This window comes from Micromonospora sp. II (assembly GCF_001709195.1).
Classification (GTDB): domain Bacteria; phylum Actinomycetota; class Actinomycetes; order Mycobacteriales; family Micromonosporaceae; genus Micromonospora; species Micromonospora chalcea.
This window is the reverse complement of the sequence record NZ_LYXF01000032.1, coordinates 1-41045: the sequence shown is the minus strand read 5'-3', so window position 1 is coordinate 41045 and position 41045 is coordinate 1. Positions and strand designations below refer to the sequence as shown.

Here is a 41045-nt window from a genome sequence, read left to right as displayed (position 1 = left end):
GACTCGTACTCGGATCGGCCGCTGCTGGAGTGCGTGGGGCACCCGACGGTGGTCAACCCGGACCGGGCGCTGCGCAAGCTGGCGGTGGAGAACTCGTGGCCGGTGCTGGAGTTCCGGCACCCGATTCCGCTGGGCCGCCGCCTGCGTGAGCGGCCGGCCGTGCCGGTCGCGGCCGCGGCGCTCGGTGTCGGAGTCGGCGTGGCCATCGGCATCGCCTGGTACGGCCGGCACCGCCGCACCCGCACCGCCGCGCCGACCGCCTGACACCCGCGACCTCAGGACGCGGCGAGGATCTCGTCGCCGATGAGCGTGATCTGGTCGGCGCCGACCTCGACAGCCGTCATGTAGTGCCGCAGCCAGGAGCGCAGGCCGTCGGGCGTGCCGGTGGCGAACGCGCCGGCCGCGCCCACGTACTCCGGTTCGCGCTCGCGGTGACCGACGTCGACAGCGACCAGCCCGCGGGGGTCGAACCCGGTGGAGATCAGCACCAGCCGGGCGGCGGCGCGGGCCACCACCCCGGACGGGCCGGGGAACGGGCGCAGGTTCAGCAGCTCGCCGTGTACGACGGCGGCCAGCACCAGCGGCGGCACCTTGGTGCCACCGGCGACCAGGGCGGCCAGGCCGTCGAGGCGGGCCGCGACCACCGGGTCGGCGACCGGCCGGCCCAACTCCTCCTCGGTCACCACGTCGCGGGCGGCGAGCACGTGCAGCCGGGCCAGCACCTGCCGGGGCGCCTTGGGCCAGAGGTCGCTGAGCCCGGGCAGCGCTCCGGCCACCCGCAGCGCGCCCTGCATCACCGGGTCGGTGACGGTGCCGGCGCGTACCTCCTCGCGGTCGTGGACGCGGCCCTCCAGCGCGGCGCTGGCCACGGCGGAGCGGAGGCTGACCTCGGCGGCGACCTGGCCGCCCTGGCGGCGCAGCGCGCGGTGCCGGTGGGCCAGGTCGACCCGCTCGCGGGCCTGCTCGACGGCGGGGGCGACGTCGGCGAGCGCGAGCAGCGGGGCGAGCGGATCGGTGGTCACCCCGTCACGCTAGCGACCGCCGGGCTCCCCCCATGCCCGGGGTTGTTAATAAGGGTCCCTTCCTCTACCGGAGGCGTTAACAAGGGGCCCTTCCTTACACCTCGGCGCGAGGGGAGGGCCGCTGGGCGCGCGGTGCGGGGCCGGGCGGTCGCGACCGGGGTACGGCGGGACTAACCTTCCCCGGAGTAGGAGACGCAGGTCACGCGACGAAGGAGTCACCGCATGAGCGAGGCATTGGCCAACTTGCTGAACGAGACGCGCCAGTTCCCGCCGCCGGCTGAACTCGCCGCGAACGCCAACGTGACCGCCGAGGCGTACGAGGAGGCGGCCGGTGACCGGCTGGCCTTCTGGGCGCGTCAGGCCGGCCGGCTGGCCTGGGCCCAGCCGTGGGAGCAGGTGCTCGACTGGTCGAACGCCCCGTTCGCGAAGTGGTTCACCGGGGGCACGCTGAACGTGGCGTACAACTGCCTGGACCGGCACGTCGAGGCGGGCCTCGGCGACAAGGTGGCGATCCACTGGGAGGGCGAGCCCGGCGACACCCGCACCGTCACCTACGCCGACCTGCACCGGCTCACCTGCCAGGCGGCGAACGCGCTGACGGAGCTGGGCGTGACCGCCGGTGACCGGGTGGCGATCTACATGCCGATGATCCCGGAGGCGGCGGTGGCGATGCTCGCCTGCGCCCGGATCGGCGCCACGCACAGCGTGGTGTTCGGCGGCTTCTCCGCGGACGCGCTCACCAACCGGATCCAGGACGCCAGCGCCAAGGTGGTGATCACCGCGGACGGCGGGTACCGGCGGGGCAAGCCGTCGGCGCTCAAGCCGACCGTGGACGAGGCGGTGGCGAAGTGCCCGTCGGTGGAGCACGTGCTGGTGGTGCGGCGTACCGGTGAGGAGGTCGCCTGGTCGGGCAGGGACCACTGGTGGCACGAGACGGTGGAGACGGCGGCGCCGGAGCACGAGGCGCAGCCGTTCGACGCCGAGCACCCGCTGTTCATCCTCTACACCAGCGGCACGACGGCCCGGCCGAAGGGCATCCTGCACACCACCGGCGGCTACCTGACCCAGGCGTCGTACACCACGCACGCGGTGTTCGACCTGAAGCCGGAGTCGGACGTCTACTGGTGCACGGCCGACATCGGCTGGGTGACCGGGCACTCCTACATCGTGTACGGCCCGCTCTCCAACGGCGCCACCCAGGTCATGTACGAGGGCACGCCGGACACCCCGCACAAGGGCCGGTTCTGGGAGATCGTCGACAAGTACAAGGTGACCATCCTGTACACGGCGCCGACGCTGATCCGCACCATGATGAAGTGGGGCGAGGACATCCCGGCCGGGTACGACCTGTCGTCGCTGCGTCTGCTCGGCAGCGTCGGCGAGCCGATCAACCCGGAGGCGTGGATCTGGTACCGGCAGCACGTCGGCCGCGGTGAGCTGCCGGTGGTGGACACCTGGTGGCAGACCGAGACCGGCGCCATCATGATCTCGCCGCTGCCCGGTGTGACCGAGGCGAAGCCCGGCTCGGCGATGGGCCCGCTGCCCGGCATCGTCGCCGACGTGGTGGACGACCAGGGTGAGTCGGTGCCGAACGGCGGCGGCGGTTACCTGGTGCTGAAGGAGCCGTGGCCGTCGATGCTGCGGACGGTGTGGGGCGACGACAACCGCTTCCTGGAGACGTACTGGTCGCGGTTCGGCGCGGGCGCCAACATCGGCGACGAGTGGGTCTACTTCGCCGGTGACGGCGCGAAGAAGGACGACGACGGGCACATCTGGCTGCTCGGCCGGGTGGATGACGTGATGCTGGTGTCCGGCCACAACATCTCCACCACGGAGGTGGAGTCGGCGCTGGTCAGCCACCCGTCGGTGGCGGAGGCGGCGGTGGTCGGCGCGACCGACCCGACCACCGGGCAGGCGATCGTCGCGTTCGCCATCCCGCGCGGCACCGCGGAGACCGCCGGCGACGCGGGCGAGCAGCTCATCGCCGAGCTGCGCAACCACGTGGCGAAGACGCTCGGCCCGATCGCCAAGCCGCGGCAGATCATGCTGGTGCCGGAGCTGCCGAAGACCCGCTCCGGCAAGATCATGCGCCGGTTGCTGCGGGACGTGGCGGAGAACCGGTCGCTCGGCGACGTGACAACGCTCCAGGACTCCTCGGTGATGGAGTTGATCTCGTCGGGGATGAGCGGCGGCAAGTCCGACGAGGACTGACGACAGCCGACCAGGGGGCGGACCGCGGCGCGGTCCGCCCCCTTCGTCGTATCCGGGATCCGCGCCGGTCGATCGGGGGACCCGATCTGACCTGATCGGCCAGAGCACTTTTCCACCACTGTCGATGTCGCTTGTTGTCGGTTACGTTCAGCCGCACCGGCGGATTTCGACGAGCGTCAGTGAGACGGCCGGTTCCCCACCATTCCCTACGAACGGAGTGGCATGCTCCCCATGTCGCAGCACAGGGCACGGCGACGCTTACTCGTCGCGCTGCCCGTCATCGCGCTCGCGGCCACGTCGCTGACCGTGACGGGCAGCGCGGCGGCCCAGCCGTCCCGGTCCGCACCGGTCACGATCGGGGCGGACGAGCACTACATCAACTACGCCGAGCCCGAGGTGCAGCCGGACACCGGCGGCAAGGAGATCAAGGGCCGTGACGGCGTCTTCACCTCGCCCGCGGACGAGGCCCGCGCCTACGACCGCAAGTACGCCGGGGGCAACCCGATCGCGGCCCGTGAGCTGGCCAAGCTGGAGGCCAAGTCCATCCGGACCGGCAAGAGCCCTCGCAAGATCAAGCAGGCAAAGAGTACGCAGACCGCCAAGCTGCTGACGCTGCTCGTCGAGTTCAACGACAACGCCAACGACGACTTCACAGGCGTGATGGTCCCGAAGACGGTGTTCGAGGACCGCACCTGCGTTCCCGGCACGGTGCAGAACGGGCCGCGGCACAACACCATCCCGAACCCGGCCACGCTGCCGCACAAGGACAACAACTCGATGTGGGTGCCGGACTTCTCGCCGGCCCACTACGACAAGATGCTCTACAGCAAGAAGGGCATCACCGAGCGGGTCCGCAAGGACCTCAAGGGGCCGGACGGCAAGCCGGGCATCAGCCTCGCCGGGCGGACCATGCACAACATGTACCTGGAGATGTCCAAGGGCGCGTACACGGTGGACGGGCAGGCCACCCCGTGGATCACGGTGCCGCACTCGGAGGGCTGGTACGCCGCGTCGCGCTGTTTCCAGGACGAGAACGGCAACTGGGTCGCCGGGCGTGAGCAGTCGATGAACGGCCACCCGGACAACCCGCAGGGCGCCGGCCGCCTCGCCACCGACGCGATCGACGCGCTGGCCGCGGCCGACCCGAACTTCCCCTGGGCCGACTACGACATCGAGGACCAGAGCGACCGCGACGGCGACGGCAACTACCACGAGCCGGACGGCGTGATCGACCACCTGGTGCTGGTGCACGCCAACCAGGGCAAGTCCCGTGGCGGCGGCGACATCGGCATCTACTCGGTCTGGGCGCACTCCTCGACGGTGGCCGGCGGCTACACGATCCCCGGCACCAACCTGAAGGTGTCGAACTACATCGTGCAGCCGGAGGACGCCGGCGTCGGCGTCTTCGCCCACGAGTTCGGCCACGACCTGGGCCTGCCGGACCTCTACGACACCTCCGGCAACGCCGACTCGGACGTGGACTTCTGGGACCTGATGGCGTCCGGCTCGCACTCCGGCGAGATCTTCCAGGCGCTGCCCACCCACATGGGCCTGTGGGACAAGTGGGTGCTGGGCTGGGCCGAGCCGAAGACGTTCGGGCCGGGTGACCGGTCCAAACTGGTCAAGCTCGGGCAGACGTCGCGTACGCCGGTCGGCACCGAGGACGGCATCAAGATCGACCTGCCGGACAAGGTGATCTCACTGGCGACGCCGCACAGCGGCGGCAACATGTGGTACTCCGGCGCGGACCAGAACTGGGCCGACGTCAAGCTCAGCCGCACGGTGACCGTCCCGAACGCCGCCGACGCGAAGTTCTGGATGTGGAACAACTACGTCATCGAGGCGGACTGGGACTTCGGCTTCGTCGAGGTCTCCACCGACGGCGGCGCCACCTGGAACGAGCAGAAGGTGTACGCCGAGGGCGGCGCGCTGGTCTCCACAAACGACGGCTACGCCGACCCGAACGGCCGGATGGTCGACTTCGGCAACAAGAAGTACGGCCTGAGCGGCAGCACCGGCGGCTGGCGGCACGACTACGTCGACCTGTCGTCGTTCGCCGGGCAGACCGTGCAGGTGCGGCTGCGGTACGCCACCGACGAGGCGTTCGTCGAGCGCGGCTGGTTCGCCGACGACTTCTCGGTGACCGGCGGCGGCGCCACCACCTGGAGCGACGACGTGGAGAGCGGCGCGGCGGGCTGGACCCAGACCGGCGGCACCTTCACCGACACCAGCGGCGCGGGTTGGTACATCGACTCGGGCACGCAGGTCAAGTCGCACTACTACCTGGCCGAGTGGCGTAACTTCGACGGCTTCGACAACGGCCTGAAGTACACCTACGACACCGTCTACTCGCACGAGGCCTGGAAGGTCGACCGGATCGCGTACAACGCGCCGGGCATGCTGGTCTGGTACCGGGACACCCAGCTCGGCGACGTCAACCACGTCACCGCGCAGATGACCGCGCTGCCCAGCTACGGCGCCAAGGGCGGTCTGCTGATCGTCGACTCGCACAACGACCCGCTGCGCCGCAAGGGCACCGCGGCCGAGAAGGACCCGTCGGTGCTGAAGAACCTGCCCAGCCGGCCGCAGTCCTCCAACGCCGCGTTCGGCCTCAAGCCCACGTACCCGTTCAAGGAGTGCCTGGAGGCGGCGGACGAGCCGTACAGCGAGTACTGCACGAAGTTCGGCCCGCAGGCGCCGGTGAAGGGCTTCACCGACGCCAAGGGCTGGTACCCGGGCATCGAGATCCGTGACGGCGCCGCGTACGCGCGGGACAACGACGCCTCGGTGGTCGTCCCGTCGCGGGGCAACCAGCAGTACACGACCCGGGTGGTGAACCCGGACGGCACTCCGGCGACCGACTACTACGGTTCGACGCTGGGTGGCGGGGCGATCGTGCTCGGCACCGGCAACCCGGGTGACGCGGGCGTCCAGTACGGCGTCTCGATCATCATCAAGCGGGCCGCCAAGGACAACTCGTACGCCCAGGTGTACGTGGTCCCGCCGCGTCCCTGAAACGGGCGCGGTCAAAGCGGAACCGGAATGACCGAAAAATGATCTGATCTAGCTCGATGGGGGAAGGGCCGGGAGCGTGAGCGCTCCCGGCCCTTCCGCGTAACCCATTAATCCATGCATGTCTCTGCAGTCGCGGCTCCGCGCATCGTCGCTGGTCAACGACTCGGTGACGGGCAGGTGTGTGACGGTGAAAAGCGTTCTCAACAAAAAGTTGCAACAAATCGACGCACGCGTCTTCCCACCAGTCGCAGCAGTGTCTATGTTCACCCTTGGTCCCACCAGTGGACCGTTCCACCGGCCCGTACCCCCAGTTGGGCCGGTTCCCTCACACCGGAGGTACCACGTGCGCAAAGTCGCAGTGGGTCTGCTCGGGCTTTCGCTGACCGCGACGGGGCTGGTGGCAGGCACGGCCGCCAGCGCCGCGCCGACGCCGAAGCTGCCGGCCGCCGCTCCGTCGGTGGCCGAGCCTGCGCAGGCTGAGCACGACCTGCCCAACCCGCTCGAGGAGAAGCGGCGCGCGCTGCGCCAGGAAGGCCTCAGCGAGGTCCTGTCCGGCAGGGCGAAGGCCCAGAAGATCAACGGCAGCACGGTCGTCAAGGTCGGCGAGCGGGCCGCCGCCGGTCCCGCGGCGGGCAAGGCAGCCAAGAGCACCAAGGCCGGCAAGGGTCCGACCAAGGACCAGTACGTCGAACTCTCCCGCGAGCGGACCGACAGGATCTTCGTCATCCTCGCGGAGTTCGGCGACGAGCGGCACCCGAACTACCCGGACCAGGACACCGACCCGGACACCCCGGGCCCGACCCGGTTCGACGGTCCGCTCCGCAACCAGATCCCCCAGCCCAACCGCGCGGTGGACAACTCCACGGTCTGGCAGGCGGACTACAGCGCCGACTACTACCGGCAGCTGTACTTCGGCACCAACCCGGGCGACGAGTCGCTGAAGCAGTACTACGAGGCCCAGTCCTCGGGTCGGTACAGCGTCGACGGCGAGGTCACCAACTGGGTGAAGGTGCGGTACAACGAGGCTCGCTACGGCCGCTCCGGCGGCTACCYGTGTGCCTCGAACGTCTGCACCAACACCTGGGCCCTGGTCCGCGACGCCGCCAACCAGTSGGTCGCCGACCAGAAGGCGCAGGGCCGCTCCGACGCGGAGATCGCCGCGGACGTCAAGGCGATGGACCAGTGGGACCGGTACGACTTCGACGGCGACGGCGACTTCAACGAGCCGGACGGCTACATCGACCACTTCCAGATCGTCCACGCCGGCGGCGACGAGGCCGACGGTGACCCGTACCAGGGTGAGGACGCCATCTGGAGCCACCGGTGGTACGCCTTCGCCAGCGACCAGGGCAACACCGGCCCGGAGAACTTCCCGGCCGGCGGCACCCAGATCGGCAACACCGGCGTCTGGATCGGTGACTACACGATCCAGCCGGAGAACGGTGGCCGGAGCGTCTTCTACCACGAGTACGGCCACGACCTCGGTCTGCCGGACGACTACAACGTGGTCAGCGGTGGGGACAACAACAACGAGCACTGGACCCTGATGGCCCAGAGCCGGCTCGGCGCCAAGAACGACGGCGGCATCGGCGAGCGCGGTGGCGACCTCGGCGCCTGGAACAAGCTCCAGCTCGGCTGGCTCGACTACGAGGTGATCGTGGCCGGCCAGAAGCGCACCCTGGAACTCGGGCCGCAGGAGTACAACTCCAACAAGGCCCAGGGCGCCGTGGTGGTGCTGCCGCAGCGGGAGTACACGTTCCAGAACGGCAAGCCGTTCGAGGGTACGAAGCAGTTCTTCTCGGGCAACGACGACGACCTGAACAACACGATGACGCGCACTGTCGACCTCACCGGGAAGACCAGCGCCGCGCTGTCGATGAAGGGTCGCTACAGCATCGAGGCGGACTACGACTACCTGTTCTTCGAGGCGTCCACCGACGGTGGCCAGACCTGGACCTCGCTGCCCGGTACGGCCAACGGCACCCCGCTGAAGGAGATCTCCCCCGGGCGCTACGCCCTGGACGGCTCCAGCAACGACCAGTGGGTCGACGTCAACATCCCGATGGACGCGGTCGCCGGCAAGGTCGTGCAGTTCCGGCTCCGCTACCAGACGGACGGCGGCGTGTCCGAGGGCGGCTTCTACGGTGACGCGATCACCGTGACCGCCGACGGTCAGACCCTCCTCACCGACGGCGCCGAGGCCGGTGCCAACGGCTGGACCCTCAGCGGCTTCAGCATCGTCGAGGAGACCTACACCCGTAAGTTCGACAACTACTACATCGCCGGTCACCGGTCGTACGTCTCGTACGACAAGTACCTCAAGACCGGCCCGTACTTCTTCGGCTACGCGAACACCCGCCCGGACTACGTGGACCACTACGCGTACCAGGAGGGTCTGCTGATCTCCTACTGGAACCTGCGGTTCGCGGACAACGACACGTTCGCGCACCCGGGTGAGGGTCGGAACATGATCATCGACGCGCACCCGCGGCCGATCTACAACCTGACCGGCCAGCCCTGGCGGGCCCGTGTCCAGGTCTACGACGCGCCGTTCAGCCTGAAGAAGGCCGACTCGTTCACGCTGCACATCAACAGCCAGCCGCAGTACATCCGCGGTCAGGACGCGCAGCCGCTGTTCGACGACACCAAGCAGTACTGGTACCCGGAGCTGCCGAACCACGGCGTCAAGCTCCCGGCCACCGGCACCAAGATCAAGGTCCTGGAGCAGAACGGCACCTCGCTGAAGGTCCGCTTCTCCTGATCCACTGATCGACGCGCCACGCGATGCCCGGGCGGGCTCACCGCCCGGGCATCGCCCTTTCCGGGAACCCGGCGTACCCCGCCCGCGTCCCATCCGTTCGACACCCGCCCCACGCTGCCGGCCGCCCCACGATGGCGCTGATCGACGGCGCGGCCGAGACGGAGGATCCGTGTCCGACGACCACCAGCCGGCCGCGAGCGGCGCCGGCGCGCCCGCCGACCGGCCCGCGCCGCTGTCCGCCACCGAACTGCCGACGCTGCGGCGTCCCGCCGGCCCGCCGAGGAAGCCGACCGACAACCGCCCGGCCGGCGTCGTCGCCGGATGGATCACCCGGGGCGGCGCCGGACCCTGCTACGGCCTGATGGACGAGAACGGCACGGAGTACGCCGTGTACGGCCCGAACGCCGGGGAGTTGCGCAAGGGCGACTTCGTCTCACTGCGGCTCACCGCACGGGACCGCTCGGTGGACTGCGGGCCCGGCATCCCCATGCGCGTCGCCGAATCCTGACCCCGCAAGCGGTCGCCGGGCCGCATGGGTCACCTCCCGGAGAAATCCCTGATCCTGGTCACCTGCGAGCCCGATGCGCGATCGGCGGCCCTAGGCTGTGCCCCATGACCGACCAGCGCGGCGGACCCGTCGACGAGTCCTGCGTCCTGCCCGAGGGGCCGTGGACGCACCGGTTCGTCGGCGCCAACGGCAGCCGGTTCCACGTCGTCGAGGCGGGCGCCGGTCCGATGGTGCTCTTCCTCCACGGCTTCCCCGAGTACTGGTACGCCTGGCACGAGATGCTGCCGGCGGTCGCGGACGCGGGCTTCCGGGCGGTCGCCGTCGACCTGCGCGGCTACGGCGCGAGCGACAAACCACCCCGGGGGTACGACGGCTACACGCTCGCCGCCGACGTCGCCGGCCTGATCCGCGCACTCGGCGAGCGATCGGCCACGGTGGTCGGCACCGGCGCGGGCGGGCTCATCGCCTGGACCGCCGCCTCCTTCCACCCGACCCTGGTCCGGCGGCTCGTGGTGCTCGGCGCGCCGCACCCGCTGCGGCTGCGGGCCGCCATCTTCGCCGACCCGCGCGGCCAGTTCGCCTCGGCCACCGCGACGCTCAAGTTCCAGCTCCCCCGCTACGAGCACGTCCTGACCCGGGACGACGCCGCCGAGGTGGAGGAGATCCTGCGCCGGTGGGGCGGCCCGCGCTGGGCGGACAGCTCCGACTTCGCCGCCTACGCCCACTGCTGCCGGGTCGCGATGCAGATCCCGCAGGCCGCGTTCTGCGCGATGGAGGGCTACCGCTGGGCGTTCCGCTCGGTGCTGCGGCTGCACGGCTACCGCTTCGTGAAGCTGATGCAGAAGCCGCTCGTCACGCCGACCCTGCAACTGCACGGCGCGCTGGACCGCGCGTCGCTGCCCCGTACCGCCCAGGGCTCCGGCCGCTACGTCAGCGCGCCGTACGAGTGGCGGCTGCTCGACGACGTGGGGCACTTCCCCCACGTGGAGGCCCGTGACCTGGTGCTCGGCGAGGTCCTGCGCTGGGCGAAGTCCTGACTCAGACCCGCTGCTCGCCCAGGTCGGCCACCTCGGTCGCGGGCGCCCAGCCCTGGTAGACACCGAAATCGAACGCCTCCAGCCCCATCGCCTCGGCCACCGGCCAGCGCCCACCCGTGTACTCCAGCCGCAGCCAGCCCTCGTGCTCGGCCAGCACGATGAACGGCTGTCCCTGCCAGGTGCAGGTGGTCCGCACGTACGCGAGATCGTCGACCTCGGCCGCCGGCACCACCCGGACGTACCGGCCGGGGCGTACCTCGGTGAACCCCTCCTCCGGGCCGGGCTGGTAGAGGCGGACCTCGTCCCCGGCGGGGCTGGCCTGGTACTCCCGCCCCCGCCAGCGGGCCACGTAGCCGTCGCGGGTCACGCCTCGTCCGCCTTCCGCCAGACCAGCGCGTCGGTGTCCAGGACCGCGACCAGCCGCGTGGCGCCGTCCGCGCCGAGCCGCCACAGCTCGGCGCCGTGCGGCAGGCGGGCGCTGTCCACCTTGAACTCGGCGATCACGTCGCTGCTCTCCCCCGGGGCGAAGCCGTTGCCGCGGAACGGCGGTCGCTCGATCACCCAGCCCTCCATCGCCCGCATCGCGGCCTCGTTCGGCCCGCCGTAGGGGATCCGGTAGAGGCTCGGCCGGTAGGCCGGCCAGCGCAGGAGGTAGATCTCCTCGTCGTCCGGGGAGAACGGCGAACCCGGGTGGCCGAGCCCGAGCGCCCGGTACAGCTCCGCCGGGCTGTTCAGGTGCGCCAGTTCCCCGGCCCGGTGCACGAAGCCGGAGACCCGGTCGTAGCCACGCTCCAGGTAGTACGCGAGCTGGCTCGCCGCGATCGCCTTCTGCATGGTCACCGGCTGGTTCGCGGCGATCGTCGGCGCCTCCGGGCGCTGTCGTTCCGCCGGCTGCGGCGCGGCGGCCGGCTCCGGGTCGTCGCCGAGGCCCACCTCGGCCGCCCAGTTGGCGAGCGCGAGAACCTGCTCCCCCGGGTACGTCGCGCCGACCGGGCTGCCCGGGTTCACCCGGAACGACCAGGACACGTCCGGCCACTTGCGAATGAGCTGGACGAACTTGACCCGTACCGTCTCGACCGCGTCTCCGGCGTGCTCGGCGAGGCGTTCCGGGGAGGTGTAGACCGAGACGGACGTCTCGCCGTCCACCGGCTCGGTGTGCCAGACGAACCCCGGCTCACCCGGCCGGCTGCCCGCGGCCGAGTCGGGCGCGGCCGGCAGCAGCACCCGGGCCAGCAGCAGGGTGGTGAGGAAGCCGTCGGTGCTCCCGCTGCCCGCGGCGGCCAGCAACTCCTCCTCCACGTTGTTCGCCGGCACGAAGTCGGCCGGAGCGGCGGCGCTCACCGGGTCGCCGTCGATCGGCGCCGGCTCCGCCAGGGGCGCGGGCGGCGCCGAGGTGTCCGGCGTCTCGTGCGGGGTGGACAGCGCGACGGTCGGCTCACCCGGCGCGAACAGCGACGTGGTGACGGAGTCGTCGAAGGCCGCCGGTTCGGCCTCGGTGGCCGGCTGCGTGGCCGGCTCGGCGTCGGCGGCCGGCTCGAAGAGCGACACGGTGGCCTGTTCCCCGGCGGTGGCCGGCGCGAACAGGGCCGCCGTCTGCTCGGGCGGCGTCGGCGCGAACAGCGAGGTGGTCGGCTCGGCAGCCGGCGTGTGCGCCTCGAACAGGGAAACAGTGGGTTCGGCCGTCGAGGTGAACGACACCGTCGGATCGTCGAGCCGCCCGGCCCGGTCGAACGGCGCCGTCTCGGCCGGCGCAACGGTGTGGGCGGCCTCGGTGAGGTTCATCGTCTCGTCGCCGGTCGTCAGCAGCGGGTCGGCCGGGAGCGGCGCGGTCGGGTCACCGGCCCAGGGTGCCGCCGCGTGATCGGCCGGCGCGGCACGCACCGGGTCGGCGTACTGCGCGGACCAGGGCTGATCGGGCTCGGTCAGGTCGCGGGCCTCGATGACCGTGCCCTCGATGACGATGGGGGTGAAGTCCCGGCGCGGCGCGGGCGGGCTCGACACCGGCTCGGCGATCGAGGGCGACAGCGCCTCCGTCGGGTCCTCGGCAGCGTTCCAGGGCGGGGCCTCCCGGTCGGGGCCGACCGGGTCGGCCCACGTGTCCGTCGCGGGGGTCGCAGGGCCGGAGTGACGCCGGGGCAGCGTCCCGATGGCGTCCTCGGGTGGGCGGCTCGGCCGGAACGCCTGGGTCGCCTCGTCGGTCCGGAGCGCCGGAGGCGACTCGTCCGCCTGCGCCGCGAACGCCTGGGTGGGGTCCTCCCGTACCGGCTCGTTCAGCGGACGGCGACGCGGAAACGGCTGGCCACCGGCGAACCGGGTCGGCGGGGTGGCCCGGTCGGCGGCCCGCCGTGGCGCGTCCAGCGGTGACGGGCGCCGGGCCGAGCGACCGGAGGCGGGCTCGAAGAAGGACCGCGACGGTGGCGGTGGCGTGGGGGTCGGCGGCGGCTCGTCGGTCGACGCGGGCTCGGCGGCGAAGGGGTCCGGCTCGTCGGGGCGGCGGCGCAGGTCGGTGAGCCAGCCGTCCAGGGCGTCCGTACCCGGTTCGTCGCCCGGGTCGGCGCGGCCCGGGCTGTCCCGGTCCGGCTCCCGGCGGCGGGGCGGCACGGTCGGCAGCCGCCGCCCCAGCACCGAACCGCCGCGTACCGGCACCGTCGGCGGCTCGTCGTCCGCAGTCCGCCGTCCGCCCCGGTCGCCCGGCACCGCCGGAGGCGGCACCGCGGGAGGCGGAACGGCTGCGGGTGGAACCGCGGGAGCCGGAACGACAGGGGGCGGGACGGCGGCCGGCGGGACGGGTACGGCGGACGGGCGGGGCGCGGAATCGGGTACGCCGTTGCGCGCGCTCCGGGCCGCGCCCTCCACCCGCTCCAGCCGGGCCCGAGCGCCCATGGTCCGCCCGGGCAGCCGGACGTCGCCCCGGGAGAGCTGGGCGACGTACCAGGCGGGCAGGTAGCCCTCGATCGGCAGCCCGGGGTTGACCGCCAGCCACCACTCCGGGTTGGGCCAGCCGTCCGCCAGTTCCGGGTAGGGCACACGGCGGGCCGTGCCGGCGTTCTCCCCCAGGCTGGCCCGCAACGCGGCGGCGGAGGTGAAGGCGAGCACGTGCGTGCGGCCGCCGGAGGTCCAGGTGCCCCATCCGCCGGCCGGGCCGCCCGTGACCGGCAGGAACAGATCGACGCGCGTCAGCACCCGAAAGTACTGCTGCTGGTCCTGGGCGCGCAGCGCGTCCCGCATCGCCACCTCGGCCTCGGTGGCCGGCTCCCATCCGGTCACGGCCACCTCTCCTTCCGCGAACAGGCCACAGGCATCGCCTACAACCTACAAGGTGGCAGCAAGATCAGGACTTCTGGCCATCGACGGTCCGCCCCGATGTCCACGAGGCGATAACATCCCGTCCCGGAGCCGACACGTTACGGAGGTCGTCGATGTATCGGCCTGTCGCGCACCCGGCCGTGGCCGCCCTGGCGACGCTCCTCGCCGTCGGGTCTCCGGTCGCCCCCGCGGCGGCTCGCGCGCCGGCCGGCTGTGCCTCGCCACCCGCCCCGGCGCGGCCGGTCGCGCAACAGCCGTGGCCGCAGCAACGGTACGCCCCGGACCGGCTCGCCCCGCTCGCCACCGGCGCCGGAGTCGTGGTCGCGGTGATCGACTCGGGCGTGGACCGGTCCCATCCGCAGCTCGCCGGGCGCGTCCTGTCCGGCGCCGACTTCCTCGACCCGGGCGGGGACGGCACCCGGGACTGCGCCGGGCACGGCACCGGTGTCGCGAGCATCGTCGCCGCCGCCCCGCAGCCCGGCGTCGCGTTCCGCGGCCTCGCGCCGGACGCGCGCATCCTCCCGGTACGGGTGAGCGAGCAGCAGGTGGTCGAGGGGCGGGAGTCGGGGCGTACCGTCGACGCGGCCGGTTTCGCCCGGGCGATCCGGTGGGCGGTGGACCACGACGCCGACGTGCTCAACCTGTCGGTCGTGCTGTACGCGGACGACCCCGACGTGCGCGCCGCCGTCGCGTACGCGCTGCGACAGGACGTGGTGGTGGTGGCCGCCGCCGGGAACCTGCACGACAACGGCGATCCCCAGCCCTACCCGGCCGCGTACGACGGCGTGCTGGGGGTGGGCGCGATCGGCCCGGACGGCACCCGCTCGGCGTTCTCCCAGACCGGCCCGTACGTCGACGTGGTCGCCCCGGGCAGCGAGGTGCTGATGGCGGCGCCCCGCCAGGGACACCACCGGGCGGAGGGCACCAGCTACGCCACTCCGTTCGTGGCCGGCACCGCGGCGCTGCTGCGTCAGTACCGGCCCCGGCTGAGCGCGGACGAGGTGGCCGCCCGGATCGTGGCCGCCGCCGACCCGGCCCCGGGACGGGAGACCGGCTACGGCGCGGGGGTGCTCAACCCGTACCGGGCGGTGACCGAGTCGGCGGGCGTGGTGGACTCCCGGCCCCGGCCGGGCGCCGCGCTGCCCGCCGACCGGCCGGATCCGGCCGCGCTGGCCCGCGAGGCTCGCCGCGGGACGGCCCGGGACCGGGCGCTGCTGACCGCCGCCGTCGTGGGCGGGACCGTGGCACTCGTGGCGGCGCTCGCCCTGGTGCTGCCGCGCGGAGCACGGCGCCGCTGGCGGGCGGCCGACCCGGCCTGAACCGCCGTGCGGCCCGGATCGGCAGACCCGGGCCGCACGGGACGCTTCACTGGAACAGGTTGGTGTTGCGCTTCTCGGTGTCGAGGTAGTCGGCCGCGGAATCCTCCACCGCGAGCTTGATGTCGCGCAGCATCGCCTGCAGGTCCTGCGAGGCGGCCCGCCACCGGGACTGCCGCACCTCGTACGCCTCGCGGGCGGCGCCGTTCCAGCTCGCCACCAGCGGGGCGGCGTCGCGCTCCAACTGGCCGAGCTGGCTCTCCAGGGTGGACAGCGCCCGTTGGATGTCGGCGCCGGCCTGTTGCAGGGCGGCGAAGTTGACGACCAGCACACCGTGCTCCATGAGTTCGATCCTTCCGGTTGTCAGAGCGGCAGCTGGATGCCGCGGTTGGTGCCCGCCACCCGGCCGGCGGCCTCGGTGTCGGACAGGTCGTACTGCCGGCCGGCGGTGCGGATCGCGGTGGCGGTCTCCCGCAGCGCCCGCTGCAGGGCCGCCTGGTCCTGCGCCCACTGCTGCTTGACCTGCGCGAACGAGCGCCCTCCGGCGCCCCGCCAGGCCTGCTGCAGCACCTCCAGCTCGGCCATCAGGCCGCTGAGCATGGTCTGCAGCGACTGGTCGACCTGCTCGAACTTCGCGGCGGTCTGCTGCATCACCGCGGCTTCTGCCTGGGTCTGGGACATCCCGGACGTCACCTCGTCTCCTCGGTCGTGGCTGGTCACCCCGGTGACCACCGTGGACTCGCCGGGGGCGCCCGGGGCCGGTGGAGGGGAAGACCAGGCGGCGGACACGCGACTCGACGATTTCGTCGCTGACGGTAGCCGCCCCACTCCGGTTCTGCTACCCCCTCGGGCTCCCCTGTGGACAACTCGGCCATTACGATGTGCCACGGTGACGTCACAGCGGGACCCGGGCGAGGAGGTGCGGTGGCCGCGACGACAACGACCCGGCCGGCCGCGTCCGCCCCACTGTGGACACGGCGGCCGGGCGCGCGGCAGCGGGCCGGTCAGGTCGTGGCGACACAGGTCGCGGCGGCCGTGCTGGTGGCCGCCGCCGGGCGGGGCTTCGTGGCGACCGCCGCCGCGCTGCTCACCGCCGCGCTGATGCTGCCGGCCGCGTGGATCCGGGTACGCGGCCGCTGGCTGCACGAATGGCTCGTCACCGCCGTCGCGTACCTGACCCGGCGCCGCGCCCTGCCGTCGGCCGCCGATCCGGCGGCGCTGCTGGAACTGGTCCGGCCGGGGGCGGTGGCCGGCTCCACCGAGCTGGCCGGCGGTCCGGCCGCGGTGCTGCACGACGCCGCCGGCCTGACCGCGCTGCTGGAACTCGGCGACCCGGACGACCTGCTCGGTGACCACGCGCGCCGGCTGCCCGTACCGTCCGACCTGCTCCCGCCGAGCGGCCCGGACGCCCCAGCGGTCCGGTTGCAGCTCGTCTTCTCGTCCTCCCCCGCGCCCGTGCCGGCCGTCGCGGGCGGTCCCGCCGGGACGTCCTACCGGCAGCTCACCGACGGCCGGGTGCCGGGGCGGACGCGCGCGGTCCTGGCCGTCCAGGTGTTGCGGGCGGACGGCTGGCCGGACGAGGAGTTGCTGCGGGCGCTCTCCGGCACGCTGCGGCGGATCGTCCGCCGGCTCGGGCCGCTCACCGCCCGGCCGCTCGGCGGGGACGCGGCGCTGCGGGTGATCGCAGAGCTGGCCCATCACGAGCCCGGCGCCCCGGTCCGGGAGACGTGGCCGCTGCTCACCGTGGGCGGGCTGGCGCAGGCCACCTGGCGACTGCGCCGGTGGCCCGATCCGCGGGGCGAGCCCTCCCCGGGGCTGGTCACCCGGCTGCTCGCGGTGCCCGCCACCGCCACCACCGTCGCGCTGACGGTCGGACCCCGCGCCGGGACGAATCCGGCCCCGGCCGAGCTGGCGGTGCGGGTCGCCGCCGGCAGCGCGGACGAGTTGTCGGCGGTGGATCGGACGCTTCGGCGCGTCGCCGGTGACGTCGGCGGGGAGCTGCGCCGGCTCGACGGGGAGCACCTGGCCGGGCTCGCCGCCACGCTGCCGCTCGGGGTGACCGGTGGGTCCGGGTCGCCGCCGCCCGCACTGGAACTGCCCCCGGCCACCGCCGGCCTGATGGTGGGCGCCAACCGCCACGGCGCCGCGCTCACCGTGCGCCTGTTCCGGCCCGCCCCGACACGGGTGCTGCTGATCGGCGGTGTGCCGGCCGCTCAACTGCTCGTGCTGCGGGCGCTGGCGCTGGGTGCCCGGGTGGCGGTGCAGACCGGCCGTCCCCGGGCCTGGGAGCCGTTCGTCCGCGGCGTCGGGACGCTCGGTGGCGGCGTACCGCTGCTTCCGCCGGGGCGTCCGCCCGGCGGCGCGCCCGCCTCACCGCTGTGCCCGCTGCTGGTGGTGGTCGACGTCGGCCCGGTGCCGCCGGAGGCCGGGCCGGACGCGGCCTGGCAGTCCGTGCTCGTGGTCCGCGACGAGCTGACCGCGGCCGACACGGCGACGCTGGCCCGCGCCGACCTGGCGATCCTGCAGCCACTCGACCCGGACGAGGCGGCGCTGGCCGGAGCGGCGCTCGGGCTCGGCGGATCCGCCGACTGGTTGACCCGCATCCGCGACGACATGGTGGCGGTGGTCAACCGGCGGGCCCTGCGGTGGGCGCTGCTCTCACCGACGCCTGTGGAGTCGCAACTGGTCGGTCGCCCGGCGCGACGCTGAGGCGCGCGGGGGCGTCACGCTGCTTTCCCTGGTGGTACGTCCGTGGCACGATCCCGGCCATGGATTTCCTGAAGGGTCTTCTGATTCGTGTGGGCTCGACGGCAGTGGCGTTCTGGCTCGCCACGCTGCTCATCCCCGGCATCTCGCTGGACTCCGGGTCGGCCACCGAGACCGTGATCACGCTGGTTCTCGTCGCGGTGATCTTCGGAGTGGTCAACGCGGTGCTCCAGCCGATCATCAAGACCGTGGGTTGCGGCTTCTACCTGCTCACCCTCGGTTTGATCGCGCTCGTGGTGAACGGCCTGCTCTTCCTGCTCACCAGTTGGATCGCCGGTGAGGCCGGGTTGCCCTTCCACGTGGACGGGTTCTGGCCGGAGGCGGTGCTGGGCGCGCTGTTCGTCGGCATCGTCACCTGGATCCTGGGCGCCGTCCTCGACCGCGACTGACACCCCCGGCCCCGGCCCGGCGCGACGGCGACCGGCCGGGGCCACCAGGAGGGAATTGGCTGGCGAGCGGCCCGGGTGTCGGCGCTAGCGTCGGCGGGTGTTCACTGTGACCCGCGCGGACGGCTACCAGATCAGCACCGACCCGGACCGGATCGACCTGGACCGGGTGCACGCCTGGCTCGCCGGCGACGCCTACTGGGCGCGGGGGCGGGAGCGGGAGACGGTCGCGCGCTCGTTCGCCGGCTCGATCGGCTTCGGCGTCTACCGCCCCGGTGACGGCCGGCAGGTCGCTGTCGCCCGGGTGGTCACCGACCGCGCCACGTTCGCCTGGCTCTGCGACGTCTACGTCGACCCGGCCGAGCGCGGTCGCGGACTGGGCACCTGGCTGGCCGGCGCGGTCCGCGACCACCTGGCCGAGCTGGGCGTACGCCGGATCCTGCTGGCGACGCTCGACGCGCACGGGGTCTACGCGAAGCTCGGCTTCCGCCCGGTCGCGCCGGATCGGTGGATGGAGCTGGATCAGCGGGTGACGCCGGTCACCGATAAGGATCAGCAGACAGATCCACCACTTACGGTGGAGCGGTGAACCAGCTCCGGCTCGGCTACCTGTACGGCGTCGGCGCGTACCTGATCTGGGGTTTCTTCCCGATCTACCTGAAGCTGCTGCGCCCGGCCGGGCCGATGGAGATCCTCGCGCACCGGATCCTCTGGTCGGTGGCGTTCGTGGCGTTGCTGCTGGCCGCCACGCGGCACGCCGGTTTCCTGCGCAGGCTGGCCGGGCGGCCGCGGGCGCTCGCCGGCATCGGGCTCGCCGCCGCGCTGATCGCCGTCAACTGGGGCACGTACATCTACGGCGTGAACTCCGACCGGGTGGTGGAGACGGCGCTCGGGTACTTCATCAACCCGCTGGTGTCGGTGCTGTTCGGCGTCTTCCTGCTGCGCGAACGGCTGCGACCGGCGCAGTGGGCGGCGCTCGGCGTCGGCGGGCTCGCGGTGGCGGTGCTCGCCGTCGACTACGGCCGGCTGCCCTGGCTGGCGCTCACCCTGGCGTTCAGCTTCGCCGGGTACGGCCTGGTCAAGAAGCGCCTCGCGCTGCCCGCCACGGAGGGGCTGTTCGTGGAGTCGGCGGTGCTGGCGCTGCCCGCGCTGGCGTACCTGGGCTGGCTGTCGGCGCGCGGCGACTCGACGTTCGGGCACGTCTCGGCCGGGCACACCGCGCTGCTGGTGCTGGCCGGCGCCGCCACCGCGATCCCGCTGCTGCTGTTCGCCGGGGCGGCGAACCGGCTGCCGCTGTCCACTGTCGGCATGCTGCAATATCTGGCCCCGATCCTCCAGCTCGGCTGCGGCGTGCTGATCTTCCACGAGCCGATGCCCGCGGTCCGGCTGGCCGGCTTCGCGCTGGTGTGGCTGGCCCTGATGGTCTTCACCGCCGACGCCCTGCGCCACTCCCACCGCACCCGCCAGTCCACCCGCAATCCCACCCCGGCCGCCGCACCCACCCCGTCCCGTTGATCTTGCACTTACCGCCCCGGCGAAAGGGACCAATCACCCGCGCCGAGGGCCGCAACTGCAAGATCAACGGGGAGGGGACGGCGGTCAGCGGAAGTCGTAGGCCAGGACGGGGGAATTGGCGCCTCGGAGGAGTTCCAGGCGGACCAGTTCACCCCTGGTGAACCGGGTTACCCCGGAGAACCGCAGGTCGTCGCCGGGGGCGGCGAGCCAGGAGCCGATCTGCTCCGTCGCGCCGTCCGGGCCGTGCGCCACCAGCCGGAACGTGTACGCCTCCCGGTGCCCGGCCCGCCTGTCGTAGCCGCAGTGCATGGTGACCTCGGTGCCCCACGGCGTCTCGGTCAGCCCCACCTCGGCGTGCACCGGCACCGTCCCGGCCACCGGCCGCATGGAGGTCAACGCCACCTGCGGCGTGGACGGCTCGGCCGGCGGCTGGACCAGCGCCACCCCGACGCCGGCCAGCACCGCGAGCGCGGCGGCGGCGAGCGCGGTCAGCGCGTACCGGCGGCGGGAGCGGGACCGCTCGCGGCGCTTGCGCTCCCGCGCGGCGTCGAGCAGCGCGGGCACCCGCGACGTCTCCGGCCCGACCTCCAGGAACTGCTCCAGGCCGGCCGGGTCGAGCCGGCCCAGCAGGCCGGGCAGCACGGCGATCTCGGCCACCGCCTCCCGGCACTGGGCGCAGCCGGCCAGGTGCCGCTCGTAGGCGACCCGGTCCGCCGGGGCGAGGGCACCGAGCACGTACGCCCCGTCGTCGTGCGCGAACTCGCAGCGTGTCATCCGGTCACCCCCATCTCGGCCAGCGCCAACCGTAGTGAGCGCAGCGCGTAGTGGGTACGCGACTTCACCGTGCCGGGCGGTACGCCCAGCCGCGCCGCCGCCTCCGCCACCGAACGCCCCTGGTAGAAGCACTCGACGAGCACTTCCCGATGGGTCGGGCTGAGCCGGTTGAGCGCCTCGGCCACGGTCCACGCCTCCACCGCGCGCTCCGTCTCGTCGACCGTCTCGGCGGTCTCCGGCAGTTCGTCCGTGTACACCTCGCCGACCCGGGCCGAGCGCCGCCGCCAGGCGTCGATGGCCAGGTTCCGCGCCGTGGTGAACAGCCAGGCGCGTACCGAGCCGCGTCGCGGGTCCAGCGACTCGGGGTGCCGCCAGGCGCGCAGCAGCGTCTCCTGCACCAGGTCCTCGGCGCGGGGCCGATCGCCGTTGACCAGCCGCAGGGCGTGCGCGTACAGCGCGTCGGCATGCTCGTCGTGCAGCGCGCGCAGCAGTTGGGCGTCGTGGTCGCTGATGGCGGTACCTCGCTTCCGGCGGCGGGGAGACCGGCGATGTGTACGCCCTTCCATACGTGCCGTGTCGCCGAACGGTTCAGCCGCAGGTCACGACGGAGCTGTTCACGTCCGGTTCAGCTGCGGGCCGACCGCCGCTCACGGCGCCCTGGCAGCGTCCGGCGGGTGAGCGCGGGCTCCCTCGCCCGTGCGCCTTCCCCCTCGTCCGATCTGGAGGCTCCACCTCATGAGCGACCGGCCTCGCCTGCTTCCGCTGCTCGGTGGCACCCGCCACGGCAGCCGCGACGCGATGACCTGTCTGTACCGGTGCGGCAACGCCTGCGACCACCCGGTGCCCAACCCGACCGACAACCCGTACTTCGGGGACGTGGTCGACACCGAGATCTCCCGGCGCGGCGTGGTCCGGGCCGGCGCGGTCGGCGCGCTGGTGCTCGGCTTCGGCGGCGCCGCGGCGGGCGCGCTGGCCGGGTCCCCGGCGGCTGCCGCCCCCGCCGCTCCGCCGGTGCCCGGCGAGGGCGGGGTGGCCGCCACCGGTGCGGGGCGTCCCGGCAGCGGCGCGCTGACGTTCAAGCCGATCCCGCCGAACAAGCTCGACACGCTCGTCGTGCCGAACGGGTACGACCACTCGGTGGTGATCCGCTGGGGTGACGAGGTCGTGCCCGGCGCGCCCGCGTTCAACCTGGGCCGGCAGACCGCCGCCGCCCAGTCCAAGCAGTTCGGCTACAACAACGACTTCGTCGGCGTGCTGCCGATCGACCGTCGGCGCGCGCTGCTCGTGGTGAACCACGAGTACACAAACGAGGACCTCATGTTCCCCGGCTTCACCAGCCAGGACGCGCTGACCGTGGAGCAGGTGCGGGTGGCGATGGCCGCGCACGGCATGTCAGTGGTCGAGCTGGAGCGGGTGGAGAACACCGGGCAGTGGCAGCCGGTCCGGCGCGGTCGGCGCGAGTACAACCGCCGGGTCACGGCGCTGGCGACGAAGTTCGAGATGACCGGCCCGGCGGCCGGGTCGGCGTGGCTGCGTACCGCCGCCGACCCGAAGGGCCGGACCGTCGTCGGCACGCTCAACAACTGCGCCGGCGGCGTCACCCCGTGGGGCACTGTGCTCTCCGGCGAGGAGAACTTCAACCAGTACTTCGTCGGCGGCGACGCGGTGGCCGAGGAGCAGAAGGCGAAGCTGACCCGCTACGGCATCCCGACCGACGTGCGCTACCCGAGCGGCAGCCGCAAGTGGGACCGGGCGGACGAGCGCTTCGACCTGGCCCGGCACCCCAACGAGGCGAACCGGTTCGGCTGGGTCGTCGAGATCGACCCGTTCGACCCGCAGTCCAAGCCGCGCAAGCACACCGCGCTGGGCCGGTTCAAGCACGAGGGCGCGAACGTCATCGTGGCGCGCGACGGCCGCGTGGTCGCGTACATGGGCGACGACGAGCGCTTCGACTACCTCTACAAGTTCGTGTCGGACAAGAAGTTCATGCCGGGCAAGTCCTCGGTGGCCCGGCGGCACAACCTGACGCTGCTGGAGTCGGGCACGCTCTACGTCGCCAGGATCGAGGGGGACAGCCCGGCGGCCGAGATCGACGGTTCCGGCAAGCTCCCGGCCGACGGCGGTTTCGGCGGCCGGGGGCGCTGGATCAAGCTGGTCAGCGGCAACCGCTCGTACGTCGACGGCATGACCGCCGCCGACGTGCTCACGTTCACCCGGCTGGCCGGGGACAAGGTCGGCGCGACGAAGATGGACCGCCCCGAGGACGTCGAGCCGAGCCTGCTCACCGGCAAGGTGTACGTGGCGCTGACGAACAACAGCGACCGCGGCAAGGCGGGCAAGGCCCCGGCTGACGAGGCGAACCCGCGCAACAGCAACCGGCACGGGCAGATCCTGGAGCTGGTCGAGGACCGCGGCGACAACACGGCCGAGACCTTCGCCTGGTCGCTGCCGATCGTCTGCGGCGACCCGGCCGACGCCTCGACGTACTTCGCCGGGTACGACAAGACCAGGGTCTCGCCGATCTCCTGCCCGGACAACGTCGCCTTCGACGCCACCGGCAACCTGTGGATCTCGACCGACGGCAACGCGCTGGGCAGCAACGACGGCCTGTTCGCCACCGCCGTGGAGGGCCCGGAGCGGGGTCACCTGAAGCAGTTCCTCACCGTTCCGCTCGGCGCGGAGACCTGCGGCCCGTTCATCACCGGTGACAACCGCTCGGTCTTCGTGGCGGTGCAGCACCCGGGCGAGGTGACCGGCGCGTCGGTGGAGAACCCGGCCTCCACCTGGCCGGACGGCGACTTCGCCAAGCCCGGCGTGGTGGTCACCTGGCGCCTCGACGGCGGCCCGGTCGGCAGCTGACCCACCCCGGGAGCGGTCCGGCGCTGGTCCGCTCCGCGAGGGGCCGTCGACCCACCAGGTCGGCGGCCCTTCGTCAGTTCTCCGAGGCGATGCCGTCGGCGATCGACCTGGCGGCGGTGAGCAGCTTCGCGCGGACCACCCGGGCCGAGGTCATCATCTCGCCGGCCGGCAGCGCGCACGCCAGCACCACCCGGCGCTCGATGTCCTTGTCCGGGGCGACGAGCACCGCCGCGCACGCCACGCCCTGCCGGAACTGCCCGAGTTCCAGTTGCATGCCGCGCCGGTCACCGGCGGCCAGGTCGGCCTCGAACGCCTCCACGGTGGTGAGGGTGGCGGTGGTGAACGGGCGCATGCCGTACTCGCGCAGGTAGCGGAAGCGCTGTTCGGTGGTGAGCGTGGCGAGCAGGCTCTTGCCGAGCGCGGTGGCGTGGGCGCCCTCGTCGAAGCCCGGCACCAGGTCTTCCAGGAAGGGCGAGCGCGGCCCCTCGGCGGAGGCGGTCACCGCCACCTGCCCGCCGATGAAACGGCCGAGGTAGTGGCTCCAGCCGGTGTCCGACGCCGCGCGGCGCAGCGCCTCGCCGACCGCGGGCGGCCCGCGGAACGCGGTGACCAGCTCGCGGTAGCGGTCGGCGACCTCCAACCCCACGATGTACGTCCCGTCCTCGCGCCGGATCACGTAGCCCTCGTACGCGAGCGTGCGGACAAGGTGGTAGGTCGTGGCGACTGTCAACTCGCAACGCCGGGCGATCTGCTTCACGGTGAGCCCTCTCGGCGCACGGCCGACCGACTCGAGCACTCGAAGCGCGCGGGACACGCTGCGGATCAGGTCCGAGGGTTCCGCCAAGGGGTCGCGCACAACCACCTCCGCCGCCGGGGACTTACACCATATGAAAAACCGGCCGAGTGCGAAATGCCTGTTCGGATGGAGGATGCCAGATCACCGGACACAGACGGTAGGTCGACGGACACGATGAGCAGCCAAAACGTGCGGGCGTAGGGTGTGCTCGCAATGACTGAAACAGTTTCGCAAGACGCGCCCGCGTCGGCCCGGCGGGCGGTCCGGGCGGGCGCCGGCGCCACCGTCACCACGATCGTGTGCGTCCTGCCCGTCTTCCTCGTCGGCGGGCTCGCCGTGCAGCTCGGCGACGAACTCCGGTTCAGCCCGGCCGGCCTGGGCCTGGCCGTCTCGATCTACTTCGGCGTGAGCGCGCTCGCCTCGGTGCCCTCCGGGGCCCTGGTCGAGCGGTACGGCCCGGCCACCGTCGCCCGCGCCGGCATCCTGCTCTCCGCCGCCTCCCTGCTGGCCGTGGCCGGGCTGGCCCGGTCGTACCCGATGCTGGTGACGCTGCTGGCGCTCAGCGCCGCCGCCAACGCCCTCGGACAGCTCGCCAGCAACGCCGCGCTCGCCGAGCACGTGCCCGCCCACCGGCAGGGGCTCTCGTTCGGCGTGAAGCAGGCCGCCATCCCGGTCGCGACGCTGCTGGCCGGCGTGGCGGTCCCCACCGTCGCGCTCACCGCCGGCTGGCGCTGGGCCTTCGTGGTCGCCGCCGGGGCGGCGCTGGCCGCGCTGCCGGCCGTACCCCGGACCGGACGGGACCGGCACGCCCGGGCCGCCTCCGGGGGCCGCTACGGCGGCACCGCCCCGCTCGTGGTGATCGGGCTGGCCGCGACGCTGGCGGCGGCCGCGGCGAACGCGCTGGGCACGTTCCTGGTCGACTCGGCGGCGACGCGGGGTCTCTCCCCCGGCCTGGCCGGCCTGACGCTCACGCTCGGCAGCGCGGTGTGCGTGCTGGCCCGGGTGGGCGTCGGCTGGCTCGCCGACCGGCGCGCCGACGGGCACGTCGGGCTGATCGCCGGGATGCTGCTGACCGGGTCGGTCGGCCTGATCCTGCTCGCGGTGGCCGGCTCCGCGCCGCTGGTCGCGGGCGTGGTGCTCGGCTTCGGGCTCGGCTGGGCCTGGCCCGGGCTGATGAACTTCGCGGTGGTCCGGCTGCACCCGCAGGCCCCGGCCGCCGCCACCTCGATCACCCAGACCGGCGTGTACGCGGGCGGCTGCCTGGGCCCGCTCGGCCTGGGCGCGCTGGCCGGCGCGGCCGGCTACCCGGCGATGTGGCTGACGGCGGCGGCAGCGATGCTCGTGGCCGCCGTACTGATGCTGCTGGGCGCCCGCCTGCTCCGCCGCGCCCCCGCGCTCGGCTGACCGCCCTCGCCCTGGGTGCGGGGGTCAGCTGGTGCGGTCGGCGATGTAGTCGCAGAGGGACTCCAGCGCGCGGCGCGCCGGGCTCTCGGGCAGCGGGGCCAGCCGGGCCCGCGCGTCCTCGGCGTAGCTGCGTACCGTCTCCCGGGCCCGCTTGAGCGCCGGGGACTCCCGCAGCAGGCCGAGCGCCTCGGCGTGCAGCGCGTCGTCCACCAGCGGGCCGGTGGCCAGGATCTCCCGCAGCCGTACGCTCGCCGCGTCCGCGTCGTCCGAGGCCAGCGCGTAGAGCACCGGCAGGGTGGGCACGCCCTCGCGCAGGTCGGTGCCGGGCGTCTTGCCGGACTGGATCGACTCGCTGGAGATGTCCAGCAGGTCGTCGGAGAGCTGGAACGCGACGCCGATGATCTCGCCGTACCCGGCGAGCGCCTCGATGTGCTCGGGGGACGCGCCGCCGAACATGCCGCCGAAGCGGGCCGACGTGGCGATCAGCGAACCGGTCTTCTCGGCGATCACGTGCAGGTAGTGCGCGACCGGGTCGTCGTCGCGCGGGCCGACCGTCTCGGCGATCTGGCCGTGCACCAGCCGAGCGAACGTGCGCGCCTGCAGGCGTACCGCCTCCGTGCCCAGTTCGGCGGCGATGTCCGCGGCCCGGGCGAAGAGGTAGTCGCCGACCAGGATGGCCACCGAGTTGGTCCAGCGGGAGTTGGCGCTCGGCGCGCCCCGCCGCACGGCGGCCTCGTCCATCACGTCGTCGTGGTAGAGCGTCGCCAGGTGGGTGAGTTCCATCACCACGGCGGCCGGGACGACCTGCGCGGCCTCCGGGTCGCCGAACTGGGCGCTCAGCGCCACCAGCAGCGGGCGGAACCGCTTGCCGCCGGCCTCGACCAGGTGCCGGGACGCCTCGGTCACCAGCGGGTCAGCGCTCGCCACGCTCGCCCGCAGGCTCGTCTCGACCCGGTCGAGCACGCCCAGCACCGAGGCTTCGACGCGCGGGTCCGCGAGGTGCAGGCCGAGCGCGCCGAACTGACCTGAACGCTCGCCAGCCGGATTCGCCACGTCCTCAACCATGCCACACCCGTTCGACCTGCTCGTCGAGGGGGATACGGGCCGGGGGCCGGCACGCCACGGCGTACCGGCCCCCGGTGGGATCACGTCGGTCATCTGACGAATTCGGCAGCACCGGTGGTCAGGTCGAGCAGCGGACCGGGGACCACACCCAGCGCCAGCGTGGCCACCACGCCGATGACCAGCGCCGCCGAGGTGAGCGCGCCCGGCACGGTCACCGTCGGGGTGGACTCGCCCGGCTCGGACAGCCACATCATCACCACGACCCGCAGGTACGGGAAGGCCAGCACCATGCTGGTCAGCACACCGGCGATCACCAGCCACGCCTGGTTCGCCTCCAGGGCCGGGCCGAAGACCGCGAACTTGCTGGTGAAGCCGCTGGTCAGCGGGATGCCGGCGAAGGCCAGCAGGATGAACGTGAAGATCGCCGCGAAGAAGGGCGAGCGGCGGCCCAGCCCGGCCCAGCGGGACAGGTGGGTGGCCTCCCCGTCGGCGTCGCGCACCAGCGTCACCACGGCGAACGCGGCGAGCACCGAGAAGCCGTACGCGGCCAGGTAGAACATCGTGCCGGAGAGCCCTTCGCGGCTCGGCGCCAGCACACCGACCAGCAGGTAGCCGGCGTTCGCGATGGACGAGTACGCCAGCAGGCGCTTGATGTCCGTCTGGGTGACCGCGAGCACCGCGCCGACCAGCATGGTCAGCACCGCGATCGCGCCGAGCACCGGCGTGAAGTCCCAGGACGCCCCGGCGAACGCCACGTGGAAGACGCGCAGCAGCGCGCCGAACGCGGCGACCTTGGTGCAGGCGGCCATGAAGCCGGTGACCGGAGTCGGCGCGCCCTGGTAGACGTCCGGCGTCCAGACGTGGAACGGCGCGGCGGCGGCCTTGAACAGCAGGCCGATGGCGAGCAGCGCCATGCCGGCGAAGAGCAGCACCGGGCTGGACGAGGAGTCGGTGACCGCCGCGTGCACGGTGGCGAAGTCCACGCCGGCCCCACGGCCCGGGATGCCGGAGGTGAAGCCGTAGATCAGGGCGACACCGAACAGGAAGAACGCCGAGGCGTACGCGCCGAGCATGAAGTACTTCAGCGCCGCCTCCTGGCTCAGCAGACGCCGGCGGCGGGCCAGCGCGCAGAGCAGGTAGAGCGGCAGCGAGAAGACCTCGAGCGCGATGAACATGGTCAGCAGGTCGTTCGCCGCCACGAAGATCAGCATGCCGGCGATCGCGAACGACATCAGCGGGTAGACCTCGGTGGCGCCACCGACGCCCTCGGCCTGCCGGCGGTCCTCGGCCGACTCGGCGGTGACCGCGGCGTGCGCCACGAACGCGCCGCCCCGCTCCACCGTGCGCTCGCCGACGAGCAGCAGCGCCATGACGGCCAGGACCAGGATCGCGCCCTGGAGGAACAGCGTGGGCCCGTCGACCGCGATGGCCCCGCCGATGGTGATCAGCCGGGCGTCCGCGTTCAGGATCACCATCACGATCGCCGCGAGCATCGCCACCAGGGCGAGCCCGAGCTGCACCGCGTTGCGCAGCCGACGCGGCACGAACGCCTCGACCAGGATCCCGACCAGGGCCGCGCCCAGCATGATCAGGATCGGAGCGAGCGCCGCGTAGTCGATCGACGGCAGCTTCAGTTCACTCACTTCGCGGCCTCCTGGACGCTGCCGACCTCAGGGGCGGGATCGGACTTGCCGACGTCCTGCATGGTCGCCTGGACGGCGGGGTTGATGACATCGGTGACCGGCTTCGGGTAGAAGCCGAGCAGCACGATCAGCGCGATCAGCGGCGCGACGACGACCTTCTCGCGCAGCGTGAGGTCCCGGCGCATGCCCTCGACCTCGGTCAGCGCCGGGTTCAGCGTGCCCTGCGTGGTGCGCTGCACCATCCACAGCACGTACGCCGCCGCCAGGATGATGCCGAGCGTGGCGATCACCGCGACCGGCTTGTTGACGGTGAACGTGCCGATCAGCACCAGGAACTCGGAGACGAACGGCGCCGTGCCGGGCAGCGCCAGCGAGGCCAGACCGGCGAAGAACAGCACGCCGGCCAGCACCGGCACGAGCTTGCCCGCGCCGCCGAAGTCGCTGATCAGGGCCGAGCCGCGCCGGGCGATCAGCATGCCGACCACCAGGAACAGCAGGCCGGTGGCCAGGCCGTGGTTGAGCATGTAGAGCACCGCGCCGGTGCCGGCCTGGGTGGTGAAGGCGAAGATGCCGATGCCGATGAACCCGAAGTGCGCGATCGAGGTGTACGACACCAGCCGCTTCAGGTCGTTCTGGCCGACCGCCAGCAGCGCGGCGTAGATGATGCCGATGACACCCAGCGCCAGCGCCCACGGCGCGAACCACCGCGACGCCTCCGGGAACAGCGGGAGGCAGTAGCGCAGGATGCCGAACGTTCCGACCTTGTCCAGCACGCCGACCAGCAGCGCGGCGGCGCCGGCCGGGGCCGCGCCACCGGCGTCCGGCAGCCAGGTGTGGAACGGGAAGAACGGCGCCTTGATCGCGAAGGCGACGAAGAAGCCGAGGAACAGCCAGCGGGCCGTGTCGGTGGCGAACTCCGCCTGGCTCAGCGCCTGCCAGTCGAAGGTCTTCCCGCCGACCACCCAGAGGCCGATCACCGCGGCCAGCATGAACAGACCGCCGACCAGCGAGTAGAGGAAGAACTTCACCGCCGCGTACTGCCGCTGGTGGCCGCCGTAGCTGCCGATCAGGAAGTACATCGGCACCAGCATGACCTCGAAGAACACGTAGAACAGGAAGACGTCGGCGGCGGCGAAGACGCCGATCATCGTGCACTCGAGGACGAGCAGCAGCGCGAAGTAGGCGGGCACCGAGCGCTTCGACGCCTCGGCGTCGTGCCAGGACGCCAGGATCACCAGCGGCACCAGGATCGCGATCAGCATCAGCATGACCAGCGCGATGCCGTCCACCTCGAAGGTGAAGTTCACGCCCCAGTTCGGGATCCACGGGTACGACTCGCGGAACTGGAACCGGTCACCACCGGCGGAGAAGGCGAACCACATCACCACCGAGAGCACCAGCACCAGCAGCGACCAGCCGAACGCCACCAGCTTGGCCAGGTCCGGACGGCTGCGTGGCAGCAGCGCCACCACCAGGGCGCCGACCAGCGGCGCCACGGTCAGCACCGAGAGGAACGGGAAGTTGGACATTATTCGGCCTTACCTCCGTCGTGACTGCGTGGCCCGCCGGCGGGGGCGGCCGCGTTGAGGTCGATCACGCCAGCCACCCCGCCTGCACCGCCAGGAACGCCGCGACCACGAGGAGCGCGCCGGTCAGGATCGAGGTCGCGTACGACCGCACGAAGCCGGTCTGCAGCCGCCGGAGCCGGCCCGAGCCCCCGCCCACGGCGGCGGCAAGGCCGTTCACCATCCCGTCGACGCCGCGGTTGTCGAGGAACACCAGCGCCCGGGTGAGGAAGATGCCCGGCTTCTCGAAGACCGCCTCGTTGAAGGCGTCCGTGTAGAGGTTCCGGCGCGCGGCGGTGACCACCACGCCGGCCGGCTGCGGCTCGGTGGCCGTACCGCCCCGGAACAGGAACCAGGCCAGCCCGGCGCCCAGCACGGTGACCAGCAGCGACAGCGCGGTGAGCAGCCAGTGCGCCAGCACCGGCGCGTGCTCCCCGCTCTCGCCGCCGAGCCCGTTGGTGGCGGTGAGCCAGTCCGGCACGGAGGTGGCGAGCAGGAAGCCCGCGCCGACCGAGCCGATCGCCAGCAGGATCAGCGGGATCGTCATCAGCTTCGGCGACTCGTGCGGGTGCTCGATGTCCTCGGTCCAACGCTTCGGGCCGTGGAACGTGAGCACGAACAGCCGCGTCATGTAGAACGCGGTGAGCCCGGCGCCGAGCAGCGCGGCCATGCCGAACAGCCAGGCCGTCCAGCCCTCCCGCTCGAACGCGGCCACGATGATCGGCTCCTTGGAGAAGTAGCCGGAGAACGGGAACATGCCGATGATGGCGAGCCAGCCCATCATGAACGTCAGCCAGGTGACCTTCATGTACTTCGACAGCCCGCCGAAGCGGCGGATGTCCACCTGGTCGTTCATGCCGTGCATGACCGAGCCGGCGCCGAGGAACATGTTGGCCTTGAAGAAGCCGTGCGCCAGCAGGTGCACGATGGCCAGCGCGTACGCTCCGCCGCCGAGCCCGACGCCGAGGAACATGTAGCCGATCTGGCTGACCGTCGACCAGGCCAGCACCCGCTTGATGTCGTCCTTGGCCGCGCCGATGATGCAGCCCATCAGCAGCGTGAGCGCGCCGACGCTGACCACCACGAGCTGCAGCGTCTCGTTGGCCGAGAAGATCGCGTTGGAGCGGGCGATCAGGTAGACGCCCGCGGTGACCATGGTGGCCGCGTGAATGAGCGCGGACACCGGGGTCGGGCCCTCCATCGCGTCCGGCAACCACGCCTGCAGCGGGAACTGGCCGGACTTGCCAGCCGCGCCGAGCAGCAGGAGCAGGCCGAGCACCAGCACCGTGGTCGAGGTCATCGAGCCGACCCCGTTGAACACCTCGTCGTACTGGGTGGTGCCGAGCATGGCGAACATGATGAAGATGCCGATGGCCAGGCCGGCGTCGCCGACCCGGTTCATCAGGAACGCCTTCTTGCCGGCGGTGGCCGCGCTCGGCCGGCCGTACCAGAAGGAGATCAGCAGGTACGACGCCAGACCGACGCCCTCCCAGCCGAAGTAGAGCATCACGTAGTTGTTGCCGAGCACCAGCAGCAACATCGCGGCGACGAACAGGTTGAAGTACGCGAAGAACAGTCGCCGGCCCGCGTCGTGCGCCATGTACTCCACGGCGTAGAGGTGGATCAGGAAACCCACCCCGGTGATCAGCAGGACGAAGACCGCGGCCAGCGGGTCGAAGAGCAGACCGAAGTCCACCCTCAGGTTGCCGACCGCCATGAAGTCCCAGAGGCTCAGCTCGACCTGCTTGTTCTCCAGGCCGCGAAGCTGGAAGAAGTAGGTGAGACCGAGCAGGAAGGCGGCGCCGATGGCGCCCACGCCGAGCCAGTGGCCCCAGCGGTCGGCCCGCTTGCCGAGCAGCAGCAGGATCGCCGCGCTGACCAGCGGGATCGCCACCAGCAGCCAGACCGAGCCCAGCATCCCGTCCGCCGTGGCGAAGGTGACGGCCTCGGCTGGCTCAGACTGGGCGATCGTCAGAATCTGTTCCACCACGAGCCCCTCAGTACTTCAGCAGGTTGGCGTCGTCGACGCTCGCCGAGCGCCGGGTACGGAAGATCGCCATGATGATCGCGAGACCGACCACGACCTCGGCCGCCGCGACCACCATCACGAAGAACGCCATGATCTGGCCGTTCAGGTCGCCGTTGATCCGGCTGAACGTGACCAGCGTCAGGTTGGCCGCGTTGAGCATCAGCTCGATGCACATGAACAGCACGATCGCGTTGCGCCGGACCAGCACGCCGACGGCGCCGATGGTGAACAGCACCGCCGCGAGGATCAGGTAGTAGTCCGGGGTCATTTGTCCGTCCCCTTCGGTGCGGTCTCCTCGGCCGTCAGCTCGCGCACCGGCAGGATCTCCGGGATGCTGCGGTCGGTCAGCCGGCCGTCGGGCAGGCGGGCCGGGGTGGCCACCGAGGAGGAGGTGGCGTAGACACCCGGGCCGGGCTTCGGGCCGGGGTAGTTGCCGGGGCGGAACCGCGCCTTCATGGTGGCGATCTGGTCCATCCGGTCCGCCTTGCGCCGCTCGACGTGCGCCAGCACCATCGCGCCCACCGCGGCGGTGATCAGCAGCGCCGAGGTCAGCTCGAAGGCGAAGACGTACTTGGTGAACAGCAGCCGGGCGATGCCCTGCACGTTGCCCTCGGCGTTCGCCTCGTCGAGCCCGGCAGCCGGCACGCCGTCGAGCGCGCGGTACAGGCCGCTGCCCACCAGGCCGGCGAAGCCGAGCCCGAGGACGACGGCGGCGACCCGCTGGCCGCGCAGCGTCTCGATGAGCGAGTCGGAGGCGTCCCGGCCGACGAGCATCAGCACGAACAGGAACAGCATCATGATCGCGCCGGTGTAGACGATGATCTGCACCATGCCGATGAACGGCCCCGCCTGGAGCACGTAGAACACGCCCAGGCAGAGCATGGTCAGCACGAGCCAGAGCGCGGAGTGCACCGCGTTGCGGGCCCACACCATGCCGACCGCCCCGAGCAGGGCCAGCGGGGCGAGGATCCAGAAGGTGACCTCCTCACCCCCGGACACCTGGCCCGCAGCGGCGAGCACCGTTGCCGAGGTCATGCCTTGCCTCCCTTGCCCGCCGCGGCGGCGGACCGCTGCTCGGCCTGCTCGGCGCCGGGGAAGGTCACGCCGGGGTGCTCCTCCACCTGGTACCGGCCGGGGCCCATCGGCGAGCGCTCGGCACCGGCCGAGGTGCCCGGGTTGGTCAGCGCGCCGACGTAGTAGTCCTTCTCGCTGTCGCCCAGCCGCATCGGGTGCGGCGGCTGCTCCATGCCTTCGAGCAGCGGCGCGAGCAGCTGCTCCTTGGTGAAGATCAGGTCCTGCCGGTTGTCCCGGGCCAGCTCGTACTCGTTGCTCATGGTGAGCGAACGGGTCGGGCAGGCCTCGATGCAGAGCCCGCAGAAGATGCACCGGGCGTAGTTGATCTGGTAGATGCTGGCGTACCGCTCACCCGGGGAGAAGCGCTGCTCCTCGGTGTTGTCGCCACCCTCCACGTAGATCGCGTCGGCCGGGCAGGCCCAGGCGCACAGCTCGCAGCCGATGCACTTCTCCAGCCCGTCCGGGTGCCGGTTGAGGATGTGCCGCCCGTGGTAGCGCGGCGCCGAGACCGGCGGCTTGAACGGGTAGTCGGTGGTGACGACCTTCTTGAACATGTGCGAGAAGGTGACACCGAAGCCCTTGAACGTTCCGGTGATCGCGCCCACGTCACACCTCCCTGGAGTCCGGGCCGGCGACCACGTTGGCCGGCTCCCGCTCGGCGAGCACGCGCTTGGTACGCGGGCTCGGCGGAACCTGAAGATCCATCGGCGGCAGCGGGAAGCTGCCGTACGGCCGGCTGTCCGCCTGCTCCTGGGGCGACTGCTTCAGCTCCTTCTTCCGGCTCGGCCAGAAGAGCGTGACCAGCAGCAGCACGCCCGCGCCGACGGCGGTGACGAGCAGCCGGTCCCGGGCCTGCCAGTCCTCGATCGAGCGCAGCCCGGCGAGCACCATGATCCAGACCAGGTTCAGCGGCAGCAGCACCTTCCAGCCGAAGCGCATGAACTGGTCGTAGCGGAGCCGGGGCAGCGTGCCGCGCAGCCAGACGAAGACGAACACCAGCAGGATGACCTTGCCGAAGAACCACAGCATCGGCCACCAGCCCTCGTTGGCGCCCGACCAGATCGTGATCGGCCACGGCGCGTGCCAGCCGCCGAGGAACAGCGTCACGGTGAACGCCGACATGGTGACCATCGCGACGTACTCGCTGAGCATGAACAGCGCGAACTTCAGCGAGCTGTACTCGGTCTGGAAGCCGGCCACCAGCTCCGACTCCGCCTCGGGCAGGTCGAACGGCGCCCGGTTGGTCTCACCGACGATGGCGATGAAGAACATGATGAAGCTGGGCAGCAGCAGGATCGCGTACCAGCCGGGCGCGGCGAGGTCGAAGCCGCCGATGCTCAGCCGGGTGCCGTCGCCCTGCGCGGCGACGATCCCGCTGGTCGACATGGTGCCGGCGGTCATGAAGACCGCGACCACGCTCAGGCCCATGGTGACCTCGTAGGACACCAACTGGGCGGCGGAGCGCAGACCACCGAGCAGCGGGTAGGTGGAGCCGCTGGCCCAGCCGCCGAGCACGATGCCGTACACGGCCAGCGAGGAGAAGGCCAGCACCACCAGCACCGCCACCGACACGTCGGTGACCTGCAGCGGCGTGCGGTGCCCGAAGATGCTCACCATCGGCCCGAACGGGATCACCGACAGCGCGGTGACCGCGCAGACCACGGAGATCACCGGGGCGAAGAAGTAGACCACCTTGTCGGCCTTGCGCGGGAGGATGTCCTCCTTGAAGGCCAGCTTCACGCCGTCGGCGAGCGTCTGGAGCAGACCGAATGGTCCGGCCTGGTTGGGGCCGGGCCGCACCGCCATCCGGCCCACGACCCGGCGCTCGAACCAGACGCCCAGCAGCGTGGCCGCCACGGCGACGACGAACGCGAAGAGGATCTTGCCGAGGACCAGCCACCACGGGTCCTTGCCGAAGTCGGCAAGCGTCGGGTCCTGCGCCGCGAGGTAGAGATTCACTGCACCGACCTTTCGTTCGCGACCGCGAGGCGTACTCGCTCCGCTCGTTGCCTGCGCGCGCTCACTGTGCACTCCCGGTGTTCAGCAGCGGGCCCGGCCGGTCCGCGGCGTCCGCCGCGACCCGCCCCGCCGGGACGGCCGAACCGCCGGCGGCGCCGACGGAGACCTTCACCAGCGAACCGGACGTCGCGCCGAGGCTGCGCCGCACGGTGGAGCCGGGCGAGTTGGTCGGCAGCCAGACGACGCCGTCCGGCATCTCGGTGATCGCCGCCGGCAGCGTGACCGCGCCACGGTCGGTGCCGACGGTGACCGCGTCGCCGTCGGCCACGCCGAGGGACTCGGCGGTGCCCTTGCCCAGCCGGACCACCGGCGGGCGGGCGGTGCCGGCGAGGTGCTCGTCGCCGTCGGTGAGGCTGCCCAGGTCGATGAGCTGGTGCCAGGTGGACAGCACGGCCTCGCCCGCGCCCGGCTGCCGGACGGCGGCCGGCTCGACCGATGGCGCCGACGGCCGCTCGRCCCGGGTACGCGGCAGCGTGCCCAGCTCGCGGCGGATGCTCGGCACGTCGCCGGTGCCCAGCCGCACGTCGAGCTGCGCGGCGATCGCGTCCAGGATCCGGGCGTCGGTCATCGCGCCGGTGTCCAGCACCTTCTCGAACGTGCGCAGCCGGCCCTCCCAGTCCAGGAAGCTGCCGGCCTTCTCGACCACCGGCGCGACCGGCAGGACCACGTCGGCCCGGCGCGACACAGCGCTCATCCGCAGTTCCAGGCTGACCAGGAACGGCACCGCGTCCAGGGCCTTCTCGGCCAGGCGCGGGTCGGCCAGGTCGGCCGGGTCGACACCGGCCACCACCAGGGCGCCGAGCTGACCGTTCGCGGCGGCGGTGAGAATGCCGTCGGTGTCGCGGCCGGCCTGGCTCGGGATCACCCCGGCCGGGATGTCCCACGCCTCGCCGAGCTCCGCGCGGGCGGCCGGCTCGGTGACCACACGGCCGCCGGGGAGCAGGTTGGGCAGGCAGCCCGCGTCGACAGCGCCGCGGTCACCCGCGCGCCGCGGCACCCAGACCAGCCGGGCACCGGTACGCCGGGCGACGTCCGCCGCCGCCGACAGCCCGCCCGGCACCTCGGCCAGCCGCTCGCCGACGATCAGGATCGCGCCGGGCTTACCCAGCGCCTCCGCCACGGTGGCGTGCTCGGCCAGCACGCCGGCCTCCTCGCCCGGCACCACCCGGGCGAGCTTCGCCCCGAGCTTCTCCAGGCCGCGCGTCGCGAACGGCGCGATCGCGTACACCGTGAGCTTCTTCTTCAGGTACGCCTTGCGCAGCCGCAGGAAGAGGATCGGGCACTCCTCCTCCGGCTCCAAGCCGACCAGCACCACGGCGGGCGCGTTCTCCACGTCCCTGTAGGTCACGTCGGTGACCCCGGCGACGCTGCTGGCCAGGAAGTCGGCCTCCTCGCGGGAGACCGGGCGGGCCCGGAAGTCGATGTCGTTCGTGTGCAGTGCGATCCGGGCGAACTTCGCGTACGCGTAGGCGTCCTCGACGGTGAGCCGACCGCCGGTCAGCACCGCCGTGCCGGTCGCGCCGTCACGGGCCTCGCGCAGCCCCTCGGCGGCCCGGGTCAGCGCCTCGCTCCAGGACGCCTCGCGCAGCTCACCGGTCTTCTCGTCGCGCACCATCGGGGTGCTGATCCGGTCGAACGCGCGGGTGTACTGGAAGCCCCAGCGGCCCTTGTCGCAGTTCCACTCCTCGTTCACCGCCGGGTCGTCGCCGGCCAGCCGGCGCAGCACCTTGCCGCGCCGCCAGTCGGTGCGCTGGGCGCAACCGGCCGAGCAGTGCTCGCAGACGCTCGGCGTGGAGACCAGGTCGAACGGGCGGGCCCGGAACCGGTACTGCGCGCCGGTCAGCGCGCCCACCGGGCAGATCTGCACGGTGTTGCCGGAGAAGTACGAGTTGAACGGGACGTCCCCCTCGTCGCCCTCCTCGCCGTACTCCTCGTCCCGGTAGATGTTGATCTCCTCGTGCGAGGAGCGGCCCATCAGGTCGATGAACTTGTCCCCGGCGATCTCCTCGGAGAACCGGGTGCACCGSTGGCAGAGCACACAGCGCTCGCGGTCGAGCAGCACCTGGGTGCTGATCGGCAGCGGCTTCGGGTACTCCCGCTTGTGCTCGTGGAACCGCGAGTCCGTCCGGCCGGTGGACATCGCCTGGTTCTGCAGCGGGCACTCGCCGCCCTTGTCACACATCGGGCAGTCCAGGGGGTGGTTGAGGAGCAGCAGCTCCATCACCCCCTCCTGGGCCTTCTTGGCGACCGGGGAGGTGAGCTGGGTCCGCACCACCATGCCGTCGGCGACGGTCTGGGTGCAGGAGGCGACCGGCTTGCGCTGGCCCTCCACCTCCACCAGGCACTGCCGGCAGGCGCCGGCCGGGGCCAGCAGCGGGTGGTCGCAGAAGCGGGGGATCTCGGTGCCCAGCTGCTCGGCGACCCGGATCAGCAGCGCCCCCTTGGGGGCGGTGACCTCGACGCCGTCGATGGTCAGCGTGACGGTCTCGGTCTGCTTGGCTACGTCGGTCATCAGTGCGCCCCTACCAGGGTCTTCTCCGACAGCTTCGGAGCGGTACGTCCCTCGATGTAGTCGAGGTAGTCCTGCTTGAAGTACTTCAGCGACGAGGTGACCGAGCTGGTCGCGCCGTCACCCAGACCGCAGAACGAGCGGCCGAGGATGTTGTCGCAGGTGTCGAGCAGGGTGTCCAGGTCCTCGTGGGTGCCCTGGCCGGACAGGATGCGCCGGTAGACCCGGACCATCCAGTAGTTGCCCTCCCGGCACGGGGTGCACTTGCCGCACGACTCGTGGTGGTAGAACTCCAGCCACCGGTAGGTCGCGTACACCGGGCAGTCCTGGTCGGAGAAGATCTGCGTGGCGGTGGTGCCCAGGATCGAGCCGGCCCCCGCCACCCCCTCGAAGTCCAGCGGCACGTCCAGGTGCTCGGCGGTCAGCAGCGGCGTCGACGAGCCACCCGGGGTCCAGAACTTCAGGTTGTGCCCCGGCTTCATCCCGCCGGCCAGCTCGATCAGCTCGCGCAGCGTGATGCCCATCGAGCACTCGTACTGGCCCGGGTTCGCGATCCGGCCGGACAGCGAGTAGATCATCGGGCCGGACGACTTCTCCGTGCCCATCGTCTTCCACCAGTCCGCGCCACCGAGCACGATGTACGGCACGCTGGCGATGGTGCCGACGTTGTTGACAACGGTCGGGCTGGCGTACAGGCCGTGGGTCGCCGGGAACGGCGGGCGCAGCCGGGGCTGGCCGCGGAAGCCCTCCAGCGAGTCCAGCAGCGCGGTCTCCTCACCGCAGATGTACGCCCCGGCGCCGGAGTGCACCACCAGGTCCAGGTCGAACCCGGAGCCGAGGATGTTCCGGCCGAGGTAGCCCTTGGCGTACGCCTCGGCGACCGCGCTGCGCAGCCGCCGCGCGGCGTGCACGGCCTCACCGCGGATGTAGATGTACGCCCGGTTGGCCCGGATCGCGTACGAGGCGATGATGACGCCCTCGACCAGCGAGTGCGGGTCGTAGGTCATCAGCGGCAGGTCCTTGCAGGTGCCCGGCTCGCCCTCGTCGGCGTTCACCACCAGGTAGTGCGGCTTGCCGTCGCCCTGCGGGATGAAGCCCCACTTCAGGCCGGTCGGGAAGCCCGCGCCGCCACGGCCGCGCAGCCCGGAGTCCTTGACCAGCTGGATCAGGTCGTCCGGGTGCGCCTTGAGCGCCTTGCGCAGGGCGGCGTAGCCGTCCAGGTTCTCGTAGGTGCCGATCCGCCAGGCGTCCGGCGACAGCCAGCGCTTGGTGAGCACCGGCGTGAGCTTGGCCAGCGTCTCCGGCCGAGGCGTGGTCACTTGCGGACCCCCGATCCGTTGGCGTCCGCCGGGTCGGCGCCGTCCGCGCCCGTACCGGCCTCCGCTTCCTTGAGGTTGCGCTCCTGCGCGCCGGCCGCGTCGCCGGCGGGCTTGCCGTCGCCGGCCGGCGGGTTCGCCGCCGTGCCGGCCGCCTCCGCCGCCTGCGCGTCGCGCGGCACCGGCGGCGGGCCGTCCACCGGGATCTTGGTGCCCGGCGCGTCCGGTACGGCGGTGGCCGCGTCCGGCTGCCGGGTCTCGGCGGTACGCACCTGCGGCGACTTGGCGTCCGGCGCCTTCACGTCCGGCGCGGTGCTGCCGGTGGCCGCCTCCGGCAAAACCTGCTCGGCGGCCTTGGCCGGCTCGGGCGCGGGGGCCGGCTTCGCGGCCTCGGCCTTCGCCTTCGCCTCGGCGGCGGCCCGGTCGGCCTCGGCCTTGCTGCGGATCGGGGTCTTCGGGTCGAAGCCCGGCACCGAGACGCCGTGCTGCTCGGCCAGGCGCAGGCCGCGCAGGCTGGGCTCGCCCGGCCCGCCGTCGGCCACCGCGCCGTCGCGCTCGTCGGCGAAACCGGCGAGCTGGACCGCCATCTCCTTGAGCGTGCACAGGCGCGCGCCCCGGGTCGGCATCGGCCGGCCGCCGGCCCGCAGCTCTTCGACCACGTCGAGCGCGCCCTGCGGCTCCACGTTGTCGAAGAAGTCGTAGTTCACGGTCATGACCGGGCCGTAGTCGCACGCCGCCAGGCACTCGGCGTGCTCCAGGGTGATCTTCCCGTCGGCGGTGGTCTCCTCGTGCCCGACGCCGAGGTGCTCGGCCAGGGCGTCGTAGACCTTCTGCCCGCCGAGCACGTCGCACATGGTGTTGGTGCAGACGCTGACCAGGTATTCACCGGTGGGCTTGCGCTTGTACATGGTGTAGAAGGTGGCGACGGCGCCGACCTGGGCCTTGTTCAGCCCGAGCACCTCGGCGCAGAACTCGACACCGGCCGGGGAGACGTACCCCTCCTCGGACTGGACCAGGTGCAGCAGCGGCAGCAGCGCCGAGCGGGACCGGTCGGCCGGGTACCGGGCGATGATCTCCCGCGCCCGGAGCCGGGTCTCTTCAGTGAACGTGCTCATCGGTCACAACCACCCATCACGGGGTCCAGCGAGGCGCCGCCGGCGATCACGTCGGCGATCAGGCCGCCCTCGGCCATCGCCGGGAGGGCCTGGAGGTTGACGAAGCTCGGCTCCCGGTAGTGCACCCGGTAGGGCCGGGTGCCGCCGTCGGACACCGCGTGCACGCCGAGTTCGCCACGGGGCGACTCGACGGCGACGTACACCTGGCCCGGCGGGACCCGGAAGCCCTCGGTGACGAGCTTGAAGTGGTGGATCAGCGACTCCATCGACTGACCCATGATCTTCGCGACGTGCTCCAGGGAGTTGCCCATGCCGTCGACGCCGATGGCGAGCTGCGCCGGCCAGGCGATCTTCTTGTCGGAGACCATCACCGGGCCCGGCTTCAAGCGGTCCAGCGCCTGCTCGACGAGCTTCAGCGACTCCCGGATCTCCGCGACCCGGACCAGGTAGCGGCCCCACACGTCACCGTCGGTGTGGGTCGGCACGTCGAACTCGTACGTCTCGTAGCCGCAGTACGGCATGGTCTTGCGCAGGTCCCAGGCGAGGCCGGCGGAGCGCAGCACCGGGCCGGTGACGCCGAGCGCCATGCAGCCGGTCACGTCGAGGACCGCCACGTTCTGCGTCCGCTCCAGCCAGATCGGCTGACCGGAGAGCAGGTTCTCGTACTCCTTGAGCCGCTTCGGCATCAGCTGGAGGAAGTCGCGGATCTTGCGGATCGCGTCGTCCGGCACGTCCTGCGCCACGCCGCCCGGCCGCACGTACGCGTGGTTCATCCGCAGGCCGGTGATGGTCTCGAAGATGTCGAGGACGTACTCCCGCTCGCGGAAGCCGTACAGCATCATGTTGATCGCGCCCAGCTCCATGGCGGTGGTCGCCAGCCAGACCAGGTGCGACGAGATCCGGTTCAGCTCCATCATCAGCACGCGGATGGTGTTCGCGCGCTCGGTGATGTCGTCGGTGATCCCGAGCAGCTTCTCCACCGCGAGCGCGTACGCCGTCTCGTTGAACAGCGGGGAGAGGTAGTCCATCCGGGT

32 protein-coding genes and 1 pseudogene are annotated in these 41045 nt (G+C 72.2%); 13 read left to right on the top strand and 20 right to left on the bottom strand.

Annotation, left to right across the window (positions count from 1 at the left end):
• Positions 1–264 (top strand): annotated as a pseudogene (locus A8711_RS17480) (HAD-IB family hydrolase); the annotation flags it as partial.
• Positions 265–275: 11 nt separating this feature from the next.
• On the opposite strand, the gene A8711_RS17475 reads toward A8711_RS17480, so the two are convergent.
• Positions 276–1022: an oxidoreductase gene (locus A8711_RS17475; protein WP_043327263.1), complete on the bottom strand. Its 747-nt coding sequence runs from the start codon at positions 1020–1022 to the stop codon at positions 276–278.
• 222 nt (positions 1023–1244) lie between these two features.
• On the opposite strand from A8711_RS17475, the gene acs reads away from it, so the two are divergent.
• The 5 genes from acs to A8711_RS17450 all read left to right on the top strand — a co-directional run bounded on the left by acs (position 1245) and on the right by A8711_RS17450 (position 10554).
• Positions 1245–3233: an acetate--CoA ligase gene (gene acs, locus A8711_RS17470; protein WP_043327265.1), complete on the top strand. Its 1989-nt coding sequence runs from the start codon at positions 1245–1247 to the stop codon at positions 3231–3233.
• A 231-nt stretch (positions 3234–3464) separates the two neighbouring features.
• On the top strand, positions 3465–6248 hold the full coding sequence (locus A8711_RS17465) for an immune inhibitor A domain-containing protein (RefSeq protein ID WP_231915639.1): 2784 nt from the start codon (positions 3465–3467) through the stop codon (positions 6246–6248).
• A 358-nt stretch (positions 6249–6606) separates the two neighbouring features.
• Positions 6607–9009: an immune inhibitor A domain-containing protein gene (locus A8711_RS17460; RefSeq protein WP_069088826.1), complete on the top strand. Its 2403-nt coding sequence runs from the start codon at positions 6607–6609 to the stop codon at positions 9007–9009.
• Positions 9010–9178: 169 nt separating this feature from the next.
• The gene (locus A8711_RS17455) at positions 9179–9517 is read left to right on the top strand and encodes a hypothetical protein (protein WP_069088825.1); all 339 of its coding nucleotides are present in this window, start codon (positions 9179–9181) and stop codon (positions 9515–9517) included.
• Between the two features lie 104 nt (positions 9518–9621).
• Positions 9622–10554: an alpha/beta fold hydrolase gene (locus A8711_RS17450; protein WP_069088824.1), complete on the top strand. Its 933-nt coding sequence runs from the start codon at positions 9622–9624 to the stop codon at positions 10552–10554.
• Position 10555: 1 nt separating this feature from the next.
• On the opposite strand, the gene A8711_RS17445 is transcribed toward A8711_RS17450, so the two are convergent.
• The gene (locus A8711_RS17445; RefSeq protein WP_043327276.1) at positions 10556–10921 is read right to left on the bottom strand and encodes a hypothetical protein; all 366 of its coding nucleotides are present in this window, start codon (positions 10919–10921) and stop codon (positions 10556–10558) included.
• Positions 10918–13821, bottom strand: a complete 2904-nt coding sequence (locus A8711_RS17440; protein ID WP_069088827.1) for an SseB family protein — start codon at positions 13819–13821, stop codon at positions 10918–10920. The genes A8711_RS17445 and A8711_RS17440 overlap by 4 nt, the downstream gene beginning before the upstream one ends.
• 152 nt (positions 13822–13973) lie before the next feature.
• Here A8711_RS17440 and mycP point away from each other — a divergent pair, with 152 nt between their 5' ends.
• Positions 13974–15179, top strand: a complete 1206-nt coding sequence (gene mycP, locus A8711_RS17435; RefSeq protein ID WP_069088823.1) for a type VII secretion-associated serine protease mycosin — start codon at positions 13974–13976, stop codon at positions 15177–15179.
• A gap of 46 nt (positions 15180–15225) precedes the next feature.
• On the opposite strand, the gene A8711_RS17430 is transcribed toward mycP, so the two are convergent.
• Positions 15226–15519, bottom strand: a complete 294-nt coding sequence (locus A8711_RS17430; RefSeq protein WP_043327280.1) for a WXG100 family type VII secretion target — start codon at positions 15517–15519, stop codon at positions 15226–15228.
• Between the two features lie 20 nt (positions 15520–15539).
• The gene (locus A8711_RS17425; protein WP_030503719.1) at positions 15540–15857 is read right to left on the bottom strand and encodes a WXG100 family type VII secretion target; all 318 of its coding nucleotides are present in this window, start codon (positions 15855–15857) and stop codon (positions 15540–15542) included.
• 243 nt (positions 15858–16100) lie between these two features.
• Here A8711_RS17425 and eccE point away from each other — a divergent pair, with 243 nt between their 5' ends.
• The 4 genes from eccE to rarD all read left to right on the top strand — a co-directional run bounded on the left by eccE (position 16101) and on the right by rarD (position 19843).
• Positions 16101–17885 (top strand): type VII secretion protein EccE, encoded by a 1785-nt coding sequence (gene eccE, locus A8711_RS17420; protein WP_069088822.1) that lies wholly within the window; start codon positions 16101–16103, stop codon positions 17883–17885.
• 59 nt (positions 17886–17944) lie between these two features.
• Positions 17945–18331 (top strand): phage holin family protein, encoded by a 387-nt coding sequence (locus A8711_RS17415; protein ID WP_030503717.1) that lies wholly within the window; start codon positions 17945–17947, stop codon positions 18329–18331.
• Positions 18332–18428: 97 nt separating this feature from the next.
• Entirely contained in the window at positions 18429–18917 is a 489-nt protein-coding gene (locus tag A8711_RS17410) for a GNAT family N-acetyltransferase (protein ID WP_064448439.1), read from the top strand.
• Entirely contained in the window at positions 18914–19843 is a 930-nt protein-coding gene (rarD, locus tag A8711_RS17405; protein ID WP_069088821.1) for an EamA family transporter RarD, read from the top strand. The genes A8711_RS17410 and rarD overlap by 4 nt, the downstream gene beginning before the upstream one ends.
• A gap of 84 nt (positions 19844–19927) precedes the next feature.
• Here the strand turns inward: rarD and A8711_RS17400 are convergent, their stop codons facing one another.
• Both A8711_RS17400 and A8711_RS17395 read right to left on the bottom strand, forming a co-directional pair.
• Positions 19928–20617 carry an anti-sigma factor gene (locus tag A8711_RS17400; RefSeq protein WP_069088820.1) on the bottom strand — a complete coding sequence of 230 codons (690 nt, stop codon included), beginning with the start codon at positions 20615–20617 and terminating at the stop codon, positions 19928–19930.
• Entirely contained in the window at positions 20614–21183 is a 570-nt protein-coding gene (locus tag A8711_RS17395) for a sigma-70 family RNA polymerase sigma factor (RefSeq protein WP_036343884.1), read from the bottom strand. Before A8711_RS17395 ends, A8711_RS17400 begins: the two co-directional genes overlap by 4 nt.
• A gap of 169 nt (positions 21184–21352) precedes the next feature.
• Here A8711_RS17395 and A8711_RS17390 point away from each other — a divergent pair, with 169 nt between their 5' ends.
• Positions 21353–23476: a PhoX family phosphatase gene (locus tag A8711_RS17390; protein WP_064448436.1), complete on the top strand. Its 2124-nt coding sequence runs from the start codon at positions 21353–21355 to the stop codon at positions 23474–23476.
• A gap of 73 nt (positions 23477–23549) precedes the next feature.
• Here the strand turns inward: A8711_RS17390 and A8711_RS17385 are convergent, their stop codons facing one another.
• The gene (locus tag A8711_RS17385; protein WP_030503712.1) at positions 23550–24332 is read right to left on the bottom strand and encodes an IclR family transcriptional regulator; all 783 of its coding nucleotides are present in this window, start codon (positions 24330–24332) and stop codon (positions 23550–23552) included.
• Between the two features lie 153 nt (positions 24333–24485).
• Between A8711_RS17385 and A8711_RS17380 the strand changes: the two genes are divergently transcribed.
• Positions 24486–25676 carry an MFS transporter gene (locus tag A8711_RS17380; RefSeq protein ID WP_064448435.1) on the top strand — a complete coding sequence of 397 codons (1191 nt, stop codon included), beginning with the start codon at positions 24486–24488 and terminating at the stop codon, positions 25674–25676.
• Positions 25677–25700: 24 nt separating this feature from the next.
• Here the strand turns inward: A8711_RS17380 and A8711_RS17375 are convergent, their stop codons facing one another.
• The 12 genes from A8711_RS17375 to A8711_RS17320 all read right to left on the bottom strand — a co-directional run.
• Positions 25701–26741 (bottom strand): polyprenyl synthetase family protein, encoded by a 1041-nt coding sequence (locus tag A8711_RS17375; RefSeq protein WP_043327297.1) that lies wholly within the window; start codon positions 26739–26741, stop codon positions 25701–25703.
• 89 nt (positions 26742–26830) lie between these two features.
• Positions 26831–28384: an NADH-quinone oxidoreductase subunit NuoN gene (nuoN, locus tag A8711_RS17370; RefSeq protein ID WP_043327299.1), complete on the bottom strand. Its 1554-nt coding sequence runs from the start codon at positions 28382–28384 to the stop codon at positions 26831–26833.
• Positions 28381–29913 (bottom strand): NADH-quinone oxidoreductase subunit M, encoded by a 1533-nt coding sequence (locus tag A8711_RS17365; protein WP_030500781.1) that lies wholly within the window; start codon positions 29911–29913, stop codon positions 28381–28383. Before A8711_RS17365 ends, nuoN begins: the two co-directional genes overlap by 4 nt.
• Positions 29914–29977: 64 nt before the next feature.
• A complete protein-coding gene (gene nuoL, locus A8711_RS17360; RefSeq protein WP_069088819.1) occupies positions 29978–31939 on the bottom strand; it encodes an NADH-quinone oxidoreductase subunit L in 1962 nt (653 codons plus the stop codon).
• 7 nt (positions 31940–31946) lie between these two features.
• Positions 31947–32246 carry an NADH-quinone oxidoreductase subunit NuoK gene (nuoK, locus tag A8711_RS17355; RefSeq protein WP_013283611.1) on the bottom strand — a complete coding sequence of 100 codons (300 nt, stop codon included), beginning with the start codon at positions 32244–32246 and terminating at the stop codon, positions 31947–31949.
• Entirely contained in the window at positions 32243–33013 is a 771-nt protein-coding gene (locus A8711_RS17350) for an NADH-quinone oxidoreductase subunit J (protein WP_043327303.1), read from the bottom strand. Before A8711_RS17350 ends, nuoK begins: the two co-directional genes overlap by 4 nt.
• Positions 33010–33657 carry an NADH-quinone oxidoreductase subunit NuoI gene (gene nuoI, locus A8711_RS17345; RefSeq protein ID WP_030500778.1) on the bottom strand — a complete coding sequence of 216 codons (648 nt, stop codon included), beginning with the start codon at positions 33655–33657 and terminating at the stop codon, positions 33010–33012. Before nuoI ends, A8711_RS17350 begins: the two co-directional genes overlap by 4 nt.
• Before the next feature lies 1 nt (position 33658).
• The gene (nuoH, locus tag A8711_RS17340; RefSeq protein ID WP_043327305.1) at positions 33659–35011 is read right to left on the bottom strand and encodes an NADH-quinone oxidoreductase subunit NuoH; all 1353 of its coding nucleotides are present in this window, start codon (positions 35009–35011) and stop codon (positions 33659–33661) included.
• Positions 35012–35072: 61 nt separating this feature from the next.
• Positions 35073–37583 carry an NADH-quinone oxidoreductase subunit G gene (locus A8711_RS17335; protein WP_069088818.1) on the bottom strand — a complete coding sequence of 837 codons (2511 nt, stop codon included), beginning with the start codon at positions 37581–37583 and terminating at the stop codon, positions 35073–35075.
• Positions 37583–38899: an NADH-quinone oxidoreductase subunit NuoF gene (gene nuoF, locus A8711_RS17330; RefSeq protein WP_043327309.1), complete on the bottom strand. Its 1317-nt coding sequence runs from the start codon at positions 38897–38899 to the stop codon at positions 37583–37585. Before nuoF ends, A8711_RS17335 begins: the two co-directional genes overlap by 1 nt.
• Complete coding sequence (gene nuoE / locus A8711_RS17325; RefSeq protein WP_043327311.1) at positions 38896–40011, bottom strand: NADH-quinone oxidoreductase subunit NuoE; 1116 nt, start codon at positions 40009–40011, stop codon at positions 38896–38898. The genes nuoF and nuoE overlap by 4 nt, the downstream gene beginning before the upstream one ends.
• On the bottom strand, positions 40008–41045 hold a 1038-nt coding region (locus tag A8711_RS17320; RefSeq protein WP_069088817.1), incomplete at its 5' end, for an NADH-quinone oxidoreductase subunit D. The genes nuoE and A8711_RS17320, both read right to left, overlap by 4 nt.

Bases quoted from the DNA above. Each gene is read 5' to 3' on its own strand.
- A8711_RS17430 (WP_043327280.1), bottom strand. From the start codon at position 15,519: ATGGAGCACGGTGTGCTGGTCGTCAACTTCGCCGCCCTGCAACAGGCC.
- A8711_RS17350 (WP_043327303.1), bottom strand. From the start codon at position 33,013: ATGACCTCGGCAACGGTGCTCGCCGCTGCGGGCCAGGTGTCCGGGGGT.
- A8711_RS17365 (WP_030500781.1), bottom strand. From the start codon at position 29,913: ATGTCCAACTTCCCGTTCCTCTCGGTGCTGACCGTGGCGCCGCTGGTC.
- A8711_RS17465 (WP_231915639.1), top strand. From the start codon at position 3,465: ATGTCGCAGCACAGGGCACGGCGACGCTTACTCGTCGCGCTGCCCGTC.
- mycP (WP_069088823.1), top strand. From the start codon at position 13,974: ATGTATCGGCCTGTCGCGCACCCGGCCGTGGCCGCCCTGGCGACGCTC.
- nuoK (WP_013283611.1), bottom strand. From the start codon at position 32,246: ATGACCCCGGACTACTACCTGATCCTCGCGGCGGTGCTGTTCACCATC.
- A8711_RS17425 (WP_030503719.1), bottom strand. From the start codon at position 15,857: ATGTCCCAGACCCAGGCAGAAGCCGCGGTGATGCAGCAGACCGCCGCG.
- A8711_RS17380 (WP_064448435.1), top strand. From the start codon at position 24,486: ATGACTGAAACAGTTTCGCAAGACGCGCCCGCGTCGGCCCGGCGGGCG.
- A8711_RS17450 (WP_069088824.1), top strand. From the start codon at position 9,622: ATGACCGACCAGCGCGGCGGACCCGTCGACGAGTCCTGCGTCCTGCCC.
- acs (WP_043327265.1), top strand. From the start codon at position 1,245: ATGAGCGAGGCATTGGCCAACTTGCTGAACGAGACGCGCCAGTTCCCG.
- nuoE (WP_043327311.1), bottom strand. From the start codon at position 40,011: ATGAGCACGTTCACTGAAGAGACCCGGCTCCGGGCGCGGGAGATCATC.
- A8711_RS17415 (WP_030503717.1), top strand. From the start codon at position 17,945: ATGGATTTCCTGAAGGGTCTTCTGATTCGTGTGGGCTCGACGGCAGTG.
- A8711_RS17390 (WP_064448436.1), top strand. From the start codon at position 21,353: ATGAGCGACCGGCCTCGCCTGCTTCCGCTGCTCGGTGGCACCCGCCAC.
- A8711_RS17395 (WP_036343884.1), bottom strand. From the start codon at position 21,183: ATGGAAGGGCGTACACATCGCCGGTCTCCCCGCCGCCGGAAGCGAGGT.
- A8711_RS17400 (WP_069088820.1), bottom strand. From the start codon at position 20,617: ATGACACGCTGCGAGTTCGCGCACGACGACGGGGCGTACGTGCTCGGT.
- A8711_RS17375 (WP_043327297.1), bottom strand. From the start codon at position 26,741: ATGGTTGAGGACGTGGCGAATCCGGCTGGCGAGCGTTCAGGTCAGTTC.